Raw genomic sequence first — 56,705 nt, 5'->3', positions numbered from 1 at the left:
TTTTATCGAGCAGGAAGGTGGTCCGGATGTGTTCGCACATTTCAGCGCCATCACCGGCTCTGGCTTCAAGACCCTGGCCGAAGGCCAGCAAGTTGAGTTCACCATGACTCAAGGTCAGAAAGGTCCTCAGGCTGAGAACATCGTCGCTCTGTAAGCGATCGTTCCGGTAACAAAAAAGGGCGCGTCCTTCGGGACGCGCCCTTTTTTTATGTGCTTTTTCGCCTGAACACCCCAGACCGACACCCTGTCGGAGCCATGCCTGCATGGTGACTGGGCTGCCATGCCCCCCTGCCCTATCAGCTTTCCTGATACCGACCATAGGAAACCAGCATTGCTGTCATAAATGAGTAACGTCTATATTTTTCTGGTGCCTTGCGAGAAACAACCAAGAGGAGAGCACACCATGAGAATAAAGACTGCAACCCTGGCGGCGACCATTGCCTTCGCCGCCTCAGCCACACTCACGGCCAGCCCCATTGGCCACCCCCATTATCAGAAAAGTCCCGCCCGCTCCCCCATGGCCAGCCCGTATTGGTGGCCGGAAACCCTGGACCTTCGCCCGCTACGTCAGCACGCTGAAAAATCCAGCCCGCTGAACCCCGACTTCAACTACGCCGACGCCTTTGCCGAGCTGGATCTGGAAGCGGTAAAAGCCGACCTGCGCAAGATGATGACCGATTCCCAGGACTGGTGGCCCGCGGACTACGGCCACTATGGCCCGCTTTTCATCCGCATGGCCTGGCACAGCGCCGGCACCTACCGGATTCATGATGGTCGCGGCGGCGCGCGAGGCGCCCAACAGCGCTTCGAGCCGCTCAACAGCTGGCCGGACAACGTGAGCCTGGACAAGGCCCGCCGCCTGCTGTGGCCGATCAAACAGAAGTACGGCAACAATATCTCCTGGGCCGACCTGATGGTGCTGGCCGGCACCATTGCCATGGAAGACATGGGCTTCGAAACCTATGGCTTTGCCGGTGGCCGTGTGGATGACTGGGAAGCAGACATTACCTACTGGGGCTCGGAAACCGAATGGCTGGGCGACGAGCGCCACAGCGGTGACCGGGAGCTGGAAAAGCCTCTGGCCGCGGTTCAGATGGGCCTGATCTATGTGAATCCGGAAGGCCCCAATGGCAAGCCGGACCCACTGCTGGCCGCCGAGGACATTCGCCAAAGCTTCGGTCGCATGGCCATGAATGACGAAGAAGTGGTGGCCCTGATCGCCGGTGGCCACACCTTCGGCAAGGCCCACGGCGCCCATAAGCCGGAAAAATGCCTGGAAGCCGAACCTGCCGCTGCTGCCATTGAGGAACAGGGCTTCGGCTGGAAAAACAACTGCGGCACCGGCAAGGGTGCCGACACCATCACCAGCGGCCTGGAAGGCGCCTGGTCGGTTGACCCGGTGGCCTGGACTCACCAGTACCTGGACAACCTGTTCGGCTTCGAGTGGGTGCAGACAAAGAGCCCGGCTGGCGCCACTCAGTGGATCCCCGCCGATGGCCAGGCCGCCAACCTGGTGCCTGACGCCCACATTGAAGGCAAGCGCCACGCGCCGATCATGTTCACCACTGACCTCGCCCTGAAGGAAGATCCGGCCTACCGGAAAATCGCCAAGCGCTTCCATGAAAATCCGGAAGCCTTCGAAGACGCCTTCGCCCGCGCCTGGTTCAAGCTGACCCACCGTGACATGGGGCCCCGCGAGGGCTACCTGGGCCCGGACGTCCCGTCTGAAGCCCTCAGCTGGCAGGACCCGATCCCCGAGGTGGACTACAAGCTGATTTCCGCCGGGCAGGCCGAGGATCTGAAAGCACAGATCCTGGAGTCCGACCTGACGGTACCGGCGCTGATCCGCACCGCCTGGGCGTCCGCGTCTACCTTCCGTGGTTCCGACATGCGCGGTGGCGCTAACGGCGCCCGCGTGGCTCTGGCACCGCAGAACGACTGGCCGGTGAACAACCCGGACGAGCTGGACAAGGTATTGGCTGCCCTTGAGGAAATCCGTGCCGACTTCAATGAAGGCAGCCTGTTCCGCAGTAGCAAGGTATCCCTGGCAGACATGATCGTGCTGGGCGGCGCCGCCGCCATCGAAAAGGCCGCTGCCGATGCCGGTTACGACATCGAAGTACCGTTCACGCCGGGTCGCGCCGACACCACCCAGGAACTCACCGATGTGGATTCCTTCGCGGTGCTGGAACCGAAAGCCGACGGCTTCCGCAACTACTTCAGCAAGGACAGCCGCCTGGCCCCCACCGATGCACTGGTGGACAAGGCGGACCTACTGACCCTGAGCGTGCCGGAAATGGCAGTGCTGGTAGGCGGCATGCGCACCCTGGGCGCCAATGCCGACGGCAGCAACCACGGCGTGTTCACCGACAAGCCGGGCACCTTGAGCAACGACTTCTTCGTCAACCTGCTGGACATGTCCACGAAATGGCAGCCGTCCGCAGAGAATGAAGGGTTGTATGTAGGCATGGATCGCCAGAGCGGCGAACAGAAATGGACCGCCACCCCGGTGGACCTGATCTTTGGCTCCAATGCAGAACTGCGTGCGGTAGCCGAGTACTACGCACTCAACGATAACGATGACGTGTTCGTGCAGGACTTTGTCGACGCCTGGACCAAGGTCATGAACCTGGACCGCGTACGCTTCTGATCCTGCCCTGCAACGCCGGCAGGCTCACAAGGCCGCGCCGGCACCCAGAACCCGACGGCGGCGCCACAAGCACCGCCGTTTTTTGGTGTTATCCCGCCCCGCGCTTTCTCAAAAACTCCTGCAGCATGCTGTAACTCAACCCCCAGATGCAGTAGCCCTGATAACGACAACAGGGAAACGTCATTTTCCCCACCGGCGTGCGGATCTGCAGCGTGGAACGGTGTGCCGGATTGCTCAGGTAATCGAGGGGAATCCAGATGCCTTGTTGTGCTTCATGGTTGAGCGAAACCCTGTGGTCGCCCTGCCAGGCAAACACATGAGGCGTCACCACCATGGGACTCCAGCGGCTGTGGTGGCGGGTGAGCAGATCCGACAACCGCGCCTGATACTCGCCCTGGCGAAACAGATCCAGCCCGGTTTCCTCCAGGGTTTCGCGCATGGCGGTGTGGCGGCTGGAGGTATCGCTGCGCTCCAGGCGTCCGCCGGGAAAGGCCATGTCGCCGGACCAGGGGTCGCCATCGCGGCGGGCCCGCTGAATAAAGAACAGCTCCCCATCACGCGAACGGGGCCCGCGGTAGATCAGCGCCACCGAGGCACGGGTAACGTGGCGCCGGAACGGCAACTTTTGCGGGCGATATTTTTGTAGCCAGCTCAGGGATGGCATGACAGCTCACGACAGCAATGACTCCCCGAAGAATAACATCAAGAACCCAGGCTTGTTGTAGGCGCGTCGCGCCGCCAGCGACGCTTCTGCCGTTTACCGCCTCCCGGTGCAAAACCGGGTATGGCCGTCTTTTCCTGACAAGCAGACATAAAAAAACGGTGCGCCGTTTCCGGCGCACCGTTTTTACTGACAGAGATGGATTACTTCTTAAGATCGAACCGATCCAGCTCCATCACCTTGGTCCAGGCGGCCACGAAGTCGTTGACCAGTTTCTCCTGACCATCGGCACAGGCATACACTTCGGCCAGGGCACGCAGCACCGAATTGGAACCGAATACCAGATCCACCCGGGTGCCGGTCCACTTCACCTTGCCGCTGTCGCGGTCACGACCTTCGAACGCTTCCTCATCGCTGGAGGTGGCTTTCCACTCCGTCCCCATGTCGAGCAGGTTAACGAAGAAATCGTTGCTTAGAGTGCCCGGCTTGTCGGTGAACACACCGTGCTGGCTACCGTCGTGGTTGGCGCCCAATACGCGCAAGCCACCCACCAGTGCCGTCATCTCCGGTGCCGTCAGCGTGAGCAGCTGGGCCCGGTCCACCAGCAGGTGTTCGGCACCGATGCTGAACTTGCCCTTCTGGTAGTTACGGAAACCATCCGCTGCCGGCTCCATGGGTTCAAAGGACGCCACATCGGTCTGCGCCTCGCTGGCATCGGTCCGCCCCGGAGTGAACGGCACGGTGATGGCCTGCCCGGCATCCTTGGCGGCTTTCTCGATACCGACACCGCCGGCCAGTACGATCAGATCTGCCAACGACACCTTCTTGCTGCCGCTATTGAAGTCGCTCTGGATGCCTTCAAGGGTCTTCAGCACTTTGGCCAGCTGCTGTGGCTGGTTTACCTCCCAGTCCTTCTGCGGGGCCAGACGAAGACGGGCACCATTGGCGCCGCCACGCTTGTCGCCACCCCGGAAGGTGGAGGCAGACGCCCAGGCAGTGGATACCAGCTCAGCCACGGACAGGCCGGACGCCAGGATCTTGCTTTTGAGAGCAGCAATGTCCTGGTCGTTGACCAGCTCATGATCCACTGGCGGCACCGGGTCCTGCCAGATCAACTCTTCCTTGGGCACTTCCGGACCCAGGTAGCGATCACGGGGGCCCATGTCACGGTGGGTCAGTTTGAACCAGGCACGGGCAAACACGTCGGCGAATTCCTCCGGGTTCTCATAAAAGCGCCGGGAAATCTTTTCGTAGTCCGGATCAAAACGCAGCGACAAGTCCGTAGTCAGCATCATCGGCTTGTGCTTTTTGCTCTTGTCCTGGGCGTAAGGAATAACCTCATCTGCGTCCTTGGCTACCCACTGCTTGGCACCCGCCGGGCTGGTGGTCAGCTCCCACTCATAGCCAAACAGGTTTTCGAAGAAGTAGTTGCTCCACTGGGTAGGCGTCTGGCTCCAGGTCACTTCCGGGCCACCGCCCATGGTGTCGTCGCCCTTGCCGGTACCCACCGGGTTGTGCCAGCCCATGCCCTGTTCCGCCAGGCTCGCGGCTTCCGGGTCGGGGCCGATTTTTTCCGGGTCGCCGGCACCATGAGCCTTACCAAAGGTGTGGCCACCGGCGATCAGCGCCACGGTTTCTTCGTCATCCATGGCCATGCGGGCAAAGGTTTCGCGGATGTCATGCGCCGCGGCCTTCGGGTCCGGGTTGCCATCCGGGCCTTCCGGGTTCACGTAAATCAGGCCCATCTGTACCGCGGCCAGCGGGTTTTCCAGGTCGCGCTTGCCGGAATAGCGCTTATCGCCATCCAGCCAGCCCTGCTCGGCCCCCCAGTAGACGTCGTTGTCCGGCTCCCAGGTATCTTCCCTGCCGCCGGCAAAACCAAAGGTCTTGAAGCCCATGGATTCCAGGGCCACGTTACCGGCAAGAATCATCAGGTCCGCCCAGGAAATTTTGCTGCCGTACTTCTGCTTGATCGGCCACAGCAGCCGGCGAGCCTTGTCCAGGTTCACGTTATCCGGCCAGCTGTTCAGCGGTGCAAAACGCTGCTGACCCCGGCCGCCGCCGCCCCGGCCATCGCCGATGCGGTAGGTACCGGCACTGTGCCAGGCCATGCGGATAAACAGGCCACCATAATGACCGAAATCTGCCGGCCACCAGTCTTGGGAATCTGTCATGAGCGCATCCAGATCTTTTTTCACTGCACCAAGATCCAGGCTGCTGAAGGCGTTGGCGTAATCGAAATCCTCATCCATGGGGTTGGACTTGGAAGAATGCTGATTGAGAAGGTCCAGACGCAGCTGGTTGGGCCACCAATCCTGGTTGGTCGTCCCCCCACCTGCTGCGTGATTAATCGGACATTTACTCTCTGTCATAGCGCTCTCCTTCCTCGTAGGTGGGTTCGGCGTATTTGTTACTCTGTTGTAGTCCTTTTGATGCCGGATTGGCCAGTTTAGTTTGCCAAATGGGGTGATAGTTTTTATTAAAAACGGCCGTAAGTGCGTCAATACAGGCTTTCCCTGACTAACGCCCCGCATTAGATGCGCCATTCAAAACTTATACAAAGAGTGACATATAGATTAAAATGACAGCTGGACTACAAAAAAAGGGGAAAGGAACCAATGAAAAAACAACACCTGCTTGCCATGACCGGTGCGCTTTCAATTGCCGCCCTGTCAACACCTGCCCTGGCTGAGACCGGCCCTGGCGGTTTTTACGCTGGCGCAACACTCGGTTACCAGACCACGGATATGGACTGGAAAACCGATCGAACCCTCGAGCCCAACGGCAATCCCATCGCGCCGTTTTCCGATACCACCGAATCCCTGGATGACTCTGATGCCAGCTATGGCCTTTTTACCGGTTATAACTGGGTCGTTGGACAGGGAAAGTGGGTGCTGGGCGCTGAATTCTCAGCAGTGAAGAGTGATGCCAGCGACGAGATCCGCAATCGTATCCCCGGGCTGGGCGATCCCAACTCCAACCCGACCAGTTTTTCTGAAGTCGAGACTGACGACCTGGCGCTGGGCCTTAGCGTTCGCGGCGGGTACATGCTGCATGACAACACCATGGTGTACAGCAGCCTTGGCGTATCCCAGCTTGAAGTCGAAACGACAAGCACCTGCCCCGCCGACACCAACGTCTGCAACCCGGCTGACGGGCTCCAGCGTTTCAGTGATGACGAGCGCATGAGCGGCTGGGCGCTGGGTATCGGGGCGGAACATTTCCTGTCAGATAACCTGGTGCTTAGAGCAGAGTACCGCTATGCCGATTATGGTGATTTCGACTTCACTGCTATTCCCGCCCAGAGCGGTTCAAGTTTCGGGGCTGACGCGTCAATTGAAGTCGTCCGGCAAACTCTTGAGCTTGGTGCCGCTTACAAGTTCTAAACCTCTCCTCGCTGCTTTCTAGCAGCGGTATGGGCCCCTCCAGCAATCAGGACGGGGCCCATCTTTTCTGCCTTCCCTGATTTCGCACATAGTCAGAGCACCTTTGCTATGCTGCCAATATCGTATTGGCACAGGGATCCCCATGGAATCGAGCACGCCCGACCAGCCACAGACCCTTGGTGAAACCACGCGCATGCTGTGGAACGCCCGTGGCCGCTACAAGCGGGTACTGGCCACTGCCGCCAGCCTGCAGAAAGTGGTGTGGAAACACCGTAAGGTGCTCGGCAGTGGCGACGAGCAGGCGCTGCAGCCCCTTCATGAAGATGTCGCGACCAGCCTGGCTACCCTGTTTCGCGACAACGGCGGCGCCTGGATCAAGTTTGCCCAGTTCCTCAGTTGCCGCCCGGACCTGTTGCCGGCGCCCTATATCGACGCCTTTGCTCACCTCCGGGAGAATGCGCCGAAAGCTCATTTCGATGACATTCAGCCCTGGCTGAAAGCCCAGCTTGGCCATGACTGGGCGGACTCCTTCAGCGCCTTCAATATCATCCCCATGGCCGCTGCCTCCATCGCGCAGGTGCATAACGCCACCCTGAAATCCGGCGCTGAAGTGGCCGTCAAACTGCAGCAACCCCGGGTCAGCCAGGAGTTCTCCGAAGATGCTGCCGCGCTTCGGTTGTTGGCCAAGGCGCTGAAACCGCTGCTGCGCGAAGTGGATGTTGAGCAGATCATCAACCAGCTAATCACCACCACCGAACGGGAGCTGGATTTCCGCCTGGAAATGACCCACATGCGGGATTTCAGCGAACTTCCACATCTGCCGGGCATCAAGGTACCGCGAGTCTATCCGACCCTCAGCAGTGCGCAGATGCTGGTGACGGAGTGGATCGAGGGGAAGAGTCTTTCCACACTGTTACGCGAGGACGAAGAGCAGGCCAGACCGCTGCTGGAGCGTTTACAGGCCAGCATGATGCAGCAGGTACTGGAGTTCGGTCTGTTCCATGCGGACCCACACCCGGGCAACTTTATCGTTACCCCGGACGGCGATCTGGCGGTACTGGATTTTGGTGCCGTGGAATATGTGGCCGCCGAGGACCGCCAACACTACACCGCATTGTTGATGCGCTTGCTCGGCATGGGCGACGGGCCGCTGCTACCCCTGTTCGAAGCCGCCGGTTTTGGCGGGCTCACAGAGGAGCGACTGGAAAAACTGTCGGCAGCACTGGTCTCCGCCCGCCAGGATACCGATGCCACCCTGGCGGATAACCTGCGCACCCTGCTGGATGAATTCCGCCGCCTGCGGCTGGTGATGCCGGATTCCTTCGTGGCCATGGTGCGGGTGCTGATCACCGTGGGCGGGCTGATGACCCGCTACCAGATTCCGTTTTCCTGGGGTGGTTTTGGCGCTCGCTAAGCCGAGCGCCATGGTGCCGTCCGCCCAAGGCTCAGTGCTGTAAAGGCTAGCCGTTACTTGATCATCTTCTTGAGCATGTTCACCTTGTCCTTGTAAGGGGCGTAGCGGAACTTGATATCGAACAAGGTGGTGGCCTTGAGGATGCTGCGCTTGTGGGAGAAGGCATCGAACGAATTCTTGCCGTGATAGGCCCCCATGCCGCTTTCACCCACGCCGCCGAAAGGGAGGTTGGGGTTGGCCACATGCATGACCGTGTTGTTGATACAGCCGCCACCGAACTGGGTGTTATCGAGCACCTGGCGCTCCACCTGATCGCTGGCGGTAAACAAATACAACGCCAGGGGATGTTCTGGCAGTTTCTTCAGGTTGACGATCAGCTCTTCCAGGGTAGAGTAGGTCAGCATGGGTAACACCGGGCCGAAGATCTCCTCCTGCATGATCGCATCATCCATGGAGATATTTTTCAGAAGGGTCGGCGCGATGTAACGCTGGCCCGCATCGGTCTGGCCACCCACCAGCACCTTGGTCTTGTCGATCAGTGCCGCCACCCGTTCGAAATGCCGATCGTTGATCATGCGCCCCAGATCCGGGTTCTGGCTCGGCTCATCACCGTAAAACTCGCGCAGTGTCTCCACCATTTCCTTTGCAAAAGCATCGCTGATATCTGCATGCACATGAACGTGATCCGGTGCGATACAGGTCTGCCCCACGTTGAGCATCTTGCCGGACAGAATCCGCCGGGCCGCCACTTTCAGGTTGGCGTCCCTGTGTACGATGGTGGGGCTCTTGCCGCCCAGTTCCAGGGTCACCTTGGTAAGATGTTTCGCAGCGGCCGCCATCACGATACGACCGACACGGGGGCTGCCGGTAAAGAAGATATGATCGAAGCGTTCTTCAAGCAGCGCATTGGTCACTTCCGTGCTGCCCTTGAATACCGCCACGTATTCATCGCTGAAACATTCCTTCATCATTTTCTCGATCACATTCGCCACGGTGGGGTTCAGTGAAGACGGCTTGAGAATGGCCGTGTTACCGGCGGCGATGGAACCGATCAAAGGCTGAACCAGCAGCAGGAAAGGATAGTTGTACGGGCCGAGCAAAAAGGTCACACCCTGCGGTGTGGACTCGATGCGACTACGGCCGGGCTGGGCCCACATTGAGGTACCGACTTTTTTCGGCTTCATCCAGCTTTTTAGATGTTTCAGGGTGTGCTTGAGATCCTCGATGGCCGTGCTGATCTCGATATAGGCCTCGAATGGCGGGCGGCCAATATCTGCCTTGAGCGCATCCTGAATCTCTTCCTGATACTGGACGATGGCGTCTTTCAGTTTCGTGAGCTGCCGTAGCCGGAAGTCATAGCTGCGGGTGGCGCCGGTTTCGAAAAACCGCCGCTGCAGCTCCACCGCCTCTCCGGCCCAGCTTTGTGACTGCTTCAGGTTTTCACTATCCAATACCGCACCCATGACTCGCCTCCTCGTTATTCGCTTAACCGCAAGGGTTGGGAAAACGAGTGTTCCATGGGGAGCGCCAAGGCTCTACACAAAGCAGGCAATCAGCCTGACCAAAACAATCAGAAAGTGGCGAAAACCGCTATTTTTTCTGTCACTTAAAAAAACGCGACATACATGTCCCGCTGCCGTATATACCGGATGGTTTTTGTAGGAGCCATGCATGCATGGCGAACCGCCGAAGGCGATCAGCGCAAACGAGTTCGCCATGCAAGCATAGCTCCAACGGAAAGAAAAAACGCTATGCCAGCCAGTCCACGATGCGGTCCATGGCGGTGGTGCAGTTGCCGCAATACTGCCGCAGGAACTCATCACCGAGTGATTGCTCCGCCGGCACCGTTGCCGCCCCCGCCAACGCCGCCTGGCCTTCAAAATCCACAAACGCCTGACGCAAGGTCAGCTCCCCGGCCGGGCGCCCGAAGGCCTCCCCGGGCAGGGTAGCAACGCCGGTATCTTCCAGCAGGGTTTCACACAGGGCCGTGCTGTCATGAATCTCCCGCTGGTGCAATCGTTCTGCCAGGGGACTGAAATCCGGAAACAGGTAAAAAGCACCATCTGGCATGGCAAGATCCAGCCCGGCCTGCTGATAGGCCTCCACCTGATAACGTGCCAGCCCTTTGAGAATACGCCGGGACTGAAACAGATAGTCGTCAATGTCCGCGCCACCCTGAAAGGCTCGCACTGCCGCATGCTGAATCGGCGCCGCCACCGAGGTATAAGTTTCACTGGCCACGGTGGCCATGGCATCGCGCAGCCAGGAGAGATTGGGTGGAAAGGCAAAGGCACCCAACCGCCAACCGCCAGCACCACACCACTTGCTCAGGCCATCGCTAATGATAGTGCCTTCCGGATAATAGCGGGCAATGGAGCGGTGTTGCCCGTCGTAGCGGGTGCGGCCATAGATTTCGTCACTGAGCAGAATCAACCGGTGGTAGCGCGCCACCTCGGCGATGTCACGCAACTCGTCGTCGGTAAAGGTATAACCATGGGGATTGGCTGGGTAGTTGAGGATCACCAGCCGGGGCCGACCCGGATCACGCTGACACAGGGCATCCAGGCTCTTGGCACTGAGCTTCCAGTTATTGTGTCGATGGGTGGGCAGCCAGTGCACTCGACGACCAATGATGCTGGCCTGGGGTGCATAGGACACCCAGCTCGGTGTGGGAATCACCAGGTCGCCGTAGTAGACCAGCTGCAGGATGAACATGAGCTCCTTGGAGCCCGGCCCGATCATGATGTCTTCGCCCCGGAAGGCTACATCGTGCTCGCGATCCAGATGGCTGGCAATGGCGTCCTGTAGTGCCGGCAATCCTTTGACCGGCAGATAATCCTTCTCGCCGGCAAACTCACGCAACGCCTCCACCACCGAGGGCGGCACTGGAAACGGTGACTGACCCAGCCCCAGCTTGTAGACCTGCCGCCCCTGCTGACGCAGGGCATTGCTGCGCTCGTTGATGGCCAGGGTGGCAGACACCCCCATGCCTCGGACATTCAGGTTGAGGTGTACATCGGGCTGGAACGGCATGATCGAAATCCCCCTGAACAAGACAGCGTTCTTTCGACCCTACCGGGTTGTCACCGGGCTGCAAAGTACGCAGGCCCGGTGACGGCAGGAACAACGGTAACAAATAAACCGCGGGTCAGACCTTCAGGTATTTCGCCGCCTTGGCATCCGCCTTTTTCGCCAGCGGTTTCAGCTCGGCGATTTTTTCACAGACCGCGTCGCACTCTTCCTTGCTGAGCGCATGGCCATCCACCGCCTTGTGCAGCTGGTGCATGTAGTTATCCAGTATCGTCAGTACCGACAGATGCACCAGCGGCGCAATGGACGACTTCTTCTGGGTGATGTGCTGTTTGCGGTGGGCCTGTTCCCAACGTTTCTCGAATTCCTTGTGGCTCAATGTCATGACAACCTCCCTGTTCAGAATGTGAGTTTATTGACGCTGATGCTATTCAGCCCCAGTTCGCCGCCGCTGATGCCTTCCAGGGCCACCGGCAGGCTGATATCGTTGAGCGACACCTTGCCCAAGGTGGCACCGAGCTTGGCATCACTGAGCGTCATGCTGCCCACGTTCAGGTGTACCGTGGGGGTGACCGCAATGCTCACCTTGAGGATGCCCAGATCCACGCCCAGGGATTTATCCGAAGCAGTGGCGTCCACATTGAACGCCTGGCTGGTAGCCGCCGGCATCGTCACAGACGGGATGCTGATGTTTTCCAGGCTGGCACCGGGCAGGACCAGCTGTTCGGTAGGCGCCGCCCGATTCACACGCAGGGCTTCGCCGTTGGCACCCGGCACCGACAGGGAACTGAGCGACAGCTCACCGATGCCCATACCGGACACGGACAAGCCGGCGCTGGGCAGGCCCAGCTTATCCAGGCGAATGCCGGACAGATCCAGGTTTCCCAGGTTGAGCTGATCGATGGGCTTCATCTGCGCCACCAGGCCGGGAATATCAATGGCCGGAATCTGCAGGTCGATATTGCCCAGATCCGGCACCGTGATGGTGCCCAGATCCACCGGGATATCCAGGCTGCCCATATCCTCGCTGCCATCCCAGCTGCCGAGCCAGCCCAGGTCAATTTTCCAGTTCAGCCGAAAGCCCAGCTCGACGATGGTACGCACCTGATTGAGCACCGCTTTGGCGCTATCCACGGAAGCCTGGGTATTTTCCACGTGCAGATTGCCGATGCTGGCACTGCCCAGGGTGACCTTTTCCACGCGCAGATTGTTGAGCGTGCCGTCTTGCACGCTGACCTGATCGATGGCGATTTTGCGGGAAACCTGGGCGCCGAGCACGCCCAGGCGAGTGAGAAGATCCCGGGAAACCGGGAGAGAATCCAGCAGGTTGTCCGCAGACAACCGTTCCTTTAGTGACATGTTTGCCTCCTGGCAGGGTTGAGTTCGCACACTCCGGTGTGCGCTCACACTCTAACCAGTGAGGCATTTATTGCATATAAAGCAAGCGTACCAATTTGCCGGACGCCTCACTCCCGATTAATCCGTCGGCGGAACTACCTCTACCGCCGGTACGGGCTCCTCTGGCGCCTCTCCTAGCGGCAAATAGTCCTCTGACTCCGGCTTGCGCCAGTCGGGGCATTGCGCCGCTTCCTGCAGATCGGCCTCGGCTGCCGCAAACGCCTGTACCGGCTGCGAAGCGGGCGGGAGATGGTGATAATCACTCTGCGGCACCTGAATGGCATTGAACCAGCCATTGGGAATCCAGTTGAAATCGGGGCTGGGCAGGATCTTGCCGTTGAAATGCCCACCACGGGAGAAGGCACGCAGAATATCGTAGGTGGAATTCATGCAGTTGCGACCGAACAACTGGTACGGCTGGGCGCTGACCCAGGCCATGACACGCAATGCTGCATCAGGATCGGGCCATACCTGACTGGTCATGGTCAGATATTTGAAATAATTATACTCAGCCCCGTAATGCACCATATTGGCAAACACCTGGGTGGCCTGCTTTTCTCCTGGCACCTTGCGTGACCAGAAGCCGTTCATTCCATTGCCGTTGGCCCAGCCGTCACCTTCAACGGCTCCCACCATCCACTGCCCATCCGGCAGCTCAAACCCCCACCCCACATGCCCCAGCAAAGGCTGGCCGGCCAAATCCGGGCGTTTCGGGCACAGTACGACGATTGCATTGGCTTGACTCATTGCGTTCCCTCGCGATCTTTATGGTGTTTTTTTGCCGTTCTTCCTGAACGATGAAGCCCGTCGATACCCTGACGGGCACCCACAGACCAAAAAGACTATAATCGCAACCTTCTTACAACGGAATATGCTTGCGGACTTACCATGCCCTCTTTCGATATCGTCTCTGAAATTGATGAAGTGGCCCTGCGCCACGCGGTGGATAACGCCAACCGCGAACTCGCCAACCGTTTTGACTTTCGCGGCGTCGAGGCCAGCATTGAGCAGAATGGTCTGGATGTGACCTTGAAGACCCAGTCGGACTTTCAGGTACAGCAACTGGAAGAGTTGTTTGCCAAGGCGGCAGTGAAACAGGGCATCAGCGTCGCCGGCGCCGACCGCCCGGAAAAGCCTGAACACAGTGGAAAAACCTTCTCGCTGACGCTGACCTTCCGTCAGGGCATTGAGCAGCCCCTCGGCAAGCAGATCGTCAAGATGATCAAGGACAGCAAACTCAAGGTGCAGGCTTCCATTCAAGGCGACCAGGTACGCGTGAACGGCAAGAAGCGTGATGACCTGCAAGCCGTGATGGCACTGCTGCGCGAATCAAGCATTGAAACACCGCTGCAGTTCAATAACTTCCGGGATTGAGACCCAATTGTAGGAGCTATGCTCGCATGGCGAACATCCCCAGGGCCGAATTCGCCATGCGAGCATAGCTCCTACAGGGCCGGAAAAAGGCTCGGAAGCCCAAGGATTAATAACAACAATAAGGAGACATCATGTCCGCTACTTCGCATCAGGCGGTGCCACGCCTCAACCTGCTCTGGTTCACCGTGCTCGCCGCTCCCATGATGATCGGTATCGCCATCGCTCTGATGATCTGGTTCGGCCAATATCAGGCACCCATGGATTTGCTACCCGAGGACACCCTGCGCATGGGCGCGCTTGGTGCCATGGCACTGATGCTGGTGGTGGCAAGACCGCTGCGCAATCTGCTGATGGCACCGACAGCCATCGTGCAGCGCCCCTTGCAAGGCACCACACCGGCCAACGCTGATGAGGAGGCCGTCATCAAGGTTCAGACCAGCATGTTCATACTGCTGGGGCTTCTCGATGCGGTTGCCATGATCGTGATTGCCTTCTGCCTGATGCAAGCGGATGCGCACCTTGCCATTTTGAACGGCATCTTCAGCTTGATACTGGCGATCATCGCCAAGCCGAATTTTTCCGCACTGATTGAGCAAACCCGAAAGCAATTGCAGCGCTAAGCTGACCAGGGAAACGCGCGGGTTCCGTCGCTTTCAAAAACCGCCACAACGCTGTGTCATAAGGCTTTCAATTTTCTGGTAGGTAAACGCTTTCGGGGCATTGTCATTCAGTGTCATCGTCAGCGTTTGCGCTCCGGCGTCATCACTGACGGTTGCCCGCATCGTCCGTCATTATTAACGGCCCGCCGGTACCCTCGTCTTCCCTACCCAGTAACCCTTCGCCTTCCACAACCCGCTGTACGTACAAGCCCTGATTCGTTTCCGCATGGAAACTTCCCTGCCGTGCTGCTGCAATCCATCCTTGATTCCCCTGTCAGTCCATTTATCAGCGAAGTGGAATCTAACAGGTTGGTAAAAACATGCCGTAAGGATACCGGCAAAGCCGAGTAAGACAATCACACCAGAAAAAGTAAGACATGGATTACACCATAGACTTTACACAAGCATCACAGTGCTTCCCGCAAGTTACAGACAACACTGCAATTGCCATCAAAATCACAATCGCTGCCTTAGTGAAGAGCTGTTTTTATAACCACTAATCGGACGATAAGCGGTGCCGCTCTTTCATACCGATATCGCAGATGCCTGTTTTCATTGTTGAAAATCACTATAAAAACAGACTGAACGCCGTTCTATAAAAGTTCTTCCGAAGCCGCCAAACCATTTTTCACTGGCTCGGGCGGCTAAAAAAGCGCCACCATATAGACAGGAAGGTGTGACGCAGTTCCTTCCGGGAGGAATCATGTTTAAGGCAAAGGCAGCATGGATCGCTGCCATGATGGTGGTCTGGAGTAGCAGCCAGGCAGCCTCGGTCAGTGACTCGGCCAGGGCCAGAATCACGCTGATTATTCCGCCGTCGTTCAAGGTAGAGGGCCTGTCACAGATGCAGGCCACGGAATCACGACAATACCGGGCAGATCAGCTTTGCCTGCGGGGGCCGCGCAGCATGGATTATTCGTTGCAAGTCCGCGATGGCGATGGTCAGCTCAGCCAGGCACAGGCTGATTTTATCCCCGCCAATGCCACGCCGGATTGTCACGGTGAATCTGCTTCCCTGTTGCTACACAATGGCAAGCAGGCTCTTCAGAAAGCCGACGAAGTGACCTTGATGATCATTGCGGAATAGCACGGTTGCGGCGATTGCCGGAACCGTGCCAGCCGTCATTTCTTCTTGCCTTTACCTCCACCCTTTCCGCCGCCCTTGCCACCGCCATCATCCTGGGCCGTGCACTGACCCGGCTTGTGCAGTTGCAGATTGCCCCGTGACAGCAACCCCGACTCCGCATAACCGCCGGACATGATGGCAAAGTGATCCGCTCTGCCCGGCTCACCCGCGTCGGTAACGGTCACCCGGCACAGGCTGTTACCCGTGCCATCGCACACATAATCCAGACGCCGGGTAAGGGCATCCACCAGCACATAATCACTCAACTCGTGAGCACGAATATGCGGGCCGCCGCTGCGATGGTCCACATCATTGAAATGACCGCTCAGGCCGTTGGCTTTCAAACCACCCACCATACCGAACGACAATCTGCCGCCGGCCACATCCAGCTGACCACCACCGGTGACAAAATCCTTCACCGGGCAGACAAAGGTATCGCCGCAAGTAATACCGGCGCGGGCGTGGCTGATCACCACATCCGCACTGATGGCACCGTAAAGCAGATGGTTATCCAGCAAGGAGACATGCAGGGCATTGGTCACAACGGTGTTCTGATCAATGATCTGTTCATTAATCACCACCCTGGCCAGCCCGGGAATATCGACGGTCTGATTGGGGTGCCCGGACACCTGAATGTCGTAGCCATTGATGCGTAACCCCACCAGCCGCGACGACCCGGACGTCGCCACGCCCTCATCGGTACAATGCGTTTGCGCCTGAGCTTCCAGCACCGCTGCCGATACCGTCAACAACCCAAGCACTGACACATCCAGCCCCACTACGGTGGATTGTGCGTGTGTCATGTCACCACTACCGACCACTGACGCGGAAAGGATGTCGGCCCCCACATTGACCAGGCCAGTCTCCGCCACCGCACTGATACCTTTCTCACGCATACCGCCACTGGCATCCAGCATGCCAGTATTGTTGAGAACAACCCGGGTCTCCCCGAGCAGAAACGTTTGCAGGGTGATATCCACGGCCGTGGCTTCACCGCTGTAGGTGGTAGTGACCGCATCGCCACCACCACCTTTGCCCGGTGGCGGCCCCTTGGCTTCAGCTAGCGGAGCCAATAGCAGGCAGGCCGTGATAACAGGAAGAAACAGTCGGGAGTAATAGAGCAATAGTAAGCGTCGCATGTTGCACCTCCAGGGACAGGACAGTTTCCCAAGACGATCGCAACGCGCGAACAAAGCGGACCAGAGTGAGCACAGGGATAAGGGCACCAGCGGTCCTGAAGATCTCTATTAGGCGCGCAAAATCTGCCACCTGCATCCCGGTTTTTCACAACCACAACAAATTCGTACCCGATGCAGCAAATCACACCCTTAAAGCGATAAAACCCTATGAAAAACAGGCCTGTGAACCCGCACCTTGTTGCTGGGCATACCGGGGCACAGGCCAGTATTTCCTATTGAACACCCCGGGACATGAATTGTTAATGAACAGCGTTTAACAATTCATGTCCCATGCTCTACAAGTGTTCCCGAGATCGATAACAAGGAGAACCATCATGGGTTTCAGGAACGGATTCACCCGTTTATTTGCCGGCCTGGTCCTGCTGCTGGGCAGCATGATCACCCCGGCCCTGGCCGCCGGGTTGATGACCCCGGCCAACAGCAGCCTGCCACCGCTACAGATCCGCGAACAGCATGTCACCGTGGATGTGGAAGACGGCTACGCCATCACTGAGGTGGAGCAGGTCTTCCACAATCCCAATGATCAGGACCTGGAAGCCTACTACCGCTTCCCGGTCCCCGAGCGCGGCACCGTGGCCGAATTTACCGTGTGGATCGACGGCAAGCCGGTTATTGGCGAAGTGCTGGAAAAACAGCATGCCCGCCAGGTCTACGAACAGGAAAAAGCCGCCGGCCGCGAGGCCGGGCTCACCGAGAAGGACAGCTACAAGGCCTTTGATGTACTGGTGCACCCGGTGCGCGCCGGCCAGGACACCCGGGTACGGCTGGTCTATATGCAGCCCGCCTCTGTCGACACCGGCATTGGCCGTTATGTGTACCCGCTGGAAGAAGGCGGCGTGGACGAGAAGAAGCTGGCGTTCTGGACCGCCAACGACAGCGTGGAAGACCACTTCAGTTTTACCCTGAACCTGCGCAGCGGCTACCCGGTGGATGCCCTGCGTGTGCCCAAGCATCCCCAGGCACAGATCCAGCAACTGGGCCCGCAGCAATGGCAGGTAACACTGGATAACCGCACGGCAACCGCCAGCAGCAAAAAAGCAGCAAATAGCGAAAGCGAAAGCTTCGCCCCCCCGGCCGCCAATGGCCATCCGGCCAATGCGTTCACCCTGGATCAGGACATCGTCGTCTACTGGCGCCACCAGCAGGACCTGCCCGGCAGCGTGGACCTGGTGGCCTACAAGGCGCCGGGGAAAGACCGCGGCACCTTTATGCTTAGCATCACCCCCGGTGACGACTTGCCAACCATCAACACCGGCAGTGACTGGGTGTTCGTGCTGGATATTTCCGGTTCCATGAATGCCAAGCTGGCCACGCTGGCCGACGGCGTCAGCCAGGCCCTGGGCAAACTGCGCGGCGGCGACCGTTTTCGTATTGTGCTGTTTGATGATCGCGCCGAAGAACTTACCAATGGCTTTGTGGATGCCACCCCGGACAGCATTCGCCGCTACACGCAGAAAGTCATGCAGCTGCAATCCCGCGGTGGCACCAACTTGTTCGGCGGCCTGAGCCTGGCCTTGAAACCGCTGGACGCAGACCGTCCCACCGGCATCGTGCTGGTCACCGATGGCGTCGCCAACGTGGGCAAGACCCAGCAGAAAGATTTCATCGACTTGCTGGAAAGCCACGACATTCGTTTATTCACCTTTGTCATGGGCAACAGCAGCAACCGACCCATGCTTACCGCCATGACCGATGCCAGCAACGGCTTTGCCATCAGCGTGTCCAACAGTGATGACATCGCCGGGCAGATTCTCAACGCCACCGCCAAGCTCACCCACCAGGCCATGAATGACGTGGAGATCGATATCGACGGGGTACGCACCGCCGACCTGCAACCGCAGCGCATCGGCAGCATCTACCACGGTCGCCAGATCGTACTGCTCGGCCACTACTGGGGCGACGGCCCGGCGAACGTCACCCTGCGCGCCAATGTGGCCGGCCAGGACAAGCAATACAAGACCCGTTTCGACTTCCCCGCCAGCGGCGGTGACAACCCGGAGCTGCAACGACTGTGGGCCTACGCCACCATTCAGGACATGCAGCGGGAGATAAATTATTTCGGCGAAGAGAAGGACCTGCAGCAGGGCATTATCGACCTGGGCCTGGAATACGGCCTGGTCACCAACTACACCTCCATGGTGGTACTGCGCGATGAAGTGTTCGAGGAATACGGTATCGAACGTCGCAATGCCAAACGCCGGGAAATCGAAAAACTGTCCAAGGAACAACGCCAAGCCAACGCGCCCACCAGCAACCGCGTGGACACTGCCCAGCCCATGTACACCAGCAACCGGCCGTCTTATAGCGGCGGCAGCGGTAGTGGCGGCGCCTTTGGTATCGGCGCACTGCTGCCCTTCCTGATCCTGCTGGTCGGCGGCGGGCTGCGACGCCGCCACTGACTCAACCGATGACAACAAATCATCCCGGGCAAGCCTCCTCTGTCCGGGATTTTTTTATGGCCGAAAATCCCCACGGCTTTTAAAACGTAGGGTGCACTGAGCCTAAGGCGAACTGCACCGATTCGTCGTTAGATGGTGCAGTTCGCCTTAGGCTCAGTGCACCCTACGCGGTTGTTGAGCGCTTCCGTTCCCTCTAAGCCGCGATGAACCTTTTTACTCCTGGCGCCCTTCGATGGCAGATAACAGAACCCCGGCAGCAATCCCCAGGCGCTTGTCCAAACGGCCGTCACCGTCGGCACTGAAATCCACATCCAGTTTCAGAATAAAGGGATTGAATCGCTGGCGATAATCCGCCACGGGCTTGTCGCCCACAGTGGCGTGGTAGTGCTGCGGGAAGAAAAACGCCAGGAATTCCACATAACGACGCACCAGCGCCTTGAGCATGGAGTCTTCCTCCAGGGTGCCGATTTCCTGTCCTTCGTTATTGAGGAAGGTCCAGTGGTCGCGCAGGAAAGACGACTTGAAACCCGCTCTGCGCAAGGTGCCCACATGCTCATTATTCTGTGAATCATGCACGTCATAGGCACCGGCAAAATCGAAAATGCTGCGGGTGGAGATACGCAGCAATTCCTGCTCCTGGCTATCATCCGCGTACAGGCGGATATCCTCGTGGAGGCGGAAGCGCTTCATGTTGGAATATAGCGCCAGCTCCCCGGTGTCCGTATAAAGATGAAAGGCATCACCGAAAAGCCGGAAGAATTTTCGGCGAATGGTATAACGAGGGTGTTGAAAACGCGTTGCGTGAGTCATGGTCTGCCTTCCCTGAGCAAAAGACGCTACCCTACCAGCGCAGGAAACGATCACAAGCCTTCCCATCATGGAAGGCGCAAGTTCATCAACAGGCGGCCCCATGAACCCGGAATTCTGGCATCAGAAATGGCACAACTCGGAACTGGGCTTTCATCTCCCCCAGGTCCATCCTCTGCTGCAACGTTACCTGGGCGAGCTGTCCTTGAAAGCCGGCCAGATCGTCTTTCTTCCCCTGTGCGGAAAGACCCTGGATATCGGCTATCTTTTGGAACAAGGCTATCGGGTGATCGGTGCCGAGCTGTCGGATAAAGCCGTCAGCGACCTGTTCGCCTCATTGCATCGCCAGCCGATCATCACCGACTGGCAAGGCGGCAAGCGTTACCAGCATGGCGACCTCACCGTCTTTCAGGGTGACATCTTCCTGCTGCAAGCCATCGATATTGAGGCACCGGATGCCATCTACGATCGTGCCGCCCTGATCGCCCTGCCCGAGGCCATGCGTGCACGTTATGCTCGCCACCTGCTGACGCTAACCAACAAGGCACCGCAGTTACTTATCACATTGGAATATGATCAACAGGAAATGGATGGCCCGCCATTTTCTGTTGCTGAACCGCAGGTAAAAACCCTGTATGGCGCCGACTACGCCATAGCGTCGCTTTCCAGAAAAATGATTCTCCACCACGAGCCGGTCTTTCGGCAGCGGGGACTGACGGCGCTTTATGAAAATGCTTTTCTTCTGGGCTGATTTTTCCCGTAGAGAAAAAGGCCACAGAAAAATTCATTTCCGAGACCATCAAACCAATTCGCCTTGTAGGAGCTATGCTCGCATGGCGAACCATCCGCAACCCTTCGCCATGCAAGCGTAGCTCCAACGAAAACCAAAATCTCGGCGCCCTCTGTGGTGAAACGCTTTTCCTGATCGGGCCACTAACAACCTATTCGCGATTTACCAGGGCAGCTCACTGCCATCGGAATGCCAGAAGGTGCCGCTGTTTTCCAGACTGAGTGCATCCATCCGCGCAATCAGATTTGACGCCGCTTCGTCCACTGTCAGATTGCCGCTGTTACCGGTCATCTCAGTCTGTACCCAACCCGGGTGCAAGATGGCCACGGCAATGCCGCGATCATGCAGGTCCAGCGCCAGGGATTTACCCGCTGCGTTCAAGCCGGCCTTGCTGATGCGATAACCGTACTTCTTCCCTGAGGTGTTATCGGCAATAGACCCCATCCGCGACGTCATCAGGCCCACCTTGCTGCCTGGGTGCAGATTGTTCAGCAGCGCCATGGTGACACGCAGCGGGCCCAGGGTATTGACCTTGAACTGGTGCAGAATCTGCTCGAAATCCATGTCGCCCACGGTCTCGCTGAGCATGATCCCGGCATTGTTGTAGAGAATATCCACGGGCGTATCACCCAGCGCGCTGGTCAGGTTGCTGACCCCGTCAGCGGTGCTTACGTCCACGCCATCAATAACCTCCACGCCACTGTCTACCAGTGCGGTGGATGCCTGCCGGCACACCGCCAGCACCCGGTCACCCCGGGCTTTCCAGTGCTGTGCCAGTGCAAGGCCGATGCCCCGGTTTGCACCTGTAATTACAATCGTCTGCGCCATTTTGCCTCCTTTCTATTGGTATCCCAGTGACTTAGCTGCGCTCCCATTCAAGCACTTATGCTGTGCATTACAAAACACTGCAATATCAGATACAAAACGATATTTTTAGCCAACATTGGTAGCGCAATGAATTTTATATAGTTGCGCGCATGGGTGGATCGCGCTGATACGCCTGTCATACACACTTTTGTGTTCATGGAAGAAAGGGGGAAGTACCCATGTTGCATCTTTTGAGAATCCTGCTGATGAGCTCTCTGCTCGTCACCCTGGCCGCCTGCGGTGGCGGCGGCAGTGGCAGTAACCCGACCAACGATAACGGCAACACCAATGAAGAAACCGGCAACACCGGTGATGAAGACGGTGGCGATACTGACGGTGGAGACACCGGCGGCGAAGACGGCGGCGGCGACGATGAGACTCCGCCGCTCACCGATGAAGAGAAGCAACAGCTTCTGACTCTGATCGACACCAACAACCACTTCACCGCCTCCGTCTGCCCGCAGGCACTGCTGGGCACCCAGCTGGGCGGCGTGATCGATGTACTGGCCTGCGAGAACGAAGCGCTGACCAACATCTCCCTGGGTAACGACAACGTCCTCGGCCTGCTCTGCGCCGATACCGTTGCCGCCACCGATACCGACCTGCTTGGCAGCGTCACCGAGCCCACCTTCCTGCCGACCTGCCTGGAAGAAAGCGTCCCCTACCTGGTGGACACGCTGGGCGGCATCCTGGATAACAGCGGCGCCATCGGCCAGCAGCTGTGCCCCAGCTCTGAAAACCCGGTGCAGTGCCTGCTGGAAACCCTCAACACCGTACCGGACAGCACCCTGGCCGGCGTACTGGGTTACCTGGGTTGCGACGATGCCCTCAACCCGCAAGTGTGCCTGACTCAAGTCGCTGACAACCTGGCCATGGGCGAGCCCCTGATCGGCACCGTGAACAGCCTGTCTCTGGCTCTGTGCCCTATTGCCACCAAGGCGGATGAATTTGCCCCGGATCAGTGTTTCACCGAAGTACTGGGCGGCGTGGGTTCCATCCTCAACCTGACCGGCGGCCTGGGCGAGCTGTGCCCGGAAGGCGCTGACCCGTTCACCTGCCTGCTCGCAGCTGGCGAAAACCTGGGCCCCATCGGCGAACTGCTGGGTGAAAGCCCGCTGGATCCGAGCATTCTGGAAGACCTGCTGGCCGGTCTTGCCGAGCCCGGCAACATGGAACTGCTGAGCGAGCTGCCAGCCATGCTGGAACAGATTCCGGTACTGGGCGAACAGCTGGCCGGTCTGCTGGGTAACGGTGGCGACCTGTTCGGCACCCTCGGCGACCTGCAATCCCTCCCTGACCTGCTGACACAAATTCCGGTGCTGGGCGACATCCTCAACGGTGCTGCCGGTGGCGACAGCGGTGGCCTGCCCACCGATGCCCTGAGCCTGGAAACCCTGATGGGTGCCCTGGAAGGCGAGCAACTGGCAATGGTCACCGACCTGCTGGCCAACGTGCCGGTACTGGGTGACGTGGTCAATCAGCTGCTGGGCGCTGTGTCTTGCGACGCCGCCAACCCGCTGGACTGCCTGACCGACTCCGCCGGTCAGCTGGAACAGTTCACCGGCCTGCTGGAACAGATCCCGGTGCTGGGTGACGTTCTGAACGGCCTGCTGGCCGCCCTGACCGGCGCTGGCACCGGCGGCGAGCTGCTGCCAGGCACCGAGATGCTCAACGAGATCCCGGTACTGGGTGATCTGCTCAACCAGATCCTCACCACCCTGCAGGGCGGCGCCGGTGGCGACATCCTCACCCCGGACCTGGCCATGCTGGAACAGATCCCGGTTCTTGGCGACCTGCTGAGCAGCCTGCTGGGCGGCCTGCTGAGCGGTGATCCTTCCGGTCTGCTCGACGGCATCATGGATCAGGACGGCAACCTGCTGGATACCGTATCCGCGCTGGTGGAAGAACTGCCGCTGGTCGGCGACCTGGTCGGCAACCTGCTGGTGTCCCTGCTGGGTGAAGGCGAAGCTGGCAACCTGCTGGCTCCGCTCAACGATGCCCTGACCACCATCCCGGTACTCGGTCCGGTACTGGGCGGCCTGCTGGGTCTGCTCGGCTAATACGTTATCAAGCACCACAAAAAACGCCCCTTTAATGGGGCGTTTTTTGTTTCTGCCCCGCCTTCCCCTTTCCTGTCACCGCGTCTTTGTTACAGTGGACATCCACTTTAGAAAGGATGCGAATCATGACCATTGCAGTCGGCGACACCCTTCCCGCACTGACGATCAAGACCAACGGCGCCAAAGGCCCCGAAGACCTGAACACCGGTGACTTTTTCAAGGGCCGCAAAGTGGTCCTGTTCGCGGTACCCGGCGCCTTTACCCCAGGTTGTTCCAACACTCACATGCCCGGCTTCGTGATCAACGCCGATGCCATTCTGGAAAAGGCTGACGCTATCGCCTGCATGGCCGTCAACGACGCCTTCGTCATGGATGCCTGGCAGAAAGACCAGAACGCCGAGCACATCACCATGCTGGCCGACGGCAACGCGGAATTCGCCAAAGCCCTGGGCCTGGAGCTGGATGCCACCGGCGGCGGCATGGGTATGCGCAGCAAACGCTTCGCCCTGATCGCTAACGATGGCGTGGTGGAATACATCGGCGTGGATGAAAAAGGCGTGGACAAGAGCAGCGCTGACACCGTACTCGGCCAACTCTGAGTCGAACAACGCAAGACAATGCGTAGGGTGCACTGAGCCTAAGCGAACTGCACCATCAAACGTTGGGCTGGTGCAGTTCGCTTAGGCTCAGTGCACCCTACGTTCAGGCCCGGTCTTTCCCGACATCACCCGGCTACCGCTGATACGGCACCACCTCATACGGATTACCACCCAGCGCCGCGGAAATATCGGCAATGGCTTTCTGCCCGCGCACACTGTTGCCCGCCGCATCCAGCGGCGGCGAAATGGCCGCGATACCGAACTTGCCCGGCGACACCGCAATAATGCCGCCGCCCACCCCACTCTTGGCGGGCAAGCCGGTGGCATACAGCCACTTTCCCGCATCGTCATACAAGCCGGCGGTGGCCATGACCGCCAGCACCTCGGGCACATTCGCCGCCGTCATCACTGCCTTGCCGGTCACCGGATTCACCCCGCCGTTAGCCAGGCCCGCCGCCATCACCGCCAGGTCCCGGGCATTGACCCCCACCGAACATTGCCGGGTATAAATATCCGTGGCTTGCACCGGATCGCCCTGCAGATGGCCGTAGGCATACATCAGATGGGCGATGGCCTGGTTACGCTGATTGGTGGCCGCCTCCGAGGCATAGATGTCGTCCTGCACGGTGAGTTCCCGACCGGCAAAATCGTTATAAAACCCCAGGATTTTTTTCCATACCGCATCGGCATTGCGCCCCTGCACCATGCTGGTGGCAGTAATCGCCCCGGCGTTGACCAGCGGATTCATTTCCGCCCCCCGGTACTGCTCAATGGCGTTGATGGAATTGAACGGTTGCCCGGTGGCATCCACCCCCATGGATTCTGGAAACGCTGCCACGCCCTTCTCTTCCATCACCAGCGCCATGGTGAAGACTTTGGAGATGGACTGGATCGACACCTCGGACTTCACATCGCCGACACTGAACACCCGGCCATCCACCGTCACCAGCACAATGCCGAAAATGTTCGAGTCCACTTCCGCCAGGGCCGGGATGTAATCCGCGTTGGCCCCTTCATCCAGGCCTTGATAACGCTCATGGGCCTGCTTCAGTGCCGCGCGAATCGCCTCCGCCGACGGCAACTCACTGGCCAGCGACAGCCCCGACAACAACAGGCCGCCGACCAACACCATCCAGCTCAGCGCTCTCTTCCCTGCCACACATCCCATGCTCTTACTCCCTTGCATAATGGCACCCTGAATAGAGATGCTATACGGGCGGACAGCAATCTGACCAGCACCCATTGCCGGTGGATTCACAACGGCGCCACAGGTTTTGTGCTAACAATAAAATTGTCGACGGCAAGGACAGAGCACCATGAGCATCCTGCAACTGCCCCATGCGAAACCCGAGGCCATCCTCATCGATTGGCACGCCACCCTGGTGGACACCCACGATGCCATGTACCACGCCGTGGATGATGTATTGCCCCACCTGCAAGAGCTCGACCTGTGGGACCGCCTGCTGGACCCGGATGACTCCAAGACCATCGAAGATGCCAAGCTGCTCATCTATGTAAAAGACAACAAGCGCTTGCACCCCAAGATCGTTGCGCAACGCAAGATTTCCCGCACCGATATCTTCGAAGTGCTGTTCGGCAGCGACCAGGACGCCAAGGGCCGCGCTCACCAGGCCTTTGATGAGGCCTATAAAAAATACGTGGACGAAGTGTTCCCGCTGGAAGACGACATCCGCGAACAACTGGAACGCATCCGTGCCATTGGCGTAAAGGTCGGTCTGATCTCAAACCGCAAACGGGACTTTCTCGAACACGAACTTGCACTGGTGGACGGCACCGGCTGGGAAGATCTGTTTGACGTGGTGGTGTGCGGCAGCGACGTGAGCAAACGAAAACCGTCACCGGAAATGCTGCTGCTCGCCATGGAAAATCTGGGTATCCCGCCATCGGAAAGTTGCTGGTACGTGGGCGACAGCACCACCGACGTGATCGCCGCCAAGGAAGCGGGCATCACCTCCATCTTCTACAACGGCGCGGGCTGGAATCAGGCCTGGCTCGACAAGATCTTCCCCAACACCGTCAAGCACCCCCACCGCCCGGATGCGGTGGTCGGCAGCATCGCCGAACTCACCAGCCTGGCCCGCCACCTGCTGGCCCAGCACAAGCGCGTCGAACGCGCCCGCTAACCTGGATTCAAAAGCGGCTTTACCACAGAGGGCAAAGAGTCCACTGAGGATAAAACCAGAATCTTAACCCGCGACACTCCCCTCCCGTAGGAGCGCAGCGAAGCGAAGCAACGCCCGCAGGGCGGCCCCGAAGGGGTGAGCGCAGCGAATAACGTCGCTGGCGGCACGATTCCACACCCCGGCAGATACAGACAAACCGCTCACCGGGAAAAACCCCGTTCCCGTTGGAAGCTTGGTCGCAAGGCGCCGACACGAACCATTCCGCCTGCCCTGCCTGCCGTGGTACAACACGGGCTCTGCTAAACGCCGTAAAACAACAATTGGCCCACTCGCACCCAATCAAACTGGTACGATCGTGCATCTTTTAACCGGGAGATCCCCATGGCCAGCAAACACCTCCACGCCTACTGCGATGATGCCCTCAGCCACGACGATGCCACCGCATTGGCCGAGCGGCTGCGCCAGGGCCAGGTCAGCACCCGGGAAGTCACCGAAGCGGCCATTGCCCGACTGCAGCGGGTGGAGCCCACCCTCCAGGGCCTCACTCTGGACACCTTCGACGCCGCCCGCCAGCGCGCCGAAAGCAAACGCTTCACCGGCTTTTTCGCCGGCGTCCCCAGCCTGATAAAGGACAACCTGGACCTGCGCGGCCTGCCCACCGGCCACGGCAGCCGCGCCCTGGGTCAGGCGCCGCTAAAGAAAACCAGCGGCATCGCCAAACAGTACCTGGCCCAGGGCTTCAACCTGCTGGGCAAAAGCACCCTGCCCGCCTTTGGTTTCACCGCCAGTACCGAACAGGCCGGCGTGCCCGCCACTCGCAACCCCTGGCACAGCGACCACTCCGCCGGCGGCTCCTCCGGGGGCAGCGCCGCCCTGGTGGCCGCCGGCGCCGTCCCTATCGCCCATGGCAACGACGGCGGTGGCTCCATCCGTATTCCTGCCGCCTGCTGCGGCCTGGTGGGCCTGAAAGGCACCCGCGGCCGCCTGATCGACCAGGACGCCGCCAAGGTACTGCCGGTGAATATCGTCAACGATGGCGTGCTCACCCGCAGCGTCCGCGACACCGCCCACTTTTTCATGGAAGCGGAACGCTACTACCGCAACCGCAAGCTCAAACCCATCGGCCAGGTCACCGGCCCGGTCAAGCAACGGCTGCGCGTGGGCATGATGATCGACTCCGTCACCGGCGATGCCACCTGCCCACAGACCCGCCGCGCCGTGCAGGACACCGCCCGCCTGTTGGAAAGCCTGGGCCACACCGTGGAAGAGGCCCGCATCGACCTGCCGGCCCGGTTCGTGGAAGACTTTCTGCTCTACTGGGCCATGCTCGGCTTTCTGGTCCGCAAGGGCGGCAAGGCCCTGTTTCCACAAGGGTTCGATGCCAACCAACTGGACCCGCTCACCCATGGCCTGGCTGACTATTACAAACAACGCTTCCTGAAAACCCCGGGCATGCTCCGCCAGCTACGCCTGGCCCGGCAGCGCTACGCCGACACCTTCAACCAATACGATGTCATCCTCAGCCCGGTGCTGGCCCACACCACCCCGCAAATCGGCTACCTGGGCGCCGACCTGCCCTTCGACACCCAACTGGAACGGCTACTGCGCTACACCACCTTCACCCCGGCCAACAACGCCTCCGGCGGCCCCGGCATCTCCCTGCCCCTGGGCCAGACAGACGATGGCTTGCCCATCGGCGTGCAACTCTCCGCCGCTAACGGCGAAGAGGCGCTACTACTGGCCCTGGCCTTCGAACTGGAAGACGCGCAGCCCTTCATCCGACTCGACCAACGCTGATACACAAGCCAACCCAATACACAAAAGGATCATCATGACGCTGCCATCCACATTCAATCGCAACAGCACTGCCGACCAAGTGCTGGAAGGAAAGAACCTGTCAGGGAAAATCGCCATGGTGACCGGCGCCAATGGCGGCATTGGCTATGAAACCGCCAGATCGCTCGCCGCTGCTGGCGCCCATGTCATTCTTGGCTGCCGCAATTCCAGACTGGGCGAGGAGGCCTTGGCGAAGATTCGCCTTGCCCACCCCAACGCCCAGGTTGAACTGGTCTCTCTGGACCTTGCCGATCCAGCCAGCATTGCAGCCTGCGTGGAAAGCCTGTCAACGCGTAACGACATCCCCCAACTGGACATACTCATCTGCAATGCCGGGTCCATGTCGACCAAATACCTGCTCACCGATCAGGGAATAGAGCGAACCGTGGCCGTCTGCCACCTGGGTCATTTCATACTCACCAAAGGCTTGCTCGACACCATCCTCAAAGCGCCAGCCCCGCGTATCGTCATGGTCTCCAGCGAATCGCACCGGTACCCGTTGCGGCTGAACTTCGACAACCTGCTTGTGGCCAAAAAACAAAACCGCATAACCGCCTTTAATGCCTATGGCCAGGCCAAGCTGTGCAATGCCCTGATGGCACTGGAACTCCAGCAGCGCTATGGCAGCCAGGGCCTCACCGCCTGCGCCGTACACCCGGGCGCGCTGGTCACCACCGGATTCGGTCGGGAATCCTGGCTGACCCAGGCGCTCTTCACACTGGCCAGCCCCCTTACCAAAACACCGCATCAAGGCGCCGCCACCAGCGTCCTGTTTGCCACCCATGACAATGCCGAGGACATCGCTGGCGGCTATTTTTCCCATTGCCGCACCGCACGATGCTCGGCCGAAGCAGGCAATAAAGACGTCGCAAAAAAACTGTGGGATTTTTCAGAGCATCATCTACACAATTATGCCAACGTCTGAAAACATGCAGACGTAGAACAAACCAGAAAACCGGGTAACCGTGGCGGCAACAGGGAGGATGCCATCATGAAAAACAGCACCATCAGCGGTGGCGTCGTCCACGCCTTGCCCGACGACTTGCGGCAAACCCTGCAAGCCGATCCAGCCATGCTCACCCAGTGGGAGGACATCACCCCACTGGCGCGCAACGAATGGATCTGCTGGATAGAAGACGCCCAAAAAGCCGACACCCGACGGGGTCGCATTACCCGTGCCCAGGAAAATCTCACCGCCGGCAAACGCCGCCCCTGTTGCTGGCCGGGCTGCCCGCACCGTGAACGCACCGGCAAGGCCTGACTGTCTGTTGGAGCTATGCTTGCATGGCGAATCCGGCGCCTATCGCTTGCCGGCAAGCGCCTGCAAATCGGCGATAACGATCCGCCCTACCGAAACTGACTCGGCGACACCCCGAACCATTTCTTGAACGCCCGGGAAAACGCGCTCACTTCCGAAAACCCCAGCAGAAAGGCCATCTGCGTCACCGTCATCCCCGGGGTGCGCAGGTGGCGCTCCACCAGCATCTTGCGGGTGTCTTCCACCAGTTGCTTCCAGCTCAACCCCTCATCGGCCAGCCGCCGCTGCAGGCTGCGTGAGCTCATGCAGCATTCCGCCGCCGCCTCCGTCAGGGACGGCTCGCCATCAGGCAAACGTTGCTCGATCCACAGGGTCAGCTTGCTGGCCAGCGAGGCCCGCTCCGAGTCCGCCAGGCGCTGGGCCAGGGTGGCATCGAGCATGGCGGCGAGCTGGGTATCGCTGGCGGCCAGCATGTGTTGGGCGTTGGCCTTGTCGAATGCCAGTGCATAGTGGTCCGACTCCGTCACCGGGCAACGGAAATAGCGCCCCATGGCCTGGCGCAGGCCCGGCTCTATCCAGTCCGGGGCGGACACCGCCACTGGGTTGTGGTCCCGGTGAATACGGATACGTAGCAAGCGCACGATAGTGGCCATGACAAACACGATGGCCTGGGGATGGGGCTGGTGATCCGTGTTGGAGAAAAACTGCAGGGCCACAGTGGCGTCATCCACGGTCAGCTCGGTGCGCACCAGGTCGCTGATCAGGCCATGAAAGCGGGTAATGCGGTTGAGCACACTGTACAGGTCGCCCCCCGCTGCCACTGCCAGCCCCAGGGCCCCGAAGGTGTTGTACTGGGCGTGGCGGGCAATCTCGATGCCCATGGCCGGATCACCCAGCTGGGCCAGGCAGTCATCCAGCAGCGCCGTGGACACCGCCGCCCCCAGCCGGGCCTCCGGATCCCGCACCATCTGCGGGTCCAGCCCGTGGCGGCGCAGGATGGCCTCGCCGTCCAGGCCCCGCTCGTGGAGCAGGTGCAGCAATGGCGACATCAGCAAGGCCACCGCCTGTTTTTCTTCTTTCATTGGCGTCCCCGGTCAAACGATTGGCGGGCAAGGGCGAGTTTTACTGGCCAGCGCCCCCTAGAGTGGTCCCCATCGAGAAAAGGAGCACTCTCATGGCAACAACACCCCCACGTGGAAAATCCTCCACCGACAAAAAAGTGCAACAGGCCATCATCGCGATCAGTGATGATATACGGCAACGGCACGGCTGGCTCAAGCACCAGAACGCCATCGGCTTCACCATCTTCGCCGTGGCCATTGCCGGCTGCACCCTCAATGCGGTGCTGTACCTGCAAGGTATCATGCCGGCCTGGCTGGTCATTGTCCTCACCGCCTTCTGGACCTCCCTGCTCCACGAACTGGAGCACGACCTGATCCACTGGATGTACTTCAAGAAGAACAAGGTCGTGCATCACTTGATGATGCTCGGCGTCTACCTGTGGCGCCCCACCACCATCAACCCCTGGGTACGCCGCCACCTGCATTTCCATCACCACAAGCACTCCGGCAGCGAAACCGACCTGGAAGAGCGCGGCATCACCAATGGGGAAAAATGGGGCCTCAAGCGCCTGATCATGGTGGGCGACAACATGCTGGCCGTGTACCTGCGTGCGGTGAAATACCTGACCGAGCCGGTAAGGCTGTACCGCCGTGGCGTGATCGACCGCAAAGACCTGAAGAACTTCCGCCTCATCGGCCTGGTCAGCTACAACCCGCTGGGCGTTATCGTCCATGCCGTCTGGCACTTCTTCGTGCTCTACCACCTGCTCAACGGCGCCGCCTGGCTGGCCGGCAGCAGCATCCCGTGGCCGGAAGTGGTCACCGCCCAGTTCAGCTGGATCACCCCGCTGGTAGTGGTGCTGATCGCCCCCAATATGCTGCGCACCTTCTGCCTGCACTTCATCTCGTCCAACATGCATTACTACGGCGACAACGAACCGGGCAAGATCACCGAACAATGCCAGGTGCTCAACGTCTGGTGGCTGTGGCCCCTGCAGGCCTTCTGCTTCAACTTCGGCAGCACCCACGCCATCCACCACTTCGTGGTCCGCGACCCCTTCTACGTACGGCAGATGACCGCCAAGCGGGCCCATGTGGTGTTGAAGGAGAACGGGGTGAGATTCAATGATCTGGGCACGTTCCGTCGGGCCAACCGGATGCACGAGAAACCGCAAGCTGCCTGATAATGACGACTCACCAACACAAAGCCCGCCGCGTGCGGGCTTTTTTGTTTTCAGGGGAAAGGCTGGCGCAAGGACCTGATTGGCTTTACAAGCTCATGATTATCAAGCATTTTGTTTCTATCGTGTCTGGAATACCCGTTCGGGGATTCAAAGGGGCATTCTAATTAATACGCTGTTATGTGATGAGGCAAGTCTATGCGTGATTGCTTGATAAAATTCGCAAAAACAAAATCACACTTAATTGACTTTGTTAATAATGGCCGAGTGTATATCAATACAACAGGATTTTTTCAGATTGTGAAAATGAGGACGTTGGACAGTTTGATAAATTTGAGATGGCTAGCAGCTACCATCAACACGAGGGCGCATCCGTAAAAATTGGTGGAAGAAAATTTAAAATAGAAGCACCTTTTTGTATGCGAGAGGGAACCCCTGAATATTCACATATTTTCTGTTTTTATGTACTTAGCGAAGAGTCAATATCACGATCTATGGAAGGGAAAGTGTTTGACGAACGACTATGGGATGAGTTTGGGGAGTACTTTGTACTCATACATAATGCTAATGCCTTTATGGAGCGTCTAGATATTAAGCTAAAAGAATCTAATATTAGATATAAAGCAGATTATGTGCAGTATTTTTGCCAAAAAACACATGAAGGCGAAGTCGGTGCTTTTAGAAAAAGAAATATATTCTCCCACCAAGAAGAGTTCAGAGTGGCCATAGACAAGCCTGATGTTCACGGACCAATCGATAATTTGTATTTGGGTGATCTTAGAGAAATAGCTTATGGACCAGTTCATAGGTATCAGTCAAAGAATTCATATGATGACGGTCAAGTTGTGCTGTAGCCATCACATAACAAACGTGTCAATTGGCACGCTCGCAATCTCGCGGCTAATACGCGGGCGTTAAATTACCTCATGGAGTCAGAGCATTATCAAAACACTAGCGTTCATTGATGAATCGGGAAATACAGACTTAGATACTTCCAAGCGGGATGTGTCTAAGTATTTCATCGTGTGCGCAGTAGTCATAGATAATGATAAATTTGACTCATTAAGACATGAAGTTGAAACTATTCGTGCAAAGTACTTCCAAAAAGGGGAGATAAAGTCGAGCAGTGTTAGGGACAGGGATGGTCATGCGCGCAGAATAAAAATACTTGGCAGTATATTAGAACTAGATTTCAAGTTTTACGCAGTAGCTGTAGAGAAAGATGCTTTAGGCCGTGATGGAGGTTTCAAGTATAAAAGATCATTTTTAAAGTTTATTAATGGTCTTCTATACAAACAGCTATTTGAAAACTTCCCAAGTATTACGGTTTTTGCCGATGAGCATGGTGGTGACGAGTTCAAGCTAAGCTTTCAAAGATATATCGAAAAGAATCATAAACCAGATCTTTTCTGGGACTCTGAGTTAAATTTGGTTTCAAGTCATGACAATGTACTTGTCCAGCTAGCTGACTTTCTTGTTGGTACGCTTGCGAAGGTGTACGAGGACAAGTCCAATCAGGCGCTACTTGAAAGCTATAGGTCATTAATTAAGTCAAAGGCATTAGATGTAAAAGAATGGCCAACTAAACATCAGGCGTATTTCGAGCCCGACAGGACTAGCAAAGAGTATGATCGTTTCATTCATTATCATGCGCTTTCCAAGGCTGAAATATACATTGAAAAGCACCGTGAATATAATGACGAAGAGACAAGACTTCAGGTGTGTGTTTTAAGTCATCTAGTGTTCAATAGCCGACTCTCATCCGAAGATGGATATATAGCGACCAAAAGATTGCTTGAGCATTTACAAAGCTGTGGCTTTAGTAGTGTTACAGAGCAAGCCATCAGATCCCAAATTGTATCAAAACTGAGAGATAAAGATGTGCTAATAGCTAGCTGTAATCATGGGTATAAAATACCCAGTAGCTACTCAGATCTCTATGACTTTGTGGAGCGAGTAAATAGTCTAGTTCTTCCCTTATTAGAGCGCTTTAACAAGGCCAGGAATAGTTATTTAGTTGCTAGTAAAGGCGAAGTCGATTTGCTGAAGGGGCCAGAGTATCCTGAGTTGGCTGAATTCTTACATGCACTCAACAAATAATTTAACAAACCGCTTCAGTCTAACGGCGGATGCTACGCGCCTTTTGCGTTATTCGCTGGCGCTGAGTAACGAGGATCAGGTCTTCCCCCGTGCCCCAAGTAGCAACAGGCAAAACCTGACCCCCAATGCCCCTATTTCCGAGTCATCTACTCGAAAAATGTCCAGGCCAGCACCCGGGCAACCTTGTTCCCCTGCTTCATCTCAATTTCCCGCACCTCAACGGCGCCGACCTTCAGCATCAATTTCTTCAACGGCCTGACATTGCCGGCTTTTGATACCAGGCTGGTAAACCAGCGGCATTGCGATGAACACACCTGACTTTCTCTTATCATTTTCTTGAGAAACAACAGTTCGCCGCCCTTGCACCAAAGCTCAGCGCCCTGCCCACCAAAGTTTAGATTCGACGCCTTTGTTTTCGCCTTTTCCTCACCGCGATTGCGCGCCAGGTTAGAGACCTTACGTTGGCTACTTTTCAGTGCCTCATCCTGCGAGGCATGGAAAGGCGGGTTGCATACACTGACATCGAAATACTCATCCGGCTGTATGATGCCTTCAAAAATATGGTTCTTGTCGGTTTGGGTGCGCAGGGTAAAACGTTCTTTGAGATCGGCATTGCTGTCGATAATCGTGCCCACATTTGCAAGCGACAGGGGGCTTATATCACTGCCGACGCACTGCCAGCCGTAAATCCGGCATGCCAGTAGCGGGTAGATGCCGTTTGCGCCAGTGCCGATATCAAGCAGTCTGATGTCGCTATTTTCAGGCCCAACCAGATCCGCAATGTAATGGATATAGTCAGCCCTGCCAGGAATGGGAGGGCAAAGTGCACCGTCCGGAATATCCCAATCGGCAATGTTGTAGTATCGGTTTAGTAACGCGGCGTTGAGTGCCTTGACTGCCAACGGGTTTGAGAAATCGATGGAAAGATCGCCGTAAGGGTTCGGCTTCACATGGGGGGCCAACGCCGGGCAACTTGTTACCAATGCAGGAAAATCATAGCCCTGATTGTGTAAATTCCGCGGGTGCAGACCCTTAACCGACCTGGACGGGCTTTTCTGACTTCGATGGCGGGTCTTTACAGTCATAGGCTTGAGGCGTGGGATCAGCATTATAGTAGATAAGCATTATCCCGTGATTATAATGTTTTTATGTGTCTCGGGCATAATCGACTGTCAGGGTGTTGCGGCAAGCCCGAAGCGATTAAAACAATGCACCACTGGTTCTCTTCGCAATAACGAACAGACTCGGATCAACCTATCACTATGAACATCATCAATATCGCAGACACCGTCATGAACCGCGCTGCCCGCTATCACGAGCATCGCGTTGAAGGCCTGGAGCACATCCCAGCCAACGGGCCGGCCCTGATTGTGGTGAACCATTCCCTGGCCACCTATGACAGCGGCCTGCTTGCTGCTGCGATCAAGGCCAAACTGGGGCGAGATGTGTGGCTGCTGGGTGATCGCTATATCTTCAAGGTGCCGGTATTACGCGATATGGCGACCGCTTACGGTTTCGTTGAGGGCTCACAGCACAATGCGGAAAGCCTGTTGCGTGATGGCGAGCTGGTATTGGTAGCGCCGGGCGGCATGCGTGAAGCACTGCGGCCCAGCAGCCAGAAATACCAGCTGGATATCAGTGACAGAAAAGGGTTCGCAAAGCTGGCCATGCGTACCGGCGCCCCGGTGATTCTTTCCGCCTGCCCGGCGGCAGATGACATTTATCACGTGGTATCGAACCCGGTGACCGACTGGGTGTACAGCCGCTACAAACTGGCCGCCCCGGTTATTTTTGGCAAGTACGGCACCATCATTCCCAAGCCGGCCAAACTGGTTCACTATCTGAATGTGCCCATGTCACCGCCTGACAATGGCACAGACGAGGACCCTGAAGCCGGTGATGCCTTTCATGCCGCGCTGGAAAGTCGCCTGCAGGAAATGCTCACGGAACATGCGAGCACCTGAAAGACTCAACGTCAGAACCCGGGATAACCATGCAAAAAAACGTTGCCGTTTTCGGCACCCTCCGCTTCCCGCCTGAATCCATGGGCGCCGTCAGGCCGCACCTCAAAACCTTTGTCGATGCCACGCGCAGCCAGGATGGCTGCATTGCCTACGATGTGGCGGAAGATCTGTTTGATCCCGGCCTGATTCGCTTTTCCGAGCTTTGGCCAGACAATAACTCCCTGGATGCGCATCTGGTAGCGCCGCATATTGCGCCATGGCGGGAGGCGGCAAAGCAGCTCGGGCTGATGGAGCGGGCGTTTACGGCTTACGATATTCAGGGTGCCAGGTCGGTATAGGCGGGTTACCTGGACTTGATCGCCTGCGCGCCTGTAGCTCCGCCGTTATTCGCGATGCGAGCATCGGTTATTCGCTTCGCTCAGCCTGCGACCCGCCTTGCAGGCGTTACTCCGCTGCGCTCCGTTCCCACAAAATTCTAAAAGCAGCAACCTTTAGGGGCTCGTGGACATTGCAGCAGCATGAGAGATTTTCTCTTACATCACTCCTCACTGTTTTCCCGAAAAAACGACGGCGCCACGCCGGTCCAGCGTTTGAAGGCGCGGCGGAAGTTGGCGGTGTCGCCGTAGCCCAGGGTGTAGGCCAGTTCCTGAATGGTCATGTGCTGGCTTTTCAGGTATTCCATGGCCAGGGCGTGGCGGACTTCGTCGAGGATTTCCTGGAACGAGGTGCCTTCATCCAGCAAGCGCCGGTGCAGGGTTCGCGGAGTCATGTGCAATATGCGGGCGGTGACGGTGAGTGAGGGGAAGTTCACCTGCTTGGCCAGCATCAACCGGCGCACCCGTGCTGACACAGAGACATCCGATACCAGGTTCTGCAATTCCCGCTCGCAGAGTTTTTCCGCATGCTCGAAGGCGGCCGGGTCCGCGGTTCTCAGTGGCTGATCCACCCCATTCAGCGGCAGGGACAGACCGGTCCAGCCCTGGTTGTAGCGAACCGGACAGCGGAACAGGGATCGAACCAGTTCCCGGTCGAAGGCTTCGGCAAAGGTAAAGCTGGCCTGGGCCACCTGACAGTTGCCCAGGGTGATGAAGTCCAGCACGTTCTTTACCGCCACCACCACGGCGCCCAGCAGGAAGGGCCCCACCTCACCCAGCGGCAGCAATTCCCGGATCTGCAGGTTGAGGTATTTGCCATCCACCTGATGGCTGACCATGACCAGGTTGATGCGCAGGGGGATAAAGCGCTCCAGCAATTCCACCACCTGGCGGACAGAGCCGCTGTTCATGGCCGCATAGCCGACCATGCCGTGATTATTGATGCGTAGCCGCTCACCCACCATCAGGCCCAGGGCCGGCTCCCCGGTGATCGCTTCCGCTTCCAGAAACAGGGCACGGACCACCTCCCAGGGAACGCTGGCATCCGCCTGTTCAAGATCGGCCAGTGACAGGTCATGGGCCGCCAGCCAGGGGGCAACGTCGATCCCCATCTCGGTCAGCTGGTCTGCCACTTGGCGGAGATAGTTGATGGAGAGTGCCCATTCCATCGGCTGGTTCATGACCGGCAAAACCTGAAAATTCGCATTGTCAAAAAATGACCCCCATCTGTCTACAGACAACCTACCCTAGCACCGGACGCATATCTAGCATCGATCTCCACGGTTCGAACCCCGAGCACTACAAACGAACAGTAAGGCAACAAAGCACAAAAAAACCTTACTGATGGGTTGCCTTTCACCAGGGAGAACGTCATGACATATGCAAAACAATTAATTATTTTTCTCGTGGTTTCCATGGCACTGGTTGCCAACAGCGCCCATGCCAGCATCAGCAACAACCGCACGCTTTGCGTGTTCGACCTTGTCGGTGCCAACGGCGATTTCTACGGCATCATGAAGGACTTCAAGACCGCCGCGCTTGGCTGGGGCGTGGACATTGAACTGAAGCCCTATACCGACGAGAAGATCGCCGCCGAGGATTTGAAGGCGAAACAATGCGATGGCGCCCTGCTTACCGGCATCCGTGGCCGTCAGTTCATCAGCTATACCGGCAGCATGGATTCCATCGGCGCCATTCCCGATTACGATGCCATGCGCATGGTGGTGTCGATCCTGGCCAGCGGTAACCCCAAGGTGAATCCACACCTGGTGTCCGGGCCCTATGAGTTCGGCGGCCTGGTGCCCATGGGCGCAGCCTATCTGTTCGTGAAGGACAACAGCATCGATACGGTGGAAGAACTGGCGGGCAAATCCATTGCGGTGCTGGAATACGATGTGGCCGAGGCGAACATGGCTAAGCGTGTGGGCATGTCGCCGGTGATGTCGGATATCACCAATTTTTCCACCCGTTTCAATAACGGTTCCGTGGATACCTGCTTCGCGCCCATCTTCGGTTATTCCGCCCTGGAACTGTACAAGGGTATGCAGCCGGACGGCGGCATCATTGATCTGGTACTCGGCCAGTTGAGTGCACAGCTGATTCTTCGCAAGGATCTTTTCCCAGCAGGCTTTGCCGACCAGTCGCGTAAATATCTGGCCGGTCAATTTGACCGTGCTATGCGCATCATCAACAACGCCGACGGCGAAGTAGATGAAAAATGGTGGATCAATATTTCTGACGCAGAAACCACCCGCTATGACGAAATGTTTCGCCAGGCTCGCATCGATCTTGCCAATCAGGGTGTGTACGACAAGGACATGATGAGCCTGCTGCGCAAGGTGCGCTGCAAGGGCAATCCGTCCCGCGCGGAATGCGTCAATCCCGTCGAGTGATCTGATCGATTATTTCTTTTCTTTCAACGTCATCTTGCAGTGATCTGCACAGCATTATGAGAGGCAATATCATGTTGGAAAAACTCAATCCCGATACCTTATTGCGTTTGAAAAAATGGGGCTACCTGGCCTGCTGGATGCTTTTTCTTCCCATGGTGCCGTTTTCCGCTCTGGTGGGTCGTGAGCAGGGCACCCAGAATCTCTGGGCCTGGATGATCCTGGCAGTGTTCTTCATTCTGGTGCCGGTGGTGGATTACCTGGTTGGCAAAGATCCGGTGAACCCGGATGAAGAAAAACAGGTTCCCGAACTGTCGCAGGACAAGAGCTACCGCGCCCTGCCCCTGCTACTGGCCGTGGCCTGGCTGGGCCTGTTGTTCTATGCCGGCCATGTGTTCGTCAGCAATGACTATTCCTGGGCCGGAATGCTCGGCTGGATCATGTCCATCGGCCTGCTTGGCGGCATGATCGCCATCAACCTGGGCCACGAGCTGATTCACAAGGACCCCAAGGTGGAAAACTGGATGGGCGGCCTGCTGTTGTCGTCGGTGACCTATGGCGGCTTCAAGGTGGAGCATGTGCGTGGCCACCATGTGCATGTGTCCACCCCGGATGATGCGTCTTCCAGCCGCTATAACCAGTCTCTGTATGATTTTCTTCCCAAGGCGTTTGTGCGAAATTTCAAGAATGCCTGGCGCCTGGAAAAGCAGTATCTGGAACGCAAGGGCAAGAACAACATCAGCATCCATAACGAACTGATCTGGTGGTACAGCATCTCCTTCCTGTTCGCGGTGGCCTTCGGTGTGCTGTGGGGCTGGCAGGGTGTGCTGTTCTTTGTTGGCCAGAGTTTCTTTGCGGCGCTGGCGCTGGAGATCGTCAACTACATCGAGCATTACGGTCTGCACCGTCGCCAACTGCAAACCGGTCGCTATGAGCGGGTCACCCCCGCGCATAGCTGGAACTCGAATTTCCTGATCACTAATCTGGTGCTGTTCCAGCTGCAACGCCATAGCGATCACCATGCCTACGCCAAGCGTCGTTACCAGGTGCTGCGCCACTATGACGAGAGCCCGCAGCTGCCCGCCGGCTATTCCGCCATGATGCTACTGGCCATGGTACCGCCACTGTGGAAAAGCGTGATGAACCCGCGGGTGGAAGCCTACTATCAGGGTGAGCTGGATCAGCTGTTCCGCGAAGGCCCGCGTATCAACAATATTGCCTAACCATGACACCGGTGGGCGGCGATGTGCTGCCCACCAGCGCCCTTTGCTGGCGTGCGGCATAGATAGCCCAATACTGTCCGACCAGATCACCGCCCGCTCTTGAAAATATTCCCCTAATCCTTATCTTTTGGGTCGCCGACAATTCTGTCGGCCACTTGTATTACGAACCCGACGCACCTGCCAGCGGCCCAGCCCCGTGGCCCGCTGGCGGCTGCATTTCTGTCTGGTTCATGTCTGCAACTAACGCCTTACCGCAGGCGGTTTCTGAACGGTGGATTAGATCGCGGAGGTGATTTGATGTCAGCGCAGAACCTGACTTGCCTGGCCACGACTCAGGCCGACCCCTACCCCACCCGGCTGCAGCAGCACCCGGAAAAACCTTGGCACGAGCGCCGGGAACAAACGGTAAAAGGCCGCCATCTGCCCGGCCCATTAACGGAACATCAGCTTGATCATTTTGAGAAAAACGGCTTTCTTTTCGAGCCCGGTTTTCTGCCGGCTGACGAGGTGGCCACGCTGACCGAGGCAATGAACGATCTGCTCAACCGGGATGACTACCGGGACAAACCTTTCACGATCACCGAACCGGGTAGCCAAAAGATCCGCTCCGTGTTTGCCGTGCACTTTCTGCACCGGGCATTCCAGCACCTGGCCCGCGAGCCGCGCCTGACCCAACGGGTGGAGCAGATCCTCGGTGGTGGCCACTATGTGCATCAGTCCCGCATCAACTACAAACCGGGCTTCAAGGGCAAGGGATTCAACTGGCATTCGGATTTTGAAACCTGGCATGCAGAAGACGGCATGCCAGAGATGCATGCGGTAAGCGCCTCCATCATTCTGACGGACAATCACCTGTTCAACGGCCCGCTGATGCTGATCCCCGGCTCACACAAACACTTCATTCCCTGTGTGGGCCCTACACCACAGGAGCATCACAAGCAGTCACTGAAGACCCAACAGATTGGCGTGCCTTCTGAACACGCACTGACAAAAATGATCGACCGCTATGGCATCGAGGCCCCCACCGGCCCGGCGGGCAGCCTGTTGCTGTTTGACTGCAACACCCTGCACGGTTCCAACGCCAATATGTCACCGGACCCGCGCAGCAATGTGTTCTTCGTTTTCAACCGGCGTGACAACGCCTGCCATAAACCTTATGCAGCCAGAAAACGGCGCCCGCGTTTTCTTGGGCATGATCCGGATCGGCTTTGGCAAGCGGACGATAGTTAACAGTGAACAGTTAACAGCGAAAACAAAAAAGGCCGCAGCCCGATTTGGGCGCGGCCTTTATCATTTCAGTTGGAGTGACGCTCTCTCGCGCGCTGTTAACTATTCACTGTAAACTGTTAACTGCCTTACTCCTTGTGGCGAAAGAAGCGCTGGATACTGGAGAAATCCTTGTCCGCATAGCCGTGATTACCATGGGCGGCATACAAGGACTTGGCCAGGTTACCCATGGGGGTCGCCGACTGGGTGCTCAGTCCCGCTTGTAGCGCCAACCCCAGGTCCTTGTTCATCAGCTTCACCGCAAAGCCGCCTTCGTAGTCTTTGGATGACGGGACGTTTTCCATGACGCCGGGCCAGGGGTTGTACTTGTCCAGGGACCAGTTGTCGCCGGAGCTGGCTTTCATGATCTCGGACAGGACCGCCGGGTCCAGGCCGTGGTCGGCGCCCATCTGCAGGGCTTCGGCGGTGCCGATCATGTGGATGGCCAGCAGCATGTTGTTGCAGATTTTAGCCAGCTGGCCAGCGCCGTTGTCTCCGGCACGGAACACCTGGGCGCCCATGCATTCCAGTACCGGTCGGGCCCGGTCGATGGCGTCGCTGGGGCCGCCACAGATAAAGGTGAGCGTGCCGGCCTTGGCACCGCCGACACCGCCTGACACCGGCGCATCGATCATCTCCCTGCCCTGCTCTCTGGCAATAGCAGCCACGTCACGGGCGGTGTCTGCATCGATGGTGGAGCAGTCGATGATCAAGGCGCTTTTATCAATGTGCGACAGCACACCTTCGTCGCCCAGGTACAGACCACGAACCGCACCCGCTGACGGCAGCATGCTGACAACCACGTCGACTCCGGCGACAGCGTCAACCGCACTACTCGCCGCCTTGGCACCTTCCTTAACGACGATTTCCAGCAAGGCGGGCATCAGGTCAAACGCCACTACCTCATGGCCAGCCTTTACCAAATTGGCCGCCATAGGCCCACCCATATGACCGACACCGAAGAATCCGATTTTCATTGTTATCTCTCCCTCGTATTTTATTGCTGTAGGAGCGGCGCTCTCTGTGCTCTGCGAGTATGAGCCGCGAATGAAACTTGCACGGCTTTCGCGAGCAGGTTCGCGGCTCGCACTCGAGGAGCACAGAGAGCGCCGCTCCTATGGTGATTTTTCTCTTATAAAAACGATAAATCTTTCAGTACATTTCGCGCGATAATCACGCGCATGATTTCGTTGGTGCCTTCCAGAATCTGGTGCACCCGCGCATCACGCACGTAACGCTCCAGCGGATACTCACTGATATAGCCGTAGCCGCCATGCAGTTGCAGTGCCTGGTTGCAGACGTTGAAACACAGGTCCGTTGCCAGGCGTTTTGCCATGGCGCACAGCATGCTTTTGTCGCTGTGATTCTGATCCAGTTTCCAGGCGGCCAGGCGCACCATCTGCTGGGCTGCCACCAGCTCTGTGGCCATATCTGCCAAAGTAAATTGCACGGTCTGGAAATCACCAATGGCCTGGCCGAATTGTTTGCGTTCCTGCACGTATTGCTGAGCCTGGCGCAGGGCCGCCTGGGCGGCGCCCAGAGAGCAGCTGGCGATATTGATACGCCCGCCATCCAGACCGGCCATGGCGATGCGAAAGCCCTGCCCTTCTTCACCGATCAGGCAGTCGCCCGGAATGCGTGCGTCTTCCAGAATCACCGCCCGGGTGGGCTGGCTCTTCCAGCCCATCTTGGCTTCGTTGCGACCATAGCTGACGCCGGGAGCATCCGCCGGCACCGCAAAGCAGGAAATGCCGCCGGCACCGGGCCCGCCGGTGCGCGCCATCAACACCAACACATCGGTATCGCCGGCGCCGGAAATAAACGCCTTGGCGCCGTTCAACACATAATCATCGCCGTCTTTTTTCGCGGTGGTACTTAACGAGGCCGCATCGGAACCGGCACCCGGTTCGGTGAGGCAGTAGGACGCCAGCTTTTCCCCGCTCATCAAATCGGCCGCCCAGCGGGCCCGGATAACATCGCTGCCGAAACGGGTGAGCATCCAGGTGGCCATATTGTGGATGGTGATGAAGGCGGTGGTGGAGGTGCAACCCTGGGAGAGTTGTTCAAAGATCAACGCCGCATCCAGCCGGCTCAATCCCATGCCCCCGTGCTCTTCATCGCAGTACAGGGAACAGAACCCCAACGCGCCGGCTTCGCGAATGGCGTCTTTGGGGAAGAGGCTTTTGGCATCCCATTCTGCGGCAAACGGCGCCAGTGCTTTTTCAGAAAACTGTCTAGCCGTTTCGCGGAAAGCGATTTGTTCTTCTGTGAAAGAAAAGTCCACGACGTTTTGTCACCTTTATCGTGATTTCTTCGCCATGCGAGCATGGCTCCTACAGTATTTTTTTACCACAGAGGGCGCAGAGTTCACCGAGAAAAATAATTTCATGTTTTCTTTATAGCTTTCAGAAAATCGGAAACTTTTTCCGTTATCTTCTACGCCTGAAGAAAAATGAATCTAAAAACCCTCTGTGCCTCAGTGCCCTCTGTGGTGAAAATTTATTTCAAATTAATGCTCATGTTCGGCCCAGCGGCAACCGGGATATCCGAATCGAACCAACGGCTGGTGACGGTTTTGGTTTCCGTATAGAAACGCACGCCCTGTTTGCCGTACGCGTGCTGGTCACCGTAGAACGAGCCTTTCCAGCCGGTGAAGCTGAAGAACGGCAGCGGCACCGGAATCGGCACGTTGATACCCACCTGCCCCACTTCCACTTCGTGCTGATATTTCCGCGCGGCGGCACCGCTGGCGGTAAAGATGGAGGTGCCGTTGCCATAGGGGCTGTTGTTGACCAGTTCCAACGCCTCATCCAGCGAATCCACGCACACACAGCACAATACCGGGCCGAAAATTTCTTCCTGGTAAATCGCCATGTTGGCAGTCACATCGGTAAACAGGGTCGGCCCGACCCAGTTGCCATCAGGCAGGCCTTCCACGGTGCAATCGGAGCCATCCAGCAGACAGGTGGCACCCTCCTGCTTGCCCTGCTCGATCATTTTCAGCACCCGCTGTTTTGCCGCCGGACTGATCTGCGGGCCATAGGCCGCATCCGGATCGTTCCAGGCACCGGGACGAATCTGCCCAAACTGGCTGGCCAGCTCATCGATCCATTCTTTTGAATCGCCCACGAACACCGCCACGCTGATGGCCATGCAGCGCTGGCCTGCCGCCCCGCAGGACGACCCCACCAGGCTGCTGACCACCTGATCCTTGTTGGCATCGGGCATGATCACCATGTGGTTCTTGGCACCGGCAAAACACTGCGCGCGCTTCATGTTGTCGGTGGCGGTGCGGTACACGTGCTGACCCACCGGCACCGAGCCCACAAACGAGACGGCCTTGATGTCGGGATGTGTGAGCAGGGTATCTACCTGTTCCTTGCCGCCGTGCACCACCTGCAACAGGCCCGGCGCCGCGCCGGCTTCCTGGAACAGTTCCGCCAGACGGGTCGGGGTCATCGGATCCTGCTCGGAGGGCTTGAGCACAAAGGTGTTACCCGCGGCGATGGCCAGCGGAAACATCCACAGGGGAATCATGGCCGGGAAGTTGAACGGGGTAATCCCCGCGCACACACCCAGCGGCTGGGTCCAGGAATGGGTGTCGATGCTGCGCGCCACGTTCTCAACAGTTTCGCCCATCATCAGCGAAGCGATGTTGGCGGCCTGCTCAGCCACTTCGATGCCACGCCACACGTCCCCTTTGGCATCCTCGAAGGTTTTGCCGGTTTCCTGGCTAAGGATTTCAGCAATCTCGTCGTGATGCTCTTTCAACAGCGCCTGATAACGCAGCATCAACCGGGCACGCTCGGAGACCGGTACTTCTTTCCAGGTCTGGAACGCCGCCCTACCCGCCGCAATGGCCTGCTCCATTTCCTCGCCAGTGGCCGCCGGGGCTTCACACAGAATGTCCTGGGTGGCCGGGTTGGTCACAGGAATCCATTGGTCGGTCTGGCTGGCGACGAATTCGCCATTAATCAGCAGGGGCAGACGACGGGTCATGACAGCTCTCCACGCAAGTATTGTCGGTATGGGTCCCTTTGTAGCACAGGGATTGAGCGATAGAGATAGCCACTTTTGACTTGAATGGACTATATTGCGGTTTATGAGCCTTTCGACGACAACCGGTCACCACCCGGCGGAAACCTCCCGCTGGCCCCTGCCCGACACCGGTCAGCGCACCGTGATTCCGCCGGCGGTGCTGGCCACCATGACCGCACACCCCCTCTGTCGCGGCTGCCTGCCCCATGGCGTCGGCTACTACCCCCATGCCGGTGGACACCGCATGCTGCGGGCGCAGCCGGCAGATGATCTGTTGATTTACTGCGTCGCAGGTCAAGGCCAATTACAGGTCAATGGCCAGACGTTGCCGGTCCTGGCTGGTGACCTGTTGCTGCTGCCGGCGGGCCTTGCGCATCACTACCAGGCGGATGACAGCGACCCCTGGAGCATTTACTGGGTGCACCTGGGTGGCGATGAAGCGCCGCGTTATTTTGACGAAATTGCCGGGGACAGCCCTGAGCGTTACCGGGTAACGGTGGGGGTGCATTCGCGGTTGGCGGAGGAATTTCAGGCCCTGCTCGCCGCCGTCACCCGGGTGCAGCCGGAGCACCTGGTCTATGCGGCCAACCTGTTGCGCAGCCTGCTGGCCTTCGCCGCGCTGATGCGCCGCCAGCACACCACCCGCCACGCGTCTCTGGATATCAACCGGGTCAACAGCTACCTGCAAACCGCCCTCACCCGCCGGCTCAATCTTGACGAACTGGTGGCCGCCACCAGTGCGTTATCGCGCTACCACTTTATTCGCGAATACAAACGCCAGACCGGGCAAACACCCATGCAGGCGTTCCAGCGCATCAAGGTCAGCCATGCCTGTTATCTGCTGGATATCAGTGACGATACCGTGGCGCAGATAGCCTCTTGGCTCGGCTATGACGACCCCTATTATTTTTCGCGATTGTTTAAAAAAGTGATGGGCATTTCGCCGCAGGGGTATCGTCGGGAGCGGGGGCATTAGGACGATGGTGGGCTTGAATCAAAAGCACTTTCAGCGCAGGGCCCACGGCGCTTTTTCATTCTTTAACACGCCAACGGATATGTAGGGTGCACTGAGCCTAAGCGAACTGCACCTTTTCCGCGCTTGATGGTGCAGTTCGCCTTAGGCTCAGTGCACCCTACGGTAATTGGCGGAAATTAAATCAATGTTTAGGAATGATTTTTTATTATTTTTTTAAAATCAGGTGCGGCTTGACCAGGTCATGGTCATCACGTCGGCATGGTTTTCACACTGGAAAACATAGGCGCAACCGTAATCTCCAAACCAGAAGGGTAGGGTGTCCGTGGAATCCAGCTGCATAACAAAATGCATTTTTTTCTGGCAACAGGGACACTCCGGATAGTCCGCATGTTGAACCCAGTGTGGCCAGCCCAGCAGTTTGTCGCCGGCCCGTGGGGCAGGGCGGTGGGCATGGAGCAGGGCGAGGGTGCCATCGGGCAGGTCATCGTTGATCGCCACGGTTTCCTGCTGATCGGGGAAATCGTTGTGTCGGCTCCAGCCAGTCAGGGATTGCTCGGGGAAGGCATCAGGAATGGTCACCGGCAGGGCATCGAAACCGTGGGTCTGGTCGCGGGGAATCACCCGTGTCATTGAAGCCTCGGAGAAAGGCAAATGGGCCTGACCGAGTACTTCGCATTCCTCTTCCATGTTGGTGCAGTAAAACACCTGCAGAACACCATCTCCGAAAGGCTGCCCTGCGTCCGCCGGCAGATCGCCGGAATCCAGTTGCACGAACAGCTGCATGGGCTGATGACAATGCCCGCAACAGGGCCAGGATTCGTCCGGCCTGAGCAAAGGCAGGCCACCAAACTTGGAGCGCGCACCGGGCACAGCAGGCCCCACCCGGGGCCGCCAGGCGGACCGGGACAAGGGAGCAAGCTTGAGTTTGATTTCTTCGGGCAGCATGAAACGTCCTCGTTCGATCGTTTCAGCTTGCCCAGACTCTCGTGTCAGAGCAATGAACACCCTTCGCAAATCTGCCACCAGGGCGGTTTTGCTGACTGAGCGGAATGCAAAAAAAGGCATTTAATAGTGAATAGTTAACAGTGAACAGTTCGCGAATCACCGCTGTCTTGTCTATAACGCCCCTGCCCGCGCGCAAAGCTGGGTGCGCGGCCCCTGGCCTTGAAAACCGGAACCCACGCCAAACCGCGTCGCTGTTAACTGTTAACCGCCCTCAAACTGCTCCATCTGCCAGCGCGCGAACGCCTGCTGCGCCTGTTCCAGCTGCTCGATCAGCCGTTGGCGTTTGCCGGGTTCGAACTTGCGGTTGGCCAGGGATTGCAGGGTCTTGTGCAGGCGTTGGCGGTCCTTGCGGTCCATGTGCTCCAGCCAGTGTTCGCCGGCGTCTTTTACCGCCAGCACGTCGCGGCCGGCGTGGTTGCGCTGGCTCACTTCGTAGCTGTGCACCAGGGCACGGCCCAGTACCACGTAGGCGAACTGGGGGTCTTTCAGGGGGCCGTAGACCGCTTCGCGGAAGCCGCCGCTGAGGGGCCCCAGTTTCAGGCGGGTGAGTTTGTCGCCGTAGTAGTAGCTGCCGGCAGCGCCGAGCAGGCCGCCGATAAGGGCGCCAGTGCCCAGGGAATGTCCCAGGGTCACCGCATCCAGGCCGGCGCCGCCCACCGCACCGGCGCCGAAACCGGCGGCGGCCAGCTGGGTCTTGCTGATGCCCCAGAGCTGGCGGGTGCGTTCGCTGAACAGGTCGCCATCGTCCGGGGTGAGCAGGTCACTTTCCTGCCGTTGCAGGCGACGATGCTGGTAGAGGTCTTCCACCCCTCGACGTAGCCGCTGCTCCCGCTCGCGCTGCCAGTTCTGCCAGCGTTGGCGGAGCTTGGGCAACAGCGGCTTGGCGGGCTCGTGTTCGCCCAGACGGGTGCTTTCCTGATGGCCGAGCATGTCGATCAGGGCATCGGCGATGTGCTCCAGGGCCTGGCTGTCGCGACCGAATTTGAGGGCCTGCAGGTATTCCAGGGCCGCATCCAGCGGTTCGCGCCAGTCCGGTGCCAGTTGCCCGAAGCTGCGCAGCAGGTCCAGGTGCTTTTCGAAAGGGGCGTGGACCGCGTCGAAGCGACGCACGATCTGGAAGTACTGGCCCAGGGCCGCTTCCCAATCGGCACTGTGATCGTCGCTGCCGATCTGGTTGATCAGCGCCAGGCTGGCCCGGCCGGTCCAGCGCAGGATGTTCATTTCCGCTTCGTGTTCGCGGTTGTAGGGCACCGAGCCATCTACCACATAGATAATGCCGGCGCCTTCCACGATGGGCCGCAGCAACTCGCATTCGTCGTGATAGCGCGGATCATCCCCATGCTGGGTGACGAAGGCCGCCACCGTTTCCGGGCGGTCGGAGGCGGACAGGCTGTGGCCCTGCAGCCAGGCCAGCACCTTGCGCGGGCGCTGGAAGCCGGGGGTGTCGATAAGCTCGTAGAGGGTGACGTCGTCCACTTTCATGGGGTAACGGTGGCTGTCACGGGTGGTGCCCGGCTCCATGGCGATGGCAATGGAGTCGTTCTGGGCCAGGGTGGCCACCACGCTGGACTTGCCCTTGTTGGGGTGGCCGACCACGGCAAAGCGGGGCTGTTGTTGGGCCGTTTCGTTCATGGTTGTTCCTGTTCCCGGGGGGCGCACAGCAGCAGTTGGCTGTCACCCTGGCGGTCCACAAAGCGCTGCCACTGGGCCAGCAGCCCGGCATCGGTGAGCGCGGCGCCCTGTTCGTCCGCCAGCGGCACCAGGGCCAGCAGGGTGGCGGCGGGCCAGTGGTCGCGGGCATCGACAATGAAATCGCTGAGTTCACCGGTGGGCGGCTCCCAGCCCCGGGTGATCAGTAGCACCGGTTGATTGCGGGCGCCGGTCTGTTCCAGCACCTGGGCATCCTCATCCAGGGAATTGTTACCTCCGGCACGGCGCTGAAGCGGCGCCGGGTCGCGACTGAGTCGAGGCAACAGCGAAGCGGCCTCCATGGCCGCGCCGGCCCAGTGGATCAGGGTGGCGCTGTCCGGCAGGGGTGACAGTACCGTTTGCGCCGCCGCCGGGGCGGGCTGGGTTTCTTCCTGGCCACGGGTTTCCACCCAGGGGGTCTCGAAGCGGTAGAACAGCCCCTGCCAGCCCGGGTGGGCGCGCAGGGCCCGGCCTGCCTGCCAGCGCAATTGCAGGGCCGCCAGCATCAGCAGGAGCAATCTGGGTAGCAGCACATAGACCAGCCACAGCATCAGCACAAAGGGCCACCAGGTGCCCAGCAGGGCTGGATTGTCAGCAGGGGTATCCGCAAGCCGGTAGAACTGCGATGCATTCACCAGCTCCGCCGAGGGTACCGCTGCCGGCCACAGGGTCTGCCAGGGCTGAGCCAGGGCCGCCACCATCTGGTGATAGCCGTCGGCGGAGGTCTGCAGGGTGGTGCTCCAGCCGAAGGCCAGATCCTGCACTACCACCAGGGCCAGCAGGGTAAGCAGGCCGCTGATGGCAAATAACAGGCCGCCGGTGTGAGCGATGCGGGCACACAGGGCCGGGCGTAAGGGCGCCAGCGGATCGTCGCCCTGGCGCGGCCCCAGCAGGCTGCCCCAGGGCTGCCAGCCCAGCCAGGCCTGCAGGCTGGTAAACAGGGCCAGCAGCAGTTGCAGGGCCACCAGGCCGATCAGCAGGGTCAGGTTGATCTGCCGGCTGCCGTCATACCAGAGCAGGCCCAGCATGAAGCCCACCCCCAGCAGCGCGCCCAGGCCGGCAAACACCCAGCGGGCCTGGCGCCAGTGGCGCAGGCGCGGGTCGGCGCCGGATTCACGGCGCTGGCCGTTCAGGGCATGCAGGGCCGCCAGCCAGGCGGGCACGGTGAGCGGCTGTTTGTGTTCTTCCTGCTGCTGGGCAAAGCGACGGTCGCGGCGGTGCAGAAAGGCGTGGCTCTGTTGCACATCGCGACGGTACTGGTCGTCAAAATCCAGCAGCAGGGTCAGGGCCTTGGGCAAGGGGCGACCTCGAGGTTAGTTGTCGTCCGGGGCAGCGGCCGGTTTCGGAAGCTGTTTGGGCGAGGTGTATTTCACCCCGTCGGTGGCGCAGGCACCACAGGCATTACCGTATTCGCCGAGGATGCCACCTTGCTCGTCATAGCCGAAGGCAGGGCGGTAATCCATGGTACAGGCTTGGGGCGGATCATCCGGGCAAGTCGTGGTGCCTTCCGGCAACCCGGCGGGGTAGTCAGTGTCGTACTGGGTGGCGCAGGCGGTAACCAGCAAGGCAAAAGCGGGCACAACCAGGGCAACAGCTTTCATTGACGATCTCCTGAAATTTTCCGTCACCGGCAGGTGACGGCACACCTTGTGAACCCCAAGGATAGATAAAGTTCGCGTCCGGCGCATGCTTCGTATCTATTGAGGCTACAGCATCTGCAAAAAACCTTTTACCACAGAGGACACAGAGGCACTGAGAAAAACCATTTCATGCTTTCTTTATGGCATGCAGAAAACGTCAACCTTTCTCGTTTTGCTGCGGCAAAAAAAAGCAAAACCTGAACCCCTCTGTGACTCTGTGCCCTCTGTGGTAAAAATGGGTTTTCTACCCGGGCTTCACCCAGTAATTGCGTCTCTCGCAACCGCACCCGCCAGACCGTAAACTGCTTTCCCGCTCTTTTTACTCTTTATGAGGTTTCCATGGCGTCCACTATCGACTGGCGAAACATTCCCGCCGCTATCTGGCGTGGCCGTTCCGGCACCCTGCGACCGGTGAGCCGGCCGGACCCGGTGCGCCTGGACGATCTGCTCGGCATCGATACCCAGAAAGCGAAAATCCTGCAGAACACGGAGCGCTTTCTGCGCGGCGAGCCTTGTAACCATGTGCTGCTGTGGGGCAGCCGGGGCACCGGCAAATCGTCCATCGTCAAGGCGCTGCTAAACGAGTTCACGCCGCGCGGGCTGCGAGTGATCGAGGTGGACAAGGATGACCTGCAGGATCTGCCGGACATCGTCGATGATATCCGCGAGCGCAGTCAGCGCTTTATCGTCTACTGCGATGACCTGTCGTTTGAAGACGGGGAAAACCAGTACAAGCACCTGAAAAGCGTGCTGGAGGGCTCCCTGGAACTGCCGCCGGAAAATGTGCGCCTGTACGCCACCAGCAACCGCCGCCATCTGGTGCCGGAATACATGAAGGACAATGAACAGAGTCAGGTGGTGGGCCGGGAGATTCATCACGGCGATGTGGTGGAGGAGAAGATCTCCCTGTCCGATCGCTTCGGGCTGGCGTTAAGTTTTTATCCGATCAGCGAGCCGCAGTATTTCGAGATCGTCGATCATTTGTTTGGTGAAGTGGCGGACCGGGATCAATTACATGTGCGCGCCCGGCGGTTTTCCATGGAGAAAGGCGTGCGCTCCGGGCGCACGGCGCGGCAGTTTTATAATCAGTTTGTGGGGGAGTTTTAAGAGCGAGCTGCAAGCTACAAGCCGCAAGCCGCAAGCTGCAACGCGGATCACCTCTTTCTGTATCTTCAAGGATAGAGGCCGCGCCCAATGTGTGGTCGCGGCCTCTATGGTTCGTGAATGCACTGTTCCTTATCGCGTTGTAGCTTGCGGCTTGAAGCTTGTAGCTGAATCACAACCGCTGGACAGTAGCGTCGCAGATGGCGTTGACGGCCTTGCGGGCGGCGGGGATAACGCCGCCCATGGTGAGGAAACCGTGGACCAGTTGCGGGTAATCCAGTGAGGTGACATCCACCCCTGACGCCCGCAGCTTTTCGCCGTATTCCAGCCCTTCATCGCGCAACGGGTCAGTGGCGGTGATCAGGAGCGTCGACGGCAGGCCGCTCAGGTCCGGGTTACGCAAGGGCGAGACGCGGTAGTCTTCGACCAGTGCCGGGTCCTGAATGAACTGGGCACGGAACCAGGTCAGCAAGGCCAGATCTAGCCCGAAGCCCTGCCCCAGGGTCTGCACCGACGGGTGCTTGAGGGCGCCGTCGGTGGTGGGGTAGATCAGCACTTGCAGGGCGGGCAGGGCCAGGCCGGCCTGTTTAGCCTGCTGGCAGACCACGGTGCTGAGATTGCCGCCAGCACTATCGCCCATTACCGCCAGCCGCTGCGGGTCCAGCCCCATGGCAGCGGTGTTATCGAGCAGCCAGCGCCAGGCAGCCAGGCAGTCATCGGCCGCCGCTGGAGACGGATGTTCCGGGGACAAGCGGTAATCCACACTCAACACCACCGCATTGGTGCGGTCGGCAATGTAGCGGCACAGACGGTCATACTCGTCCACGCCACCCACGGTGAAACCGCCGCCGTGCATGAACATGATGGCCGGCGCTACCCGCGGTGCCAGGGCCGGGCGATAACGCCGCACCCGCATCTGGCTGCCATCGTCCAGCGACACCTGGTGATCCACCACCACCGGCAATGACACCGGCGCCACATCCAGCAGATTGATGACGTCACGGTACAGGCGGCGAGCCTGTTCCACGGTGCCACTGTCCAGCGTCGGCTTGGCGGCGCTGAGCGCCAGCAGGAAGCGCAGGCGGGAATCCAGATGGGAGCGGCTGTGGGTTTCCAGGCCGGCGGACAGCTTGTCCAGCACGGCACCGGGCAGGCTCATCAGGGCGCGCACCGCGCCACGCTCGAATACTGCAGGATTCATCGATTTTCCTCTCTGTCACTGCCGCCTTTCACCGTGTTGTGTGAAGCAGGCAGCATGAAGCGTCACTAAAAATACCACTCCAGACCGCCTTCGATGCCGGTCACGGTGATGTAATCCTTGTCCACGTACTGCATGTACTGGAGCGTCAGCCCCAGATTGAAACTGGTGCGCACGCCGACACCGGCGCCAAAGGCCAGGCTGGTGTCGTCGTTGCGCGAGACATCATCGCGGCAGCGTGTTGCATTGCAACGGCGCCGGTTGGTTTTCACCTTCACATCGGCAATCCCCGCAAAACCCTGCACGAAGAATTCATCCACATAGGCATCCACGACGGGCAAGGTGATCGGCGACTGGAACGGCAGCCGGCCGGTGGCCAGCAGGGCGCCGATGTGATCTACCGTGTAATCCACCTTGTTGCGGCTGTTCTCTGCCCGCCAGGTATCGCCAGAGGGCGCCACGGCGGCGCGCAACTCTACCCCCCAGTGCGGGTCGATCATGCCACCCAGGCGCACGCCCACCCCGGTGGGGGTCAGCTCACGGCTGTCGTAATCCAGGGTGATATTCATCAGGTTGCCGGCCACATAGCCGAAACGCTGGTCCTGATAGTGCGCCACACCGTCCGCCTGGCTGGTGGCAGCAAACAGCAGACCAAAAAACAGAATCCCGTAACGCATGGCAAGTCGTCCTTTTTGTTATTGTTGGAGATGCGTCGTCATTTTCATGACGTTATACCATTGCTCGCCCGCAGAGTCCGGTCATCTGCGGCCTTTTTGCCGACAAGGAAACCCATGTCCGTTTATACGCCGCTCAGTCACAGTCAGCTTGCCACCGTTCTGGATAGTTACGGCTACCGGCTGCTGGATTTCCGGGCGGCCAGCCACGGCATCGAGAACAGCACCTTCCTGATCGAAGCAGAGGATCGCCACCAGCAGCCCGCGCCACTGGTGCTGACGGTTTTCGAAACCCTGGACCACGACGCCCTCGCCCCCTATCTGGTGCTGCTGGCTAACCTGGCCGGGCAGGACCTGCCGGTCCCCGCACCGCTGACGAACCATGACGGCGAGCACCAGATCACGGTCGCCGGCAAGCCGGCGGTGCTGATGCCTCGCCTGCCCGGCGAGCATGATTTTGCCGTGGATCTGGACCGCTGCCGGCAGGTGGGCACGCTCCTGGCACGGCTGCATCAATGTGATACCGGCCCCCTGCACACCCTGCCCAATGAACGTCAGCGGCTGAAGACGCTGGCCGCTCAGCTGAGCCAGCTGCCGGAGGAGCACCGCGAGGGAGCCGCGGCATTATTGAGCGACTGGCAGGCACGCCCCGCCGGCACCACCCTGATCCACGGCGACCTGTTCCGCGACAATCTGCTCTGGCAACAGGGCCGCATCAGCGCCCTGCTGGACTTCTACAACGCCTGCCTGGATTACCCGGAATACGATCTGGCGGTGACCCTTAACGACTGGTGTGTGGACAGTCACGGCAAGCCGGTGGCAGAGCGGGAGCAGGCATTGCTGGAAGGCTATCGCGGCCATGGCGGCCAGCTGGATGACAGCCTGTTACTGGAAGCGCTGGCGGTGGCGGCGCTGCGCTTCTGGCTGTCGCGACTGGCCGGGCCGGTGTCGGCACACAGTGAGGGGCAGGGCAGCAAGGACCCGGAGGAGTTTGCGCGGATTTTTCAGTGGCGGATTGAGGCGTTGGCGGGGTAAAGAGAGCTGCAAGCTACAAGCTACAACACGAGACAACGTGGCAGTAACCGCTGGGCCGTGCCCGCGCACATAGCTGGGAACGCGGCGACTGTAGTGCATGGATCGCTCGGCGATTTGTCGCGTTGCAGCTTGCCGCTGAAACCGTTATTCCGACCCGGACAGGATCAGGTGATTCAGGTGCGCCAGGTATTCTTCTTCCCGCCACAGCCAGTCGTAGGCCGGGCAGGCCAACGAGGTGGGGGTCATGGCTTCCACGCCCTGGGTGAGGGCGCTGACCACCATCATTTCGTGCAGGTCCGCCCAGCCCGTGGGCAGGCGACGCAGATCGCGGGGCTGGCGCACGAAGCCTTCACCGATCACCGGCTGCAGCCGCCGCAGGCGGGTAAAGGCCATGCGACGCTGTAACTGGTCTTCCATGCGCCGCTGCCAGTGCATACCACCGGCATCCAGTAATAACTGCTTCATCGGGCTGGCCAGACGCCGGGCCAGCACGGTCATGGGGACCGCCTCGCCACTGGCCAGCCGATAGCGCGGATCATCATCCAGCCACAGGCTGAAATCGAGAAAATCCAGCTCACTGGTATCCAGTTGCCGCAACTGCTCGCTGATCCGAGTGGTGGTGCTCAGACCGATGGGCACGCTGGGAAACAGGGCGTGCAGGGCGCGGGGAATCTCCAGCAGATACGCTTCGATGCGCTCGGCGGCGCTGGCGGACCAGCGCTGCGGCAGAGGCCGGTCCGGGGAGCGGTTGAATACCCGGCGGGTAACGCCGTGGGCATAGGGCAGGGCGGGGAACTGGTGGCAGAAATCCACCCCGGCCACGTCATCCAGATACCCCCATTCCTGCACCAGCGCCAGGGTATCGCTCCACACCGCGATAAAATCTTCCGGGCGCCGCACAAAGGAACGACGGGCACGGCTGTCGTCCACAAAGCGGCTGCTGAACCACACCTTCAGGCCACGCTCGTGGGCGGATTGCAGCAGTTGCTGCAGGCTATGGCGAATCTTCACTTCCACCGGGTCATGGCCCGGTGCCTGCAGTTCGCAACGGTCCAGGTGGACGCCGTTTTCCGGGCAGGCAATCAGGTGGGGGCAAGGGTCCAGGCGCAGGGCATTGAAACCACGCTGCTGGGTTTCATCGAGCACTTTTTCCAGCGACGCAAAGGCGCCGTGACGAGTGTCACGGTCGAGCAGCCAGGATAGATCCCAGCAGGCCATCGCCAAGGGTTGTGCGCTATTTTGCTGTGCCATCCAGGCCCTGCACCCGTTTCAGATTAAGCGCTCCAGCATACCGTTTTCCCGGACGGCCTCAATGGCCCTGTGCCCGCCCGGTAATTTTTGACCCGCCTTGACACTTGATGGCGCTCACAAGCCGGTTTCCCCCCGGGTAAGGGAGCGCTATGATCGGGTTATGAAAAAAATAATGATTGCCCTGTTAATGGCCCCGGGCCTGGCCGTGGCGGCAGAACAATTGCCTGACTCTGCGCCACCGGATGATGATGCCCCACAAACCCGGGAGCAGATCCCCGCGCAGCCACTGAACGGCAGCGAGCTGGAGGCCATGTATCTGGAATCACCACGTGAGTTGGATACCAGTGATGAAAGCCGGGGCATGAATGCGGTCAGCCCTGAGAGTCGTTATCTGGAAGACGAACAGCAGGAGTTGCGCCAACGGCAGGCGGAAAACGTGCGCCCACCGGAGCTACGCGACAATACCCCACCGCCACCACCACCCACGTTGATTCCGATCCGGGAGCTTTAGGAGCTGCGAGTGACGAGCGGCGCGAACCGAGCCTTGGCGAGGATTGAGGGAGTAATGTAGGAGCGGCGCTTGAGCCGCGAACCGAGCTTAGCGAGGCGACAAAGATCAATCTAACCGCCATTCTTTCTGAAACCTGTCGAGCCCTGAGATTCCTGATCGCCCTGCGGTCGATTTCCGCGCAAGCGCGGTTCGCACCTCAAGAGGTGCTCCTACAGCGGCTTCGTAAGAAATGCCGAAGCCTTGGGAACTTTCCAACCTTTTCTTATCCATCGAGCGTAGCTCGTAGCTCGTAGCTCGTAGCTCGTAGCTCGTAGCTCGTAGCTCGTAGCTCGTAGCTCGTAGCTCGTAGCTCGTAGCTCGTAGCTCGT

At 58.8% G+C, this 56,705-nt stretch carries 51 protein-coding genes (1 of these 51 running past the window's edge); 27 read left to right on the top strand and 24 right to left on the bottom strand.

Annotated elements, in window-relative coordinates:
* Together Q0Y02_RS05265 and katG (Q0Y02_RS05260) are read left to right on the top strand one after the other, a co-directional pair.
* Nucleotides 1–154, top strand: partial view of a cold-shock protein gene (locus tag Q0Y02_RS05265; RefSeq protein ID WP_035245969.1) — the 3' portion only. It extends 53 nt beyond the left edge of the window; the window shows 154 of its 207 coding nt (coding positions 54–207); its start codon lies beyond the left edge, outside the window; the stop codon is at nucleotides 152–154.
* Between the two features lie 249 nt (nucleotides 155–403).
* Nucleotides 404–2,650 (top strand): catalase/peroxidase HPI, encoded by a 2,247-nt coding sequence (gene katG / locus Q0Y02_RS05260; protein WP_297765387.1) that lies wholly within the window; start codon nucleotides 404–406, stop codon nucleotides 2,648–2,650.
* Nucleotides 2,651–2,738: 88 nt separating this feature from the next.
* Here the strand turns inward: katG (Q0Y02_RS05260) and Q0Y02_RS05255 are convergent, their stop codons facing one another.
* The gene (locus Q0Y02_RS05255; protein WP_035245967.1) at nucleotides 2,739–3,314 is read right to left on the bottom strand and encodes a CoA pyrophosphatase; all 576 of its coding nucleotides are present in this window, start codon (nucleotides 3,312–3,314) and stop codon (nucleotides 2,739–2,741) included.
* 200 nt (nucleotides 3,315–3,514) lie between these two features.
* On the bottom strand, nucleotides 3,515–5,683 hold the full coding sequence (gene katG, locus Q0Y02_RS05250) for a catalase/peroxidase HPI (protein ID WP_297765382.1): 2,169 nt from the start codon (nucleotides 5,681–5,683) through the stop codon (nucleotides 3,515–3,517).
* A 246-nt stretch (nucleotides 5,684–5,929) separates the two neighbouring features.
* Here katG (Q0Y02_RS05250) and Q0Y02_RS05245 point away from each other — a divergent pair, with 246 nt between their 5' ends.
* Together Q0Y02_RS05245 and Q0Y02_RS05240 are read left to right on the top strand one after the other, a co-directional pair.
* Nucleotides 5,930–6,697, top strand: a complete 768-nt coding sequence (locus tag Q0Y02_RS05245) for an outer membrane beta-barrel protein (protein ID WP_297765379.1) — start codon at nucleotides 5,930–5,932, stop codon at nucleotides 6,695–6,697.
* 142 nt (nucleotides 6,698–6,839) lie between these two features.
* A complete protein-coding gene (locus Q0Y02_RS05240; RefSeq protein WP_297765376.1) occupies nucleotides 6,840–8,111 on the top strand; it encodes an AarF/ABC1/UbiB kinase family protein in 1,272 nt (423 codons plus the stop codon).
* A gap of 53 nt (nucleotides 8,112–8,164) precedes the next feature.
* Here the strand turns inward: Q0Y02_RS05240 and Q0Y02_RS05235 are convergent, their stop codons facing one another.
* The 5 genes from Q0Y02_RS05235 to Q0Y02_RS05215 form a co-directional block, all read right to left on the bottom strand.
* Entirely contained in the window at nucleotides 8,165–9,574 is a 1,410-nt protein-coding gene (locus Q0Y02_RS05235) for an aldehyde dehydrogenase (RefSeq protein ID WP_297765373.1), read from the bottom strand.
* A gap of 286 nt (nucleotides 9,575–9,860) precedes the next feature.
* On the bottom strand, nucleotides 9,861–11,144 hold the full coding sequence (locus tag Q0Y02_RS05230) for an aminotransferase class I/II-fold pyridoxal phosphate-dependent enzyme (protein WP_297765370.1): 1,284 nt from the start codon (nucleotides 11,142–11,144) through the stop codon (nucleotides 9,861–9,863).
* 115 nt (nucleotides 11,145–11,259) lie between these two features.
* On the bottom strand, nucleotides 11,260–11,526 hold the full coding sequence (locus Q0Y02_RS05225; protein WP_035245957.1) for a hypothetical protein: 267 nt from the start codon (nucleotides 11,524–11,526) through the stop codon (nucleotides 11,260–11,262).
* A 14-nt stretch (nucleotides 11,527–11,540) separates the two neighbouring features.
* Nucleotides 11,541–12,500 (bottom strand): hypothetical protein, encoded by a 960-nt coding sequence (locus Q0Y02_RS05220; protein WP_297765365.1) that lies wholly within the window; start codon nucleotides 12,498–12,500, stop codon nucleotides 11,541–11,543.
* Between the two features lie 117 nt (nucleotides 12,501–12,617).
* The gene (locus Q0Y02_RS05215) at nucleotides 12,618–13,286 is read right to left on the bottom strand and encodes a hypothetical protein (protein ID WP_297765362.1); all 669 of its coding nucleotides are present in this window, start codon (nucleotides 13,284–13,286) and stop codon (nucleotides 12,618–12,620) included.
* Between the two features lie 141 nt (nucleotides 13,287–13,427).
* Between Q0Y02_RS05215 and Q0Y02_RS05210 the strand changes: the two genes are divergently transcribed.
* From Q0Y02_RS05210 to Q0Y02_RS05200, 3 genes are all read left to right on the top strand, one after another.
* Complete coding sequence (locus Q0Y02_RS05210; RefSeq protein ID WP_272961937.1) at nucleotides 13,428–13,913, top strand: YajQ family cyclic di-GMP-binding protein; 486 nt, start codon at nucleotides 13,428–13,430, stop codon at nucleotides 13,911–13,913.
* 131 nt (nucleotides 13,914–14,044) lie between these two features.
* Nucleotides 14,045–14,533 carry a hypothetical protein gene (locus Q0Y02_RS05205; protein WP_297765353.1) on the top strand — a complete coding sequence of 163 codons (489 nt, stop codon included), beginning with the start codon at nucleotides 14,045–14,047 and terminating at the stop codon, nucleotides 14,531–14,533.
* 742 nt (nucleotides 14,534–15,275) lie between these two features.
* Nucleotides 15,276–15,659, top strand: coding sequence for a hypothetical protein (locus Q0Y02_RS05200; protein ID WP_297765350.1), 384 nt, complete (start codon nucleotides 15,276–15,278; stop codon nucleotides 15,657–15,659).
* A gap of 35 nt (nucleotides 15,660–15,694) precedes the next feature.
* Here Q0Y02_RS05200 and Q0Y02_RS05195 read toward each other — a convergent pair whose 3' ends face one another.
* Nucleotides 15,695–16,837 (bottom strand): choice-of-anchor P family protein, encoded by a 1,143-nt coding sequence (locus Q0Y02_RS05195; RefSeq protein WP_297765347.1) that lies wholly within the window; start codon nucleotides 16,835–16,837, stop codon nucleotides 15,695–15,697.
* A 374-nt stretch (nucleotides 16,838–17,211) separates the two neighbouring features.
* On the opposite strand from Q0Y02_RS05195, the gene Q0Y02_RS05190 reads away from it, so the two are divergent.
* On the top strand, nucleotides 17,212–19,296 hold the full coding sequence (locus Q0Y02_RS05190; protein ID WP_297765345.1) for a VIT and VWA domain-containing protein: 2,085 nt from the start codon (nucleotides 17,212–17,214) through the stop codon (nucleotides 19,294–19,296).
* A 213-nt stretch (nucleotides 19,297–19,509) separates the two neighbouring features.
* Here the strand turns inward: Q0Y02_RS05190 and Q0Y02_RS05185 are convergent, their stop codons facing one another.
* Nucleotides 19,510–20,106: a hypothetical protein gene (locus Q0Y02_RS05185; RefSeq protein ID WP_297765343.1), complete on the bottom strand. Its 597-nt coding sequence runs from the start codon at nucleotides 20,104–20,106 to the stop codon at nucleotides 19,510–19,512.
* 100 nt (nucleotides 20,107–20,206) lie between these two features.
* Between Q0Y02_RS05185 and tmpT the strand changes: the two genes are divergently transcribed.
* Nucleotides 20,207–20,854 (top strand): thiopurine S-methyltransferase, encoded by a 648-nt coding sequence (gene tmpT / locus Q0Y02_RS05180; RefSeq protein WP_297765340.1) that lies wholly within the window; start codon nucleotides 20,207–20,209, stop codon nucleotides 20,852–20,854.
* 201 nt (nucleotides 20,855–21,055) lie between these two features.
* On the opposite strand, the gene Q0Y02_RS05175 is transcribed toward tmpT, so the two are convergent.
* A complete protein-coding gene (locus Q0Y02_RS05175) occupies nucleotides 21,056–21,721 on the bottom strand; it encodes an SDR family oxidoreductase (protein WP_297765337.1) in 666 nt (221 codons plus the stop codon).
* Nucleotides 21,722–21,939: 218 nt separating this feature from the next.
* Between Q0Y02_RS05175 and Q0Y02_RS05170 the strand changes: the two genes are divergently transcribed.
* Together Q0Y02_RS05170 and Q0Y02_RS05165 are read left to right on the top strand one after the other, a co-directional pair.
* Nucleotides 21,940–23,820, top strand: coding sequence for a hypothetical protein (locus Q0Y02_RS05170; protein WP_297765333.1), 1,881 nt, complete (start codon nucleotides 21,940–21,942; stop codon nucleotides 23,818–23,820).
* A 125-nt stretch (nucleotides 23,821–23,945) separates the two neighbouring features.
* A complete protein-coding gene (locus Q0Y02_RS05165) occupies nucleotides 23,946–24,419 on the top strand; it encodes a peroxiredoxin (protein WP_297765330.1) in 474 nt (157 codons plus the stop codon).
* A 133-nt stretch (nucleotides 24,420–24,552) separates the two neighbouring features.
* Here the strand turns inward: Q0Y02_RS05165 and glsA are convergent, their stop codons facing one another.
* Nucleotides 24,553–25,587 carry a glutaminase A gene (glsA, locus tag Q0Y02_RS05160; RefSeq protein WP_297765328.1) on the bottom strand — a complete coding sequence of 345 codons (1,035 nt, stop codon included), beginning with the start codon at nucleotides 25,585–25,587 and terminating at the stop codon, nucleotides 24,553–24,555.
* 148 nt (nucleotides 25,588–25,735) lie between these two features.
* On the opposite strand from glsA, the gene Q0Y02_RS05155 reads away from it, so the two are divergent.
* The 4 genes from Q0Y02_RS05155 (at nucleotide 25,736) to Q0Y02_RS05140 (ending at nucleotide 29,660) form a co-directional block, all read left to right on the top strand.
* Nucleotides 25,736–26,563: an HAD-IA family hydrolase gene (locus tag Q0Y02_RS05155; protein ID WP_297765326.1), complete on the top strand. Its 828-nt coding sequence runs from the start codon at nucleotides 25,736–25,738 to the stop codon at nucleotides 26,561–26,563.
* Between the two features lie 381 nt (nucleotides 26,564–26,944).
* Entirely contained in the window at nucleotides 26,945–28,360 is a 1,416-nt protein-coding gene (locus tag Q0Y02_RS05150; RefSeq protein ID WP_297765323.1) for an amidase, read from the top strand.
* Between the two features lie 115 nt (nucleotides 28,361–28,475).
* On the top strand, nucleotides 28,476–29,324 hold the full coding sequence (locus Q0Y02_RS05145) for an SDR family oxidoreductase (RefSeq protein WP_297765319.1): 849 nt from the start codon (nucleotides 28,476–28,478) through the stop codon (nucleotides 29,322–29,324).
* Between the two features lie 66 nt (nucleotides 29,325–29,390).
* Complete coding sequence (locus Q0Y02_RS05140; RefSeq protein WP_297765316.1) at nucleotides 29,391–29,660, top strand: YdeI/OmpD-associated family protein; 270 nt, start codon at nucleotides 29,391–29,393, stop codon at nucleotides 29,658–29,660.
* Nucleotides 29,661–29,746: 86 nt separating this feature from the next.
* On the opposite strand, the gene Q0Y02_RS05135 is transcribed toward Q0Y02_RS05140, so the two are convergent.
* Nucleotides 29,747–30,739, bottom strand: a complete 993-nt coding sequence (locus Q0Y02_RS05135) for an AraC family transcriptional regulator (RefSeq protein WP_297765313.1) — start codon at nucleotides 30,737–30,739, stop codon at nucleotides 29,747–29,749.
* A 92-nt stretch (nucleotides 30,740–30,831) separates the two neighbouring features.
* Between Q0Y02_RS05135 and Q0Y02_RS05130 the strand changes: the two genes are divergently transcribed.
* From Q0Y02_RS05130 to Q0Y02_RS05120, 3 genes are all read left to right on the top strand, one after another.
* Complete coding sequence (locus Q0Y02_RS05130) at nucleotides 30,832–31,902, top strand: fatty acid desaturase (RefSeq protein ID WP_297765310.1); 1,071 nt, start codon at nucleotides 30,832–30,834, stop codon at nucleotides 31,900–31,902.
* Nucleotides 31,903–32,237: 335 nt separating this feature from the next.
* Nucleotides 32,238–32,753, top strand: a complete 516-nt coding sequence (locus Q0Y02_RS05125) for a hypothetical protein (RefSeq protein ID WP_297765308.1) — start codon at nucleotides 32,238–32,240, stop codon at nucleotides 32,751–32,753.
* A 64-nt stretch (nucleotides 32,754–32,817) separates the two neighbouring features.
* Nucleotides 32,818–33,999 carry a DUF3800 domain-containing protein gene (locus Q0Y02_RS05120; protein WP_366516909.1) on the top strand — a complete coding sequence of 394 codons (1,182 nt, stop codon included), beginning with the start codon at nucleotides 32,818–32,820 and terminating at the stop codon, nucleotides 33,997–33,999.
* A gap of 146 nt (nucleotides 34,000–34,145) precedes the next feature.
* Here Q0Y02_RS05120 and rlmF read toward each other — a convergent pair whose 3' ends face one another.
* On the bottom strand, nucleotides 34,146–35,084 hold the full coding sequence (gene rlmF / locus Q0Y02_RS05115) for a 23S rRNA (adenine(1618)-N(6))-methyltransferase RlmF (protein WP_297765305.1): 939 nt from the start codon (nucleotides 35,082–35,084) through the stop codon (nucleotides 34,146–34,148).
* 177 nt (nucleotides 35,085–35,261) lie between these two features.
* On the opposite strand from rlmF, the gene Q0Y02_RS05110 reads away from it, so the two are divergent.
* Together Q0Y02_RS05110 and Q0Y02_RS05105 are read left to right on the top strand one after the other, a co-directional pair.
* Nucleotides 35,262–35,963: a lysophospholipid acyltransferase family protein gene (locus tag Q0Y02_RS05110; RefSeq protein WP_297765302.1), complete on the top strand. Its 702-nt coding sequence runs from the start codon at nucleotides 35,262–35,264 to the stop codon at nucleotides 35,961–35,963.
* 29 nt (nucleotides 35,964–35,992) lie between these two features.
* A complete protein-coding gene (locus Q0Y02_RS05105; RefSeq protein WP_297765299.1) occupies nucleotides 35,993–36,301 on the top strand; it encodes a putative quinol monooxygenase in 309 nt (102 codons plus the stop codon).
* Between the two features lie 200 nt (nucleotides 36,302–36,501).
* Here the strand turns inward: Q0Y02_RS05105 and Q0Y02_RS05100 are convergent, their stop codons facing one another.
* Nucleotides 36,502–37,518: an AraC family transcriptional regulator gene (locus Q0Y02_RS05100; protein ID WP_297765296.1), complete on the bottom strand. Its 1,017-nt coding sequence runs from the start codon at nucleotides 37,516–37,518 to the stop codon at nucleotides 36,502–36,504.
* A gap of 192 nt (nucleotides 37,519–37,710) precedes the next feature.
* Here Q0Y02_RS05100 and Q0Y02_RS05095 point away from each other — a divergent pair, with 192 nt between their 5' ends.
* The 3 genes from Q0Y02_RS05095 to thpD all read left to right on the top strand — a co-directional run bounded on the left by Q0Y02_RS05095 (nucleotide 37,711) and on the right by thpD (nucleotide 41,180).
* Nucleotides 37,711–38,730, top strand: a complete 1,020-nt coding sequence (locus Q0Y02_RS05095) for a putative solute-binding protein (RefSeq protein WP_297765293.1) — start codon at nucleotides 37,711–37,713, stop codon at nucleotides 38,728–38,730.
* Between the two features lie 71 nt (nucleotides 38,731–38,801).
* On the top strand, nucleotides 38,802–39,950 hold the full coding sequence (locus tag Q0Y02_RS05090; protein WP_297765290.1) for an alkane 1-monooxygenase: 1,149 nt from the start codon (nucleotides 38,802–38,804) through the stop codon (nucleotides 39,948–39,950).
* Nucleotides 39,951–40,247: 297 nt separating this feature from the next.
* Nucleotides 40,248–41,180, top strand: coding sequence for an ectoine hydroxylase (thpD, locus tag Q0Y02_RS05085; RefSeq protein WP_297765288.1), 933 nt, complete (start codon nucleotides 40,248–40,250; stop codon nucleotides 41,178–41,180).
* A 125-nt stretch (nucleotides 41,181–41,305) separates the two neighbouring features.
* Here the strand turns inward: thpD and mmsB are convergent, their stop codons facing one another.
* The 3 genes from mmsB to Q0Y02_RS05070 form a co-directional block, all read right to left on the bottom strand.
* A complete protein-coding gene (gene mmsB, locus Q0Y02_RS05080; RefSeq protein WP_297765285.1) occupies nucleotides 41,306–42,193 on the bottom strand; it encodes a 3-hydroxyisobutyrate dehydrogenase in 888 nt (295 codons plus the stop codon).
* Nucleotides 42,194–42,348: 155 nt separating this feature from the next.
* Nucleotides 42,349–43,500, bottom strand: a complete 1,152-nt coding sequence (locus Q0Y02_RS05075; protein ID WP_297765283.1) for an acyl-CoA dehydrogenase family protein — start codon at nucleotides 43,498–43,500, stop codon at nucleotides 42,349–42,351.
* 215 nt (nucleotides 43,501–43,715) lie between these two features.
* Nucleotides 43,716–45,215 (bottom strand): CoA-acylating methylmalonate-semialdehyde dehydrogenase, encoded by a 1,500-nt coding sequence (locus tag Q0Y02_RS05070; RefSeq protein WP_297765279.1) that lies wholly within the window; start codon nucleotides 45,213–45,215, stop codon nucleotides 43,716–43,718.
* A 103-nt stretch (nucleotides 45,216–45,318) separates the two neighbouring features.
* Here Q0Y02_RS05070 and Q0Y02_RS05065 point away from each other — a divergent pair, with 103 nt between their 5' ends.
* A complete protein-coding gene (locus Q0Y02_RS05065) occupies nucleotides 45,319–46,230 on the top strand; it encodes an AraC family ligand binding domain-containing protein (protein ID WP_297765277.1) in 912 nt (303 codons plus the stop codon).
* 219 nt (nucleotides 46,231–46,449) lie between these two features.
* Here the strand turns inward: Q0Y02_RS05065 and Q0Y02_RS05060 are convergent, their stop codons facing one another.
* The 4 genes from Q0Y02_RS05060 to Q0Y02_RS05045 form a co-directional block, all read right to left on the bottom strand.
* Nucleotides 46,450–47,175: a DUF1963 domain-containing protein gene (locus Q0Y02_RS05060; protein WP_297765274.1), complete on the bottom strand. Its 726-nt coding sequence runs from the start codon at nucleotides 47,173–47,175 to the stop codon at nucleotides 46,450–46,452.
* A gap of 261 nt (nucleotides 47,176–47,436) precedes the next feature.
* Nucleotides 47,437–48,867: a GTPase/DUF3482 domain-containing protein gene (locus tag Q0Y02_RS05055; RefSeq protein WP_297765271.1), complete on the bottom strand. Its 1,431-nt coding sequence runs from the start codon at nucleotides 48,865–48,867 to the stop codon at nucleotides 47,437–47,439.
* The gene (locus tag Q0Y02_RS05050; RefSeq protein WP_297765268.1) at nucleotides 48,864–50,222 is read right to left on the bottom strand and encodes a DUF2868 domain-containing protein; all 1,359 of its coding nucleotides are present in this window, start codon (nucleotides 50,220–50,222) and stop codon (nucleotides 48,864–48,866) included. Before Q0Y02_RS05050 ends, Q0Y02_RS05055 begins: the two co-directional genes overlap by 4 nt.
* Nucleotides 50,223–50,237: 15 nt before the next feature.
* On the bottom strand, nucleotides 50,238–50,525 hold the full coding sequence (locus Q0Y02_RS05045) for a hypothetical protein (RefSeq protein WP_297765265.1): 288 nt from the start codon (nucleotides 50,523–50,525) through the stop codon (nucleotides 50,238–50,240).
* A 378-nt stretch (nucleotides 50,526–50,903) separates the two neighbouring features.
* On the opposite strand from Q0Y02_RS05045, the gene Q0Y02_RS05040 reads away from it, so the two are divergent.
* Entirely contained in the window at nucleotides 50,904–51,671 is a 768-nt protein-coding gene (locus Q0Y02_RS05040; RefSeq protein ID WP_297765262.1) for an ATP-binding protein, read from the top strand.
* Between the two features lie 169 nt (nucleotides 51,672–51,840).
* Here Q0Y02_RS05040 and Q0Y02_RS05035 read toward each other — a convergent pair whose 3' ends face one another.
* On the bottom strand, nucleotides 51,841–52,869 hold the full coding sequence (locus Q0Y02_RS05035; RefSeq protein ID WP_297765258.1) for an alpha/beta hydrolase: 1,029 nt from the start codon (nucleotides 52,867–52,869) through the stop codon (nucleotides 51,841–51,843).
* A gap of 65 nt (nucleotides 52,870–52,934) precedes the next feature.
* Nucleotides 52,935–53,543, bottom strand: a complete 609-nt coding sequence (locus tag Q0Y02_RS05030) for an outer membrane beta-barrel protein (protein ID WP_297765255.1) — start codon at nucleotides 53,541–53,543, stop codon at nucleotides 52,935–52,937.
* 114 nt (nucleotides 53,544–53,657) lie between these two features.
* On the opposite strand from Q0Y02_RS05030, the gene Q0Y02_RS05025 reads away from it, so the two are divergent.
* Nucleotides 53,658–54,575, top strand: coding sequence for a homoserine kinase (locus Q0Y02_RS05025; RefSeq protein WP_297765252.1), 918 nt, complete (start codon nucleotides 53,658–53,660; stop codon nucleotides 54,573–54,575).
* A gap of 144 nt (nucleotides 54,576–54,719) precedes the next feature.
* Here Q0Y02_RS05025 and Q0Y02_RS05020 read toward each other — a convergent pair whose 3' ends face one another.
* Nucleotides 54,720–55,826, bottom strand: coding sequence for a cellulase-like family protein (locus Q0Y02_RS05020; protein WP_297765249.1), 1,107 nt, complete (start codon nucleotides 55,824–55,826; stop codon nucleotides 54,720–54,722).
* 160 nt (nucleotides 55,827–55,986) lie between these two features.
* Between Q0Y02_RS05020 and Q0Y02_RS05015 the strand changes: the two genes are divergently transcribed.
* Entirely contained in the window at nucleotides 55,987–56,337 is a 351-nt protein-coding gene (locus Q0Y02_RS05015; protein WP_297765247.1) for a hypothetical protein, read from the top strand.
* Nucleotides 56,338–56,705: the final 368 nt, after the last annotated feature.

The organism is uncultured Alcanivorax sp., from assembly GCF_947258575.1.
Lineage (GTDB): Bacteria > Pseudomonadota > Gammaproteobacteria > Pseudomonadales > Alcanivoracaceae > Alcanivorax.
The sequence above is the reverse complement of the archived record's forward strand: the minus strand, read 5'-3'. Positions and strand labels throughout refer to the sequence as shown.

Bases quoted from the DNA above. Each gene is read 5' to 3' on its own strand.
- katG (WP_297765382.1), bottom strand. From the start codon at position 5,683: ATGACAGAGAGTAAATGTCCGATTAATCACGCAGCAGGTGGGGGGACG.
- glsA (WP_297765328.1), bottom strand. From the start codon at position 25,587: ATGGGATGTGTGGCAGGGAAGAGAGCGCTGAGCTGGATGGTGTTGGTC.
- rlmF (WP_297765305.1), bottom strand. From the start codon at position 35,084: ATGACTGTAAAGACCCGCCATCGAAGTCAGAAAAGCCCGTCCAGGTCG.
- Q0Y02_RS05235 (WP_297765373.1), bottom strand. From the start codon at position 9,574: ATGGGTGCGGTATTGGATAGTGAAAACCTGAAGCAGTCACAAAGCTGG.
- Q0Y02_RS05165 (WP_297765330.1), top strand. From the start codon at position 23,946: ATGACCATTGCAGTCGGCGACACCCTTCCCGCACTGACGATCAAGACC.
- Q0Y02_RS05200 (WP_297765350.1), top strand. From the start codon at position 15,276: ATGTTTAAGGCAAAGGCAGCATGGATCGCTGCCATGATGGTGGTCTGG.
- Q0Y02_RS05020 (WP_297765249.1), bottom strand. From the start codon at position 55,826: ATGGCACAGCAAAATAGCGCACAACCCTTGGCGATGGCCTGCTGGGAT.
- Q0Y02_RS05220 (WP_297765365.1), bottom strand. From the start codon at position 12,500: ATGTCACTAAAGGAACGGTTGTCTGCGGACAACCTGCTGGATTCTCTC.
- Q0Y02_RS05060 (WP_297765274.1), bottom strand. From the start codon at position 47,175: ATGCTGCCCGAAGAAATCAAACTCAAGCTTGCTCCCTTGTCCCGGTCC.
- Q0Y02_RS05240 (WP_297765376.1), top strand. From the start codon at position 6,840: ATGGAATCGAGCACGCCCGACCAGCCACAGACCCTTGGTGAAACCACG.
- Q0Y02_RS05230 (WP_297765370.1), bottom strand. From the start codon at position 11,144: ATGCCGTTCCAGCCCGATGTACACCTCAACCTGAATGTCCGAGGCATG.
- Q0Y02_RS05040 (WP_297765262.1), top strand. From the start codon at position 50,904: ATGGCGTCCACTATCGACTGGCGAAACATTCCCGCCGCTATCTGGCGT.
- Q0Y02_RS05125 (WP_297765308.1), top strand. From the start codon at position 32,238: ATGGCTAGCAGCTACCATCAACACGAGGGCGCATCCGTAAAAATTGGT.
- Q0Y02_RS05055 (WP_297765271.1), bottom strand. From the start codon at position 48,867: ATGAACGAAACGGCCCAACAACAGCCCCGCTTTGCCGTGGTCGGCCAC.
- tmpT (WP_297765340.1), top strand. From the start codon at position 20,207: ATGAACCCGGAATTCTGGCATCAGAAATGGCACAACTCGGAACTGGGC.
- Q0Y02_RS05135 (WP_297765313.1), bottom strand. From the start codon at position 30,739: ATGAAAGAAGAAAAACAGGCGGTGGCCTTGCTGATGTCGCCATTGCTG.
- Q0Y02_RS05070 (WP_297765279.1), bottom strand. From the start codon at position 45,215: ATGACCCGTCGTCTGCCCCTGCTGATTAATGGCGAATTCGTCGCCAGC.
- Q0Y02_RS05245 (WP_297765379.1), top strand. From the start codon at position 5,930: ATGAAAAAACAACACCTGCTTGCCATGACCGGTGCGCTTTCAATTGCC.
- Q0Y02_RS05210 (WP_272961937.1), top strand. From the start codon at position 13,428: ATGCCCTCTTTCGATATCGTCTCTGAAATTGATGAAGTGGCCCTGCGC.
- Q0Y02_RS05150 (WP_297765323.1), top strand. From the start codon at position 26,945: ATGGCCAGCAAACACCTCCACGCCTACTGCGATGATGCCCTCAGCCAC.
- Q0Y02_RS05255 (WP_035245967.1), bottom strand. From the start codon at position 3,314: ATGCCATCCCTGAGCTGGCTACAAAAATATCGCCCGCAAAAGTTGCCG.
- Q0Y02_RS05025 (WP_297765252.1), top strand. From the start codon at position 53,658: ATGTCCGTTTATACGCCGCTCAGTCACAGTCAGCTTGCCACCGTTCTG.
- Q0Y02_RS05045 (WP_297765265.1), bottom strand. From the start codon at position 50,525: ATGAAAGCTGTTGCCCTGGTTGTGCCCGCTTTTGCCTTGCTGGTTACC.
- Q0Y02_RS05130 (WP_297765310.1), top strand. From the start codon at position 30,832: ATGGCAACAACACCCCCACGTGGAAAATCCTCCACCGACAAAAAAGTG.
- Q0Y02_RS05190 (WP_297765345.1), top strand. From the start codon at position 17,212: ATGGGTTTCAGGAACGGATTCACCCGTTTATTTGCCGGCCTGGTCCTG.
- Q0Y02_RS05145 (WP_297765319.1), top strand. From the start codon at position 28,476: ATGGTGACCGGCGCCAATGGCGGCATTGGCTATGAAACCGCCAGATCG.
- Q0Y02_RS05015 (WP_297765247.1), top strand. From the start codon at position 55,987: ATGAAAAAAATAATGATTGCCCTGTTAATGGCCCCGGGCCTGGCCGTG.
- Q0Y02_RS05225 (WP_035245957.1), bottom strand. From the start codon at position 11,526: ATGACATTGAGCCACAAGGAATTCGAGAAACGTTGGGAACAGGCCCAC.
- Q0Y02_RS05090 (WP_297765290.1), top strand. From the start codon at position 38,802: ATGTTGGAAAAACTCAATCCCGATACCTTATTGCGTTTGAAAAAATGG.
- Q0Y02_RS05215 (WP_297765362.1), bottom strand. From the start codon at position 13,286: ATGAGTCAAGCCAATGCAATCGTCGTACTGTGCCCGAAACGCCCGGAT.
- Q0Y02_RS05155 (WP_297765326.1), top strand. From the start codon at position 25,736: ATGAGCATCCTGCAACTGCCCCATGCGAAACCCGAGGCCATCCTCATC.
- Q0Y02_RS05140 (WP_297765316.1), top strand. From the start codon at position 29,391: ATGAAAAACAGCACCATCAGCGGTGGCGTCGTCCACGCCTTGCCCGAC.
- Q0Y02_RS05175 (WP_297765337.1), bottom strand. From the start codon at position 21,721: ATGGCGCAGACGATTGTAATTACAGGTGCAAACCGGGGCATCGGCCTT.
- Q0Y02_RS05185 (WP_297765343.1), bottom strand. From the start codon at position 20,106: ATGACTCACGCAACGCGTTTTCAACACCCTCGTTATACCATTCGCCGA.
- Q0Y02_RS05110 (WP_297765302.1), top strand. From the start codon at position 35,262: ATGAACATCATCAATATCGCAGACACCGTCATGAACCGCGCTGCCCGC.
- Q0Y02_RS05100 (WP_297765296.1), bottom strand. From the start codon at position 37,518: ATGAACCAGCCGATGGAATGGGCACTCTCCATCAACTATCTCCGCCAA.
- mmsB (WP_297765285.1), bottom strand. From the start codon at position 42,193: ATGAAAATCGGATTCTTCGGTGTCGGTCATATGGGTGGGCCTATGGCG.
- Q0Y02_RS05065 (WP_297765277.1), top strand. From the start codon at position 45,319: ATGAGCCTTTCGACGACAACCGGTCACCACCCGGCGGAAACCTCCCGC.
- Q0Y02_RS05170 (WP_297765333.1), top strand. From the start codon at position 21,940: ATGTTGCATCTTTTGAGAATCCTGCTGATGAGCTCTCTGCTCGTCACC.
- Q0Y02_RS05205 (WP_297765353.1), top strand. From the start codon at position 14,045: ATGTCCGCTACTTCGCATCAGGCGGTGCCACGCCTCAACCTGCTCTGG.
- Q0Y02_RS05105 (WP_297765299.1), top strand. From the start codon at position 35,993: ATGCAAAAAAACGTTGCCGTTTTCGGCACCCTCCGCTTCCCGCCTGAA.
- Q0Y02_RS05195 (WP_297765347.1), bottom strand. From the start codon at position 16,837: ATGCGACGCTTACTATTGCTCTATTACTCCCGACTGTTTCTTCCTGTT.
- katG (WP_297765387.1), top strand. From the start codon at position 404: ATGAGAATAAAGACTGCAACCCTGGCGGCGACCATTGCCTTCGCCGCC.
- Q0Y02_RS05095 (WP_297765293.1), top strand. From the start codon at position 37,711: ATGACATATGCAAAACAATTAATTATTTTTCTCGTGGTTTCCATGGCA.
- Q0Y02_RS05030 (WP_297765255.1), bottom strand. From the start codon at position 53,543: ATGCGTTACGGGATTCTGTTTTTTGGTCTGCTGTTTGCTGCCACCAGC.
- thpD (WP_297765288.1), top strand. From the start codon at position 40,248: ATGTCAGCGCAGAACCTGACTTGCCTGGCCACGACTCAGGCCGACCCC.
- Q0Y02_RS05035 (WP_297765258.1), bottom strand. From the start codon at position 52,869: ATGAATCCTGCAGTATTCGAGCGTGGCGCGGTGCGCGCCCTGATGAGC.